Here is a 55,911-nt window from a genome sequence, read left to right on the forward strand (position 1 = left end):
TCGGGGACAGGCGACAATCCCCCGCCATGGTTCTTTCGCCGTTCATTCCCGCTTATCGGCAATTGCCTCGAGCGCTTCAAGATCGGCGCCGCCGATCAGATGCCGGTTGGCCGAGATCAGCGCCACCGGCCAGTCCCACCATGCGATCGCCACAAGCCGCGCGATCGTCGCCGCGTCATGGCGCATCCTGACCACGCGCGCCGGATTGCCGGCAACGATCGCATAGGCCGGCACGTCGCGCGTGACCACCGCGCGCGCCGCGACGATCGCGCCGTCGCCGATCCGCACGCCGGGCATGACCATCGCCTCCCGGCCGATCCAGACATCGTTGCCGACGACCGTGTCGCCGCGCAGCGCCGCCGTCCACCGCGCGACGTCGAAGCCGGTCTCCCAGCCCTTGCCGAAGATGTTGAACGGAAACGTCGAAAAGCCGTCGGTGGCGTGGTTGGCCCCGTTCATGATGAAGCGCACATCGGTGGCGAGCGCGCAGAACCGGCCGATCACCAGCCGGTCGCCGATGAACGGGTAGCGGTAGAGCACGCACTTGTCGGCGAAATGCTCGGGGCCGTCGGGGTCGTCGTAATAGGTGTACTCGCCGATCTCGATCTGCGGGTCGTCGACGAGCGGCTTGAGAAAGCCCACGCGCGCGTGTTCGGCGATGGGGAACGGGTCTTGGGGATCGGGTCCCATCGAAAAGCTCCGATAATGGTGGGGGTTGTGTCGGTCGGTTGACGATCCGCCCCGCGGCGGCATCGCTCGCCGCCCTGGTGATGGATCGGAGCTTATCTGTTCATCGGACCTGATCCTCGCCTGTCTTGCCGTCGTGTTCTTGGGCCGCTACTCGGCCGGCTTGTTGGCCTTGCCCTTGCCGAACATGCCGCGCAGATTGTCCCACAACTCGATCTTGGCGCCGTTGCGCTTCATGATCACGCCCTGCTGGATGATCGACAGGAAGTTGTTCCACGCCCAGTAGATCACCAGCCCCGCCGGGAAGGTGGCCAGCATGAAGGTGAAGATCACCGGCATCCATTTGAACACCATCGCCGTGGTCGGGTCGGGCGGCGGCGGGTTCATCTGCATCTGCAGGAACATGGTGATGCCCATCAGAAGCGGCCACACGCCCAGCATGAGCAGCGGCCCGATCAGCGGCACCATGGACGGATCGTAGGGCAGCAGGCCGAACAGGTTGAAGATCGATGTCGGGTCCGGCGCCGACAGGTCCCGGATCCAGCCGAAGAACGGCGCATGGCGCATCTCGATGGTCACATAGAGCACCTTGTACAGCGCAAAGAACACCGGAATCTGGATGAGCACGGGCCAGCAGCCGGCGATCGGATTGATCTTCTCCTTCTTGTAGAGATCCATCATCGCCTTTTGCATCTTCTCCCGGTCGTCGCCATAACGCTCCTTGATCTCGGCCATCTTGGGCTGGACGACCTTCATGCGGGCCATCGACGCATAGGACTTGTTGGCGAGCGGGAAGAACACGGCCTTGACCAGGACGGTCGCCAGCAGGATCGCCACGCCGAAATTGCCGAACACGCTGTTGAGCCAGTACAGCAGGTAGAACAGCGGCTTGGTGATGAAGTGGAACCAGCCCCAGTCGATCAGCAGCTCGAACTGGCGGATGTCCCGGTTCTCCTCATAGGCATCGACGATGCGCGTCTTCTTGGCGCCGGCGAACAGCATGCTGGTCACGGTCGCGCTCTGGCCGGCATTGATGGTCACCGGATCGAGCAGGAAGTCGGCCTGATAGCGCTCGGCGCCGTCGGTGAAATACGAATAGCGCGGCTGGAAGCTGGCGCCCTGTTCCGGAATCAGCGCGGTCGCCCAGTACTTGTCGGTGATGCCCAGCCAGCCGTCATTGGACTTTCCGGGCACGAACTGGCCCTCGTCGCGCATCTGTCCGAAGGAGTGCTCTGTCAGCCCGTCCTCGCCGGTCACCCCGATCATGCCCTCGTGCAGGATGAAGATCGGCGGCGTGGCGGGAATGGTATAGCGCGTGGTGCGGCCATAGCCCTGCAACGCCACCGCCCCGACGCCCTCGTTGACGATCTGGTCGGTGATCGTGAACATGTAGTTGTCGTCGACCTCGACGGTACGCGCGAATGTCAGCCCGTCCGGGGCCTGATAGGTCAGCGTGACCGGCGATGACGGGGTCAGCGTGGCGCCTTCGGGCGCCTGCCACTGCGCCCCCGGTCCCGGCGCACCCTCGATCCCGGTATAGCCGAACTCGGCGAAATAGGCGTCCGGACCGCTCACCGGCGACAGAAGGTCGACGATCGGCGAGTCCTGGTCGGGCTCGACATGGTAGTTCTTCAGCGACAGGTCGTCGAAGCGTGCGCCGGTCAGATTGATGGAGCCGGTCAGCGTGGGCGTGTCGATGGCGATGCGCGCATCCGCGCCGACCGCCGCCTCGCGCCCCTGCCGGGCGGCGATCCCGGCCGCTTCTCCCGGAGCGTTGCCGTCGACCGTGGCGGCGGGAATGTCGCCGGGCGCCGTGCCCGGCTGCGCCGGCGCGTCCTGCTCGACGGTCGCCTCGGCCTGTGTCTGCGCCTCCAGTTGCGCCTGACGTTCGGCCTCGATCTGCGGATTGACGTAGAAGATCTGCCACAGCGTCAGGATCAGCACCGAAAGTCCGATCGTCAGGAACAAATTGCGGTTGTTCTTGTCCATGAGGTTCAGTGTCCGGTTCTGATGGTCCGCGTCGGGCCGGTCCTGCCGCTGCCGGCCGGCCGTGCCGCACGTGTGTGGGCTCGTGCGATCGCCGCGCGCAGATCCTCGCACAGGGCTTGGAAATCGGCGGTTAACACATCCCGCTTGGCGACAATTACATAGTCATGTTGTGCGCGCATGTCATCAGCGGCGGCAAGGCGAACCGCCTCTCGAAGGCGCCTTTTTATGCGGTTGCGCTCGGGCGCATTGCCGCACTTCTTGGTGACGGTGAAACCGATCCGCGGCGCCGTGCCCGCTTCGTCCGGCTCGCGCCTGCGCACTTCCAGGCGCACATAGGCCCCGTTGGCGCGCGTTCCCCGCCGCGCGGCGAGAAACTCGGCACGCCTGCCCAGGATCCGGTAGGCCCGGCTCTTGCCGGCTGTGACCATGGCCATGCGCGCACATGAGGGCGTCTCGTCGTCGCCGGCCTGCGCCGGCCGATCGGCGCTTATGCCGACAGCTTCTTGCGGCCCCTGGCGCGGCGCCGTGCCAGGACCTTGCGGCCGCCCGCCGTAGCCATGCGGGCGCGAAAGCCGTGCCGGCGCTTGCGGACCAGGCGCGAGGGTTGATAGGTGCGTTTCGTCATCGTGATACCCGCCGCGCGGGGCGGCCTTTCCCAGCGATTGTCAAGATCACGGGGCGCCTGGATGCAACGCGCAGCGTCGCCGGACAGGCCTGCCCGATCGTGACCGGGCTTATGATGCAGGCGATCGCCCATGTCAATGCGCGCAGGCCCCGATCCGGCCGGCCACGGTCAGCCGCCGCGCTTTGGTGCTCCGATCGGGGCTTTCGCATCCCGCTGGCGGCACCCACCGGTGCCGATGGCTGTATCGCGGGATCGCCCGCAACGCCTTGGTCGCGTCTTGTCTGCGTCCGCGACATCGGCCGGGTATCGGGTGCTGACTTCGCTCGAACGGGCTCACCGGCGCGTGACCGCCCGCCCGGCCGGGCTCACGCTTTGTCATGTCACCGCGATGTGAGTTGTTCTTGAGCCCGCCCGCCCTCATCTGGACACGCAAGGCAACCGACGTTTGCGCCAACCCGCGATTGGACCCGACCGTGATGACTGATAAACCGCTTGCGATGTCCGAAGACACCCGTCCCCCGGCCGCGGCCGGCCTTGCCGCCATCGCAAGGCGCTTTGCGCCGCTGGCGGTGATTCTCGCCGGACTGGTGTTCGCCTATCTGATGGGCTGGCAGCGCTTCTTCTCGATCGCGTTCCTTGCCGAGAGCCGTGAGAGCCTGACCGCCTTCGTTCAGGCGAACTATCTGCTGGCGACCGGCGGCTTCGCCGTCCTTTACGCGCTCGCCGTGGCGTTCTCCTTTCCCGCGGCCTCGGTCCTGACCATCTTCGGCGGGTTCCTGTTCGGCTGGCTCGTCGGCGGGCTGCTGGTGGCCGTCGGCGCGACCACGGGGGCGACCGCGATCTTCCTGGCCGCCCGCTCCGCCTTCGGCGATTTCCTGCGCGCGCGCGTTGGCGGCCGCGTCAAGGCGCTCGCCGACGGCTTCGAAGAGGACGCCTTCAGCTATCTTCTGGTGCTGCGTCTGGCGCCGGTGTTTCCGTTCTTCGTCATCAACATCGCGCCGGCGCTGTTCAACGTGCCGCTGCGCGTCTATGTGCTGGCGACCTTCATCGGCATCCTGCCCGGCACCTTCGCCTACGCCTATCTCGGCCAGGGCGTGGGCTCGGTCCTGGAGGCCGCCGAAGCGGCGGGCACGACGGTGACCCTGGGCGACCTCGTCACCAGCGAGATCACCCTTGCCTTCGTCGCGCTCGCCGTGGTCGCCGCCATTCCGCTCGTCGTCAAGCGCCTGCGCGGCCGGACCAACCGCGAGGCCGGCTGATCGCATTTTATCCGGGGCGCGACCGCCTCACACCATGCGCGAAAGGGAGCCATCCGAACATGGCTGAAGTGCTCACGCCGGACATCTGCGTCATCGGCGGCGGATCGGGCGGGCTGACCGTCGCCGCCGCCGCCGCCGCCTTCGGGGTCGACGTCGTGCTCGTCGAGGGCGGCGCGATGGGCGGCGACTGCCTGAACTATGGCTGCGTGCCATCCAAGGCCACGATCGCCGCCGCCAAGGCCGCCCACGCCATGCGCCATGCCGGCAGCTTCGGCATCGCGCCGGTCGAGCCGCAGGTCGACTTCAGGGGCGTGCACGATCACGTCCACTCGGTCATCGCGCAGATCGCGCCGCACGATTCGGTCGAGCGCTTCACCGCGCTCGGCGTTCACGTGATCGAGGCCTATGGCAGGTTCACCGGGCCGGAGACGGTCGTTGCCGGCGAGTACGAGATCCGCGCCCGGCGCTTCGTCATCGCGACCGGCTCCTCGCCTCTCGTCCCGCCGATCCCGGGCCTGGACGCGGTCGGCCACCTGACCAACGAGACCCTGTTCGAACTGACCGAGCGTCCCGAGCACCTGATCGTCATCGGCGGCGGGCCGATCGGCATGGAGATGGCCCAGGCCCATCGCCGGCTGGGCGCCGAGGTGACGGTGCTCGAGGCCTTCAAGGCGCTTGCCAAGGACGATCCGGAACTGGCCGCCATCGTGCTCGACCGGGTGCGCGCCGATGGCGTCGATATCCGCGAAGGCGCCAAGGTCGTCGCCGTCGGGTCCAGCGAGGCGGGCGGCGTCCGCGTGACGATCGAAAAGGACGGCGCGCAATCGACCGTGGACGGCAGCCACCTTCTGGTCGCCGTCGGCCGGACGCCCAATATCGACCGTCTGGACCTCGACAAGGCCGGCATCGACCATGACGGCAAGGGCATCAAGGTCTCGCGCGCCCTTCTGACATCGAACCGCAAGGTCTACGCCATCGGCGATGTCGCCGGCGGGCTGCAGTTCACCCATGTGGCCGGCTATCATGCCGGGCTCGTCGTGCAGTCGATCCTGTTTCGCGTGCCCGGCCGGGAGAACCGCGACATCGTGCCCTGGGCGACCTATACCGATCCCGAACTCGCCCATGTCGGCCTGACCGAAGCGCAGGCGCGCGCCCGCGGCGGCGCCGTGACCGTGCTGCGCTGGCCCTACAAGGACAATGACCGCGCCCGCACCGAACTGAAGACCGAAGGCCTGGTCAAGCTCGTCGTCGACAGGCGCGGCCGGGTCCTGGGGGCCACCATTGCCGGTGCCAATGCCGGCGAGATGATCAACATCTTCGCGCTGGCCGTCGCCAACAAGCTCAAGGCCGGCGACCTGCGCGGCTTCATCGCGCCCTATCCGACCATGACCGAGATGACCAAGCGCGCCGCCACCGCCTTTTCGGCGCCGATGACGAAGAAACCCGCCGTGCGCCGGCTGATCGGTTTTCTGCGCCGTTTCGGCTGACGGGCAGCGGCATTGGCCAAAACGGTCGTCCGGCATTACGTTGCAGCCATGACAGCGCCCCGAACCGAGCCGCAGGAGACCCTGGACGAACCGCCCGCGCGCCCCGCGCCGGGCCGTCCGCGCCGACGCCTGTCGGCAAAGCTGCTGTGGCTGACCATCCTGTTCGTGATGATCGCCGAAGTGCTGATCTTCGTGCCTTCGGTCGCCAATTTCCGCATCACCTGGCTCGAGCAGCGGCTGAACACGGCGGCCGCCGCCAGCGTGCTGATCACCGCCGAGGCGACCGCGCAGCTGCCGCGCCGGGTGCAGGACGACGTGCTCATGGCCATCGGCGCCAGGGCGATCGCGCTGCGCATGGGCGGGGAGTCGCGCCTTCTGGTCGTCTCCGAAATGCCTGGCGCCGTCGACCGCCATGTCGACGTCACCGATTTCACCGCGCTCGGCGCGATCGGCGACGCCTTCGCCACGCTGTTCGTCGGCGGCGACGAGATGCTGCGCGTGACCGGCGCCATCGGCGACAGCGACGGCCGCATCGAACTGGTCATGCCCGACAGCTATCTGCGCGAGGCGATGCTGGTTTACGCCCGCAACATCGCGGTTCTGTCGCTGATCATCGCGCTGATCACCGCCACGCTTGTGTTCCTGGCCATCAACCGCATCATGATCCGTCCGATCGAGCGCATGACCGCCTCCATGTTGCGCTTTGCGGCCGATCCTTCGAACGCCGACGCGGTGATCCGCCCGGCGCGGCGCGATGACGAACTGGGCATTGCCGAGCGCGAGCTCGCCGGTATGCAGGCACGGCTGCAGTCGACCCTGCGCAGCCAGAAGCGGCTGGCCGATCTGGGTCTTGCCGTTTCCAAGATCAATCACGATCTGCGCAACATCCTGGCTTCGGCGCAATTGCTGTCCGACCGGATCGCCGACACCGACGACCCGTCCGTGCGCCGTTTCGCGCCCAAGCTGATCCGCACCATCGACCGGGCCGTGACCTACACCTCCGAAGTCCTGTCCTATGGCAAGGCGCAGGAACAGGCGCCGGCGCGGCGCCGGGTGCGGCTGGCCCGCATCGTCGCCGATGTCGAGGAACTGCTGGGCCTTGAGCCGGACGATCCGATCCAGTTCTCCGCCGCCATCGACGAGGGCATGGAAGTGGACGCCGATCCCGAGCAGCTTTTCAGGGTGATCATGAATCTGAGCCGCAACTCGGTGCAGGCCATGCGCGGCGACGACGACCCGGTCACCGTCAAGCGGCTGTCGATCTCGGCGGCGCGCATGGGCACCCTCGTCATCATCTCCATCGAGGACACCGGTCCCGGCCTGCCGCAGAAGACGCGCGACAATCTGTTCGCCCCTTTCAGCGGCGCCGCGCGCAATGGCGGCACCGGGCTCGGCCTTGCCATCGCCAACGAACTGGTGCGCGCCCATGGCGGCACGCTGGAGTTGCGCGAGGACCGCGCGGTGGGCACCCATTTCGAGATCCGCCTGCCCGACGCTCCCGCCGCCATATCCGGCCGGCGCGGCGAACGGGCCGATGCAACGCAGACCCGCCAGACACGCCGTTCATCGGCAAGCGGGCACTGATCGCACCGACTTGTGCGATCGTGCTTGCAATTGCCGCGCCAAGCGACTACCTAGCCGGCTTGTCGCGGTCCGACAGGATCGGCGCCAGCACCCGTAGCTCAGCTGGATAGAGCACCAGACTACGAATCTGGGGGTCGGGAGTTCGAATCTTCCCGGGTGCGCCAATCATTTCAAGCACTTGTCGCCGCCGCCACGGTCCCCTTGTCCCGTTCCTTCGTGGGCACCTTCTCGAATTGGTCGGCCGTGCGAGGCCCGCGATCGATCCGCTCGGAGATGAAGACCCGCCTCGTCCGAAAAGCGGAACGACCTGGGTATTGAAAAACGACGAGCATGCTTCGACCGACAGGAGCCGAACAGACAGGTCCCGCGAAGCTGCCGAACCGGCCGAAACAGAAGACGGCGAAAACGGTTTGATGAACGGCCAAGCGGCTAACGATTTCGCCGACCGATCAGAAAACGAGGAGCCTTCCGGTCGGGCAGGCACAATGTCGTCGGGGCCGGCCACCCAAACAGCCAGATCGTCCGCGGGCCTTGCTTTCGCATCTCGACCAATGAAGTCCTCCATCGTCGGTGGGCGAGCGTGCGTGACTCGGTCAAGGCCTTCAAAGCATGACATCGTCAACCGAATGCGCCCGCTCCGATCAACTGACGATCGCCAGCCAGATCGCGGCGACCGCGACCACCCACAGCGCCACCCGGCCCCAACGGCTTTCGCGCGCCTCGGCCTTGCCGATCGCGTTGATGCTTTCCTGCGACAGCCGGATGCCGTTGTCGGCCATGTCTTCGATCTCACGCGCGAAGCGTTCGGTGCGCTCGGCCAGATCGGGCAGTTGCCGCGCCAGCCGCAGCGCCGAATGCACGCCGTCGCGTGTATCCTTGGCAAGTCCGGCCGGGCCCAGATTGCGCCGCACCCAGTCGCCGACGATCGGCTCGGCCGCCTGCCACATGTTGAACTGCGGGTCGAGCATGCGCGCATTGCCCTCGGCGACCACCATGGTCTTCTGAAGCAGCAGCAGTTCGGGCCGGGTCTGCATGTCGAAAATGTCGGTGACATCGAACAGCAGCGTCAGCAGATTGCCCATCGAGATGGTCTCGGCCGACTGGTCGTGGATCGGCTCGCCGACGGCGCGCAGCGCCTGGGCGAACGCCTCGACATCGTGGTGCGGCGGCACGTAGCCGGCCTCGAAATGCACCTCGGCCACCCGGCGATAGTCGCGCCGGATGAAGCCGTAAAGGATCTCCGCCAGAAAGCGCCGCTCTTTGATCCCGATGCGGCCGGCAATGCCCAGATCGACGGCGACGATGTCGCCATTGGGCACGACGAACAGATTGCCCGGATGCATGTCGGCGTGAAAGAAGCCGTCGCGCATGGCATGGCGCAGGAAGGACTGGATGACGTTGACCGCCAGCTTCTCCAGATCGTGGCCGGCGGCCCTGAGCGCTTCGATGTCGCTCATCTTGATGCCCTCGATCCACTCCATCGTCAGGACGTCGCGTCCCGTGCGCTCCCAGTCGACGCGGGGCACGCGGAAGCCGGGGTCGTTCCGCGTGTTCTCGGCCAGTTCGGAAAGCGCCGCGCCCTCGAGCCGCAGATCCATCTCGACGCGGGTGCTCTGGGCCAGCGTCTGCGCGACGGCGACCGGGCGCAGCCGGCGCGTGGCCGGGATGTAGCGCTCCTGCATGCGCGCGAACATGAAGAAACTCTGAAGGTCGCGGTCGAACCGCGTGCGCACGCCCGGCCGGATCACCTTGACGGCGACCTTGCGTTCGGACCCGTCGCGGTTGCGCACATGGGCCGGGTGGACCTGCGCGATCGACGCCGCCGCAATCGGCGGGTCGAAGCGCGAGAACAGTGCCGTGACCGGAAGGCCGAGCGAATCGGCGATGCGCTCCTTGGCCTTTTCGGTGGGAAAGCTCTCCATGTTGTCCTGCAGATTGGCCAGATCGAGCGCCATCTGCAGGCCGATGATGTCGGGGCGCGTGGCCAGGAACTGGCCGAGCTTGGCATAGGAGGGGCCGAGCCGGGCGATCGCCTTGGTCATGCGCTGGGCGCTGTCGAGCCCCTCGGCGCGGCGCCGCGCCAGCCGCGTGGCGATGGCGTGTCCGGTCCGCGCCGGGCCCGAGAGCCCCTGGCGCGGCAGGGCCGCGATCACGCCTTCGCGCGAGAGCACCCACACCGCGCGGGCAAGGCGCATAGCTGCAAGCCAGGTGCTCATCGGGTCAGATCTTCCAGCCCGAGTGCAGCGCGGCGATGCCGCCCGAATAGTTGCGCCAGCGCACGCGCGACAGGCCGGCCTTTTCGATCATGGCGGCAAAGTCGCGCTGACGGGGAAACTTGCGGATCGATTCGACGAGGTAGCGATAGGGCTCGCCATCGCCGGCGACAAAGCCACCGATGCGCGGAATGGCGTTGAACGACCATGCCTGGTAGAACTGCTCGAGGCCGGGCACGACGACCTCGGAGAATTCCAGACACAGGAACCGTCCGCCGGGTTTGAGCACGCGCCGGGCCTCGCCGAGCGCGGCCTGGATGTCGGGCACGTTGCGAATGCCGAAGGCGATGGTGTAGGCGTCAAAGGCGTCGTCCTCGAAGGGCAATTGCTCGGCATTGGCCTCGACGAAATCGAGATTGCCGGCAATGCCGCGACGTTCGGCGCGTTCGCGGCCGACCGCGAGCATCGAGCCGTTGATGTCGAGCACCGTGACATGGGCATGGCCGCGCGAGGCGTCGATCGCGCGCAAGGCGATGTCGCCCGTGCCGCCGGCGACGTCGAGCATGCGCCAGCCGGGCCGGCGCGGCGGGTTGAGCGCGGCGATCATCGCCGCCTTCCAGGCCCGGTGCATGCCACCCGACATCAGATCGTTCATCAGGTCGTAGCGTCGGGCGACCTTGTGAAAGACGTCGTCGACGCGGGCCTGCTTCTCGCCTTCGGTGACGTTCTCGTAGCCGAACGAACGCTTCATCGCGTCGTCGGTGCCTGTGCGTGAATCGGACATGAGGCCTGCTATGGGTCGGTTGCGCGCGAACTCGCTTTGCGCTCATTTAGATCAGATGCCCGGCAAATGGAACGCGCAAGGGCGGGAGGGGAAAATGCCGCAGTTCGAAACCGCCGTCGGGGCCGCAGCACCGGACCTGCCGCAGGCCGTCATCGCGGTTCCCAAGGCGGAACTGCACTGCCATATCGAGGGCGCGGCGAGCCCGGCGCTGGCCATGCGCCAGGCGGCGCGCCACGGCGTCGATCTTTCGGGCGTGATCGCCGATGGCGCCTATCGCTGGGCGAATTTCACCGAGTTCCTGCAAGTCTACGACACCATCGCCGGGCTGTTCCGCTCCGAGGAGGATTTCGCCGCGCTCGCCCATGACTATCTGGTCAGCCTGGCCGCGCAGGGCTGCATCTATTCGGAGATCTTCATCGCCACCGACCATGCCGAAATGGTCGGTCTCGGCGCGGCGGGCTACATTGCCGGCCTGGCCGCCGGCATCGAACGCGCAAGGCACGAAACCGGCATCGAGGGCCGGATGATCGCGACCGGGCTGCGCCATGGCGGCCCCAAGGCGGTCGAGCGGGCGGCGCGCTACATCGCCGACAATCCGCATCCGCTCGTCACCGGCTTCGGCATGGCCGGCGACGAGCGCATGCATCACCCCAAGGACTTCGTGCGCGCCTTCGACATCGCGCGCGCGGCCGGTCTGGGCATCACCGTCCATGCGGGCGAACTGTGCGGCGCGCACAGCGTGCGCGATGCGCTCGATCATCTCGCGCCCGAGCGGATCGGCCATGGCGTGCGCGCCATCGAGGATCCGGCCCTGGTCGCGCGGCTCGCCGCGGAGGGCGTGGTTCTCGAAGTGTGTCCGGCCTCCAACATCGTGCTGGGCGTCTTTCCCGGCTATGGCCGGCACCCCTTCAACGCACTGCGGGCGGCGGGCGTGCGCGTGACGCTCAATTCGGACGATCCGCCGCATTTCCGATCATCGATCGGCAATGAATACGCCATCGCCCATCAAGCGTTCGGTCTCGATGCGGCGGCGCTGCGATCGGTCACCCGCACGGCCATCGAGGCGGCGTTCTGCGACGCGCCGACGCGCGCCCGGCTGCTCGCGGGGATCGACGCGCCGACCGATTGACTGTGCATCACGGCCGCAAGGCGCGCCCCGGCTCTTCCGTGGCGTGCCGATGACCGCTAGGCTGCCGACGTCCTTCTCCTAAAGGCCGTCCCATGCAAAGCGTCACCGTCGTCGATCACCCGCTCGTCCAGCACAAGCTCACCCAGATGCGCAAGAAGGAGACCTCCACCGCCGGCTTCCGGCGGCTTTTGCGCGAGATCTCGCTGCTGCTGTGCTACGAGGCGACGCGCGAACTGCCGATGACGACCGAGACCATCGAGACGCCGCTGACCGACATGGAAGCGCCGCTGCTGGCCGGCAAGAAGCTCGTCTTCGCCTCCGTTCTGCGCGCCGGCAACGGGCTGCTCGAGGGCATGCTCGATCTGGTGCCCTCGGCCCGGGTCGCCCATATCGGCCTTTACCGCGACCCCGAAACGCTGGAGGCGGTGGAGTATTACTTCAAGGCGCCAGAGGATCTGTCCGACCGGCTGAGCATCGTCGTCGACCCGATGCTGGCGACGGCCAATTCGGCCATCGCGGCGGTCGAAAAGCTCAAGGCGCGCGGCGCCAGGGATCTGCGCTTCGTGTGCCTTCTGGCCGCGCCGGAGGGGGTCGAGCGCTTCTCGAAGGCCCATCCGGACGTGCCGATCATCACCGCGTCCATCGACAGCCATCTCAACGATCACGGCTACATCGTTCCGGGGCTGGGCGATGCGGGCGACCGGATGTACGGCACCAAGTAGCGGCAATTGCGGCCGTCGCGGCAACAGCCGGTTAACCGGCGCGCCAAAAGCTGGGCTCGATTAGCCATTTGACAAGCCTGCCGCCCGACACTTGGCCGGCAGGGAGACCGCGATGTTCCGCTATGTCATGTTGCTGGCCGGCGTTTCGGCAGCCGCCATCGGCTGGGCCGAGTTCGTCACCGGCAATCCAGAGCGCATGGACGAGATCGCCGGCGTGGCGCGCGAGGAACGGCCCGAAGCGCCGGCGAACGACACCGGGACACAGCCCGTGACGCTTGCCGGGGTGGAGCGCCTGCGCGCCGACCGGCGCGGCCATCATATCGCCGAGTTCCACCTGAACGCGGTGCGCGCCAAGGGCATGATCGACACCGGCGCGACGGCGGTGGCGATCAACCGGTCAACGGCCCGCCGCGCCGGCATCGCGCTGACGCGGGCCGATTTCATCTATCGGGTCGACACCGCCAACGGCACGGTCAGCGCCGCCCTCACCGTGCTGGACGAGGTGCGGCTCGGGTCGATCCGCGTGCGCGACGTCGAGGCGCTCGTGCTGGAGGACGACGCGCTGAACACGGTGCTGATCGGCATGAGTTTCATGAACCGGCTGCGCGGCTTTTCCGTCGAGAACGGCACGCTGGTGCTGCGCCAGTAGCCCGCGCCGTCCGGCACCTCGTGTACCGCCCGATCCCCGCGCCCGGCACGATCGCCAACACCCGTCGCTTGACCCTCGACCGCTCAGCCCGTCACCTTCTCGGCGATGACCGGCCGCGCGGCGGGCGCTTCGTCCGCTATCGTCACCGCAGCCAGCACGGCCTGTCTGGCGCGGGCCATGCCCGCCGTATCGCGGGCATGGATGCGGGCGATGGGATCGCCACTGTCCACCCTGGTGCCGATGCCGGCGATGTCGGACAGGCCCACCGCATGGTCGATCGCATCCTCGGCGCGGCGGCGGCCACCGCCCATCTCGACCACCGCGACACCGATGGCGCGGGTATCGATTGCGGCGAGGAAACCACCGGCCGGCGCCGGCACATCCTCGATCAGCGGAGCGTCCGGCAGATGGTGCTCGAAGCGCTCGATGAAGTCGGCCGGCCCGCCCAGCGCGTGGACCATTCGGCCGAAGGTCTGCGCCGCCGCGCCGTCATCGAGCACCTGATGGGCGCGCTGCGAGGCGCGGGCGAGATCGGTCTCGAGCCCGGACAGGACGATCATTTCGGCGACGAGCGCCATCACGACCTCCTCGAGCCGTGCGTCGCGATGTTCGCCGGTCAGGAACCGCACCGCATTGCGCACCTCGACCGCATTGCCGGCGGCCGAGGCGAGCGGCTCGTTCATGTCGGTCAGGAGCACGGTGGTCTTCGTGCCCGCGCCGTTGGCGACCTCGACCAGGCTCCGGGCGAGCGCCCGCGAGGCCTTCATGTCGTCGAGGAACGCGCCGTTTCCGAACTTGACGTCGAGCACCAGCGAACCAAGGCCCGCGGCGAGCTTCTTGGACAGGATCGAGGCGGTGATCAGCGAAAGGTTCTCCACCGTCGCCGTGACGTCGCGGACCGCATAGATGCGCTTGTCGGCCGGGGCGAGATCGCCGGTCTGGCCGATGATGGCGCAGCCCACCTCGTCGGTCACCGCGCGGAACAGCGCGTTGTCGGGTGCGACATCGTAGCCGGGGATCGCCTCCATCTTGTCGAGCGTGCCGCCGGTATGGCCAAGGCCGCGGCCCGAGATCATCGGCACGGCGAGCCCGCAGCTCGCCGCGATCGGCGCGAGCATGAGCGAGACATTGTCGCCGACGCCGCCCGTCGAATGCTTGTCGGCGATGGGATGGCCGATGCCCGACCAGTCGAGCACGTCGCCGCTGTCGCGCATGGCAAGCGTCAGCGCCACGGTCTCCTCGCGTTCCATGCCGTTGAAGAAGACGGCCATGGCGAAGGCGGCGATCTGCGCATCGGTCACCGATCCGTCGGCGACGCCGCGCACGAACCCGGCGATTTCCTCGCCGGTCAACACGCCACCATCGCGTTTGGTGCGAATGAATTCCTGTGCCAGCATGCCCGTTTGTCGCCCGCCCTGCGGTGGCCGTCAACCGATCGCCGTCACAACGGCATGTCGGCGATGAAACGCGTCAGGATCGCCTGCAGCCGCCTGCCGCCGACCGGCGCCATCTGCTTGGTCTCGTCGTGGGACAGTTCGCCGCCGGTCATGCCGGCCGCGTAATTGGTGATCACCGAGCAGGCCGCGCAGTCGAGCCCGGCGAACCGGCCCAGGATCACCTCGGGAACGGTCGACATGCCGACCGCATCGGCGCCCATGGAGCGTGCCATGCGGATCTCGGCGGGCGTCTCGAAGCTCGGTCCGGAAAACCACATATAGACGCCTTCGCCCAGCGCGATGTCCTCGGCCCTTGCGGCCGCCCGCAGCCGGTCGGAAAGCTCGGGGTCATAGGCGCTCGTCAGGCCGACGAACCGCCGGTCGCTCTCCTCGCCGATCAGCGGATTGGCGCCGGCGAAGTTGATATGGTCGGTGATCAGCATCACCGAGCCGGGCGGCAGATCCTGCCGCAGCGATCCGGCGGAGTTTGTCAGCACCAGATTGCGGATGCCGAGCCCGGCGAGGATCTCGATCGCCGGGCGCATCACCCCCGCATCGCCCTTCTCATAGTAGTGGGCGCGGCCCGACAGCATCAGCACCGGCTTGCCCGCCAGCCTGCCGGCGACCAGTTCGCCGGCATGGCCGCTGACGCCCGAGGCCGGAAATCCCTTCAGTTCGCCATAGGGGATGTGCACGGCATCGCTGACCGCCTCGACCAGCCCGCCAAGACCCGAGCCCAGCACGAAGGCGGTCACCGGCGCCAGCCCTTCGAGCTTGTCGACGATGTGATCGATGGTCGTGATCATGGGCGCAGGACATCCGTGTCGAAGGCAAGGGGAAGAAGGTCGGCCAGCGCGATGGTCCGGGCGATGCCGCCGGCATCGCACAGATGCACCCTGGCATGCGGCGGGGCGAATTCGGCCAGACGCTGGCGGCAGCCGCCGCACGGAGTGCACAGCGGCAGTTTTTCGGCAAGAACGCAGATGTCGGTGATCTCGCCGCCGCCGGCCATCACGTAGTGCGACAGCGCGGTGGTTTCGGCGCACCAGCCCTCGGGATAGGACACCACCTCGATATTGCCGCCGGCATGAATGGCGCCGTCGGCGGTCAGAATCGCCGCGCCGACCGGAAAGCGCGAATAGGTCGCCCGCGACTTGCCCATCGCATCGATGGCGGCACGGTAGAGTGCGGCGAGGTCGGCCATGTCAGCGCTCCTTCACATAGGGCTGGCCGCCGGCCTTGGGCGGGATCGCCCGGCCGATGAAGCCGGCCAGCAGCACCACCGTCAGGATATAGGGCAGGGCCTGCATGAATTGCGGGGGAACCTCGAACAGGCCGGGGATCTCGATGCCGGCAAAGCGGATCGCCACCGCGTCGAGGAAGCCGAACAGCAGGCAGGCGAACATGACGTTGACCGGCTTCCACTTGGCGAAGATCAGCGCGGCGAGCGCGATGAAGCCCTTGCCGGCGGTCATGTCCTTGACGAAGCCGGCATTCTGGGCGACCGACAGATAGGCGCCGGCAAAGCCGCACAGGATACCGGTGCAGATCACCGCGCGATAGCGCAGCCAGGTCACCGAAATGCCGGCGGTGTCGACCGCGCCGGGGTTCTCGCCCACCGCGCGCAGCCTGAGGCCGAAGCGCGTGCGAAACAGCACCCACCAGGTGAACGGCACGGCGAGAAAGGCCAGATAGACCAGGATCGAGTGACCCGAAATCAGCTCCGAATAGACGAGCCCGACAACCGGCACGCCGGAAATGGCCTCGGCGAAGGGCAGTTCGATCGCGGTGAAGCGGCTGCCGTCGGCGCTCAGCGGCGGCGTGCGTCCGCCCTGCCGGAACCAGGCCTGCCCGAGAATGACGGTGGTGCCGGCCGCGATGAAGTTGATCGCCACGCCCGAGACGATCTGGTTGCCGCGGTGGGTGATCGAGGCAAATCCGTGCACCAGCGCAAGGCCGATCGAGACCATGACGGCGAAGAACAGGCCGATCCAGGCCGAGCCATAGACGGCGGCCGCCGCCGCGCCGGCAAAGGCGGCGGCCAGCATCTTGCCCTCGAGCCCGATGTCGAAGATGCCCGCGCGCTCCGAGTAAAGGCCGGCGAGGGCGGCGAACATCAGCGGGATCGACAGCCGCACCGTGGAATCGAGGATCAGGATGAAGGTTTCGAGCGCGCCCATGGCCGGCCTAGCGTGTCACTGCTGCAGAGGGCTTGGGCCGCCCCTCGGCCAGCCCGCCGAAGGCGCGCGCGATCGCCGGCCGGAACATGTGCTCGAGCGCGCCGGCGAACAGGATCACCAGCCCCTGGATGATGACGATCATGTCGCGCGAGATATTGGGCATCTCGAAGGCGATCTCCGCGCCGCCCTGATAGAGCATGCCGAACAGGATGGCGGCGGGCACGATGCCGGCGGGGTGCGACCGGCCGATGAGCGCCACCGCAATGCCGACGAATCCCGCACCGGTGACGAAGTCGAGCTGCAGGCGTTCCTGGTCGCCCATCACCGGGTTGAGCGCCATCATTCCGGCGAGCGCGCCGGAAATGAGCATCGTGACGACGATGATGCGCGTGTCCCGAACCCCGGCATAGCGCGCGGCGGTGGGCGAAAAGCCCATCGTTCGGATCTCGTAGCCAAGGCGCGTTCGCCAGATCAGCACCCAAACGCCGAAGGCGGCGGCCAAGGCCAGCAGGAAGGTGACGTTGAACGGCGCCGAACGGACATTCATGCCGAACATCTCGATCAGCCAGTCAAGGCGCGGCAATTGCGCGCCTTCGGCGAAGTCGCGCGTCGCCGGCACCTGGCTGCCCAGCGGCTTGAGCGGGCCGACCAGCAGATAGACCATCAGGCTGGCCGCGATGAAGTTGAACATGATGGTGGTGATGACGATGTGGCTGCCGCGCCTGGCCTGGAAATAGGCGGGTATGAAGGCCCAGGCCGCGCCGACCAGCCCCGACATGACGGTCGCGGCGATCAGCGTGATCCACCAGGGCGCCACCGTGTCCAGCGTCAGCGCCGCGATGGCGACACCGAGCCCGCCGACATAGGCCTGCCCCTCGCCGCCAATGTTGAACAGCCCGCAATGAAACGCCACCGCCACGCACAGGCCGGTGAAGATGAAGTTGGTGGCATAGAACAGCGTGTAGCCGATGCCGTCGCCCGAGCCGAAGGCGCCCTGAACCAGCAGCGCCGCCGCGCGCAGCGGGTTTTCGCCGACCAGCAGCACGACCAGCCCGGCGACGAGAAAGGCGACGACCAGGTTGATCAGCGGGATCAGCCCGTAATCGACCCAGCCGGGCAGTTTGGCATAGGGCGCTGCCATGGCTATTCGGCCGCCTCGGTTTCCGGTTCTGTGGAGCGTTCTTTGGTGCGGGGCGCCTCGGTCTCATCGGCGACGCCGGCCATCAAGAGCCCCAGTTCGCCCTCGGTCGCCTCCGGGCCACGCTCGCCGGCGATGCGTCCGGCGAACATGACCAGGATCCGGTCCGACAGCGAGCGGATTTCGTCGAGCTCCACCGAGACGAGCAGCACCGCCTTGCCGGCGTCGCGCATCTCGATGATGCGCTTGTGGATGAACTCGATGGCGCCGACATCGACGCCGCGCGTGGGCTGGCCGACGATCAGGACGGCCGGATCCTGTTCCATCTCGCGCGCCAGCACGATCTTCTGCTGGTTGCCGCCGGAAAAGTTGGCGGTCTTCAGCCGGCAATTGGGCGGGCGGATGTCGTATTTCTCGATCTTCTCGGCCGCATCGCGCCTGATGCTGGCCAGATCGAGCATCGGCCCGTTCACATAGCTGTCCTTGGCATGATAGCCCAAGATGGCGTTCTCGTTCTCCTCGAACTGCAGCACCAGCCCCATGTGATGGCGGTCCTCGGGCACATGCGCCATGCCGCGCGTGCGCAGCATGGCCGGATCGGCCTCGCCGGTCACGCTCACCGGCTCGCCATCGAGCGTCACGCGGCCGTTCTCGGCGCGGCGAATGCCGGCGATCGCCTCTATGAGCTGGCTCTGGCCGTTGCCCGCCACCCCGGCAATGCCGACGATCTCGCCGGCGCGAACCTCGAAGGACACATCATCGACCATCGTCACGCCGCGACTGTCCCTGACGGTCAGGTTCTCGACGGCGAGCTTGACGGCGCCGGGGCTGGCCTCGCCCTTTTCGACCCTGAGAAGCACGCGGCGGCCGACCATCAGTTCGGCCAGTTCCTCGACCGAGGTCTCGGCCGTCTTGCGCGTGGCGACCATCTCGCCCTGCCGCATCACCGAGACATTGTCGGTGACGGCCATGATCTCGCGCAGCTTGTGGGTGATCAGGACGATCGTCTTGCCCTGCTCCTTGAGCTGGCGGAGGATGCGGAACAGATGGTCGGCCTCGGGCGGGGTGAGCACGCCGGTCGGCTCGTCCAGGATCAGGATCTCGGCGCCGCGATAGAGCGCCTTGAGGATCTCGACGCGCTGTTGCAGCCCGACCGGCAGCTCCTCGATGATCGCCGAGGGATCGACCTCCAGCGCATATTCCCTTTCCAGCCGCTCCAGTTCGGCGCGGGCCCGCGCGATGCCGCCGGAGAGCAGCTGCGCGCCCTCCGCGCCCAGCATGACGTTCTCGAGCACCGTGAAATTCTCGACCAGCATGAAATGCTGGTGGACCATGCCGATGCCAAGGGCGATGGCGTCATTGGGCGTGTTGATGGTCACCGGCTGGCCGCCGACCCGGATCTCGCCCGAATCGGCCTGGTAGAAGCCGTAAAGGATCGACATCAGCGTCGACTTGCCGGCGCCGTTCTCGCCGATGATGCCGTGGATGGTGCCCTGCTCGACGGCCAGATCGATATCGCGATTGGCATGGACGGCGCCGAAACTCTTGTTGATGCCGGCCAGCTCGATTGCGTATGGCGCCATGAGGGGGTCCGTGCCCGGAAGGAACTTGTTCAAACGTTTAAAACCTAGCATTTCTTTTCGTTGAATCCAGCACGAAAACACGCTCTCAAGCCGCCGCGCACAGCCGCGATGGCGGCATGTCGCGGCGCATTTCTTAGACAGCGCCGGCCGCCCGTGATAACCATTGCGGCGAGCCGGGGTGGCGATCGTGCAGGACCATCGATGGCAAGGACCCAGAACGAACGTCTCGACGAGCTTGAAATCCAGGTCGCCCACCAGGCCCGGACGATCGACGAACTCAACGAGGTGGTCACCGCCCAGGACGCGGTGATCGCCGATCTGAGCGGCAAGCTCGAAGCGCTGCGGCACCGGTTCGGCGAGCTCGAAAGACGGCTCGGCGAAGCGCCGCCGGTCGACAGGCCGCCGCATTGGTAGGCGCCGGGACGCACGCGTCGTGATGACCGACGCCGCCCTGCTCGCCCCGGCTGCAACAGCGCTCGTCATCATGGCGCTGTTCGTGGGCTTTTCGCTGGAGTGGCGGGCGCCCGAGGTGGTGGCGGGCCTGGGCGTGACGGCCCTGCTTGTGCTCGGCATCGTCGATGTCGGCGAGGTGCTGGGCGTTCTGTCCTCGCCGGCGCTGGCGACGATCGCGGCGATGTTCGTGCTGTCCGCGGCGCTGGTGCGCACGGGCGCGGTCGAACGGCTGGCGCGGTTCGCCACCGGCCACGCCCGGGCGCGGCCGGCGCTGACCTTCTTCACCTTCCTGGGCGCGGCGGCGGCGATGTCGGCGGTGATGAACAACACCCCGCTCGTCATGCTGATGATCCCGGTCGCCATCCAGATCGCGCGCGAGACCAGCCAGTCGCCCTCCAAGCTGCTGATCCCGCTGTCCTATGCGGCGATTCTGGGCGGCACCTGCACGCTGATCGGCACCTCGACCAACCTTCTGGTCGACACGGTGGCGCGCGATGCCGGCCTTGCGCCCTTTTCGATCTTCGAGATCGCGCCGGTGGGGCTGGTGGTCGCTTCGGTCGGCATCGTGGTCATGTTCGCCGCCCGCGGCCTGCTGCCCGAGCGCCAGGGCATTGCGGCGCTGAGCCCGGCCAGCGGCGGGCGCAAGTTCATCGTCCAGGCGGTGATCGAGCAGGGCTCGCAGCATATCGGCGCCCATGCCCGTGAAGTGCCCGCCTTCAACCAGCCCGACCGGCGCATCATCGACGTGCTGCGCGGCGATGCCTCGCTCAGGCGCGAACTGGACGACGTGGTGCTGCGCGCCGGCGACATCGTCGTGCTGCGCTCGCCGGTGGCCGAGATCCTGTCGATGAAGGAGGAGGGCCAGCTCGGCGCGCCCGGCGACCGGCGCCTGCAACAGACCGGTGCGCGCAGCTCGACCGTGATCGAGATCCTGATCGGCCCCGGCGCGCGCGTGCTCGGGCGCACGCTGCGCCACCTGCGCCTGCGGCGCCGCTACGGCATCTATCCGATCGCCCTGCATCGCGGCGGACTGAACATGGCCGACCGGTTCGAGACGACGCCGCTGGAGGTCGGCGACACGCTGCTGATCGAGGGGGCGCCCGAGGACCTGTCCCGGTTCGCCGAGGAGAACAATCTGGTCAATGTCTCCGAACCCGCCGAGCGCGGCTACCGGCGCGACAAGGCGCCGCTCGCCATCGCGATCACGCTGAGCGTGGTCGTGGGGGCGGCGTTCAACGTCCTGCCCATTGCCGGGCTGGCGCTGATCGGCGCGGTGCTGGTGTTGGCCACGCGCTGCGTGGAAGCGGACGAGGCGGTGCAGATGGTCAACTGGCGGGTGCTGGCGCTGATCGGCGCCATGCTGGCGGTCGGCATGGCGATGGAAAAGACCGAACTCGTCGCCATCATCGTCGGCGCGGTCGAGCCGTTCCTGATGGATCTGGCCCCCATCGTTGCCCTGGCGGCGGTCTACATCCTGACGACGGTGCTGACCGAACTGGTCACCAACAATGCCGTGGCGGTGATCGTCACGCCGGTGGCGATCGGGCTCGCCACCGCCCTCGGGCTCGACCCGCGCCCCTTCGTGGTCGCGGTGATGATCGCCGCCTCGGCCAGCTTCATCACGCCGATCGGCTATCAGACCAACACGCTTGTCTACAATGCCGGCGGCTATCGCTTCACCGACTTCCTGCGGCTGGGGCTGATCATGGACGTGACCACCTTCGCCATCGCCATGGTGATGATCCCGCTGGTCTGGCCGTTCCAGTGATCCGGTTCGGACACTGCCATCGCATCGCGACCGCGCACCCATGCGGGCTCTCGCAGTCGCCGGACAATCTGCGCGCGACCGTAAACGCTGTACGCCGACCGCTTGCCGGCGATTGTCGTGTCGTGCCGCCTCGATCCGGGCGCGAGCAACGCGCGCAAGGCTTGCCGGCGCGCCCTGGTCATGGTGACATGGCTTTGGCCCACGCGGCCTGCCCCAACCGTGATCGATCGGCTGCACGATGCCCGCCATCGCCAACATCGAAACCTTTGTCGTTGGCACACCCGAAGGCACGCCGGGCGGGCGCTACTTCATCTTCGTCAAGCTGACCGACAGCGACGGCGTGATCGGCTATGGCGAGGCCTACAATGCCACGTTCGGCCCGCATGTCACCGCGGCGATGATCGAGGACGCGGCGGCGCGCTACCTGATCGGGCGCGATCCGCACGACGTGGAGACGCTGTTCCGGCGGTGCTACGCGTCGGGCTTCTCCCAGCGGCCGGACATCTCCATGATGGGCTGCCTGTCAGCGCTCGAAATGGCCTGCTGGGACATCATCGGCAAGCATGCCGGCCAGCCAGTGCATCGGCTGATCGGCGGCGCGGTGCATGAGCGGCTGCGCTCTTACACCTATCTTTATCCCGCCACCGGCTCGGTCTACCCGGCCGAAACGGAAGGCCGGACCGTCTACAACGATCCGGAAACGGCGGCCCAGGCGGCGCTGGCATGGGTCGCGCGCGGCTTCACCGCGATCAAGTTCGACCCGGCCGGCCCCTACACGATCCACGATCCGCACCAGCCGCTCCTGACCGACATCGAACGGTCGGCGGCGATGGTCGCCGCGGTGCGCGAAGCGGTCGGCACCCGCGCCGACATATTGTTCGGCACGCATGGCCAGTTCACGCCGTCGGGCGCCGCGCGCATGGCCAGGGCGATCGAGCCCTACGATCCGCTATGGTTCGAGGAGCCGGTGCCGCCCGACATGCCCGAGGCGATGGCCGCTTTCGCCCGCGCGACCACGATTCCGGTCGCCACCGGCGAAAGGCTGACGACCAAGTATGAGTTCGCGCGGCTTCTGGCGATGGGCGCGGCGCAGATCATCCAGCCCGATCTCGGTCGGTCGGGCGGCATCCTGGAGACCAAGAAGATCGCCGCCATCGCCGAGACGCATCACGCGCTTGTCGCGCCGCACTGCTATTGCGGCCCGATCGCGGCGGCGGCCAACATCCAGCTGGCCGCGAGCCTTCCCAATTTCCTCATCCTGGAAGCGATCAGGGACTGGTCCGGCTTTCATGCGGAACTGCTCGAGACGCCGCTTGCGCTCGAGGACGGCTACACGACCGTGCCGACCGGGCCGGGACTGGGCGTGGCGCTCAACGAGGCCGTCGCACGCGCCCACCCCTATGACGGACCGGATCTGCACCTTGCGATGGACGACACGCCGGTGGTGCCATAGGGCAGGGCAGGCGGGCAGCGCCGCTCAGGCTCGTAGCGGCGCCACCGGCTCCTCCTACGCCGTGCCGGCGCTCGACGTGCGCGAGTTCATGTCGAACCTTATCGAGCCGATAACGCCCAGCCAGATAGCCCAGCGGCTCGGCCGTTCGTTGCAGGAGGTCTATCGGGTGGTGCTGGTTCTTGAAGGGCGCGGCTACCTGATGCGGCCGCGCCGTCCGGCCGCGCCCCGTCGGCCCGGCGCCATCTCACGCCCGAACCGGCCGCCGCCGAACCCGCGGAGGAACCGCTCCCATTTGCCCGTTGACGACGGCCGTGAACTGTTGTTACCTACTGGTCGGTAATCTAACGGGAGGAGCCCAGTATGCACATGTTCTCGACCGGTCTGAAGGCCGCCGCGGTGGCCGCGGCAGGGCTGATGCTCACCGCCGCCCCCGCTGCCGCGCAATGGCAGCCGGATCGCCCCATCAACATCATCGTTCCTTGGTCGGCGGGCGGCTCCACCGATCAGGTCACCCGCGTCGTCGCGCCGCTGCTCGAGGAGGCACTCGGCACCGAGGTGGTCGTCGTCAACCAGCCCGGCGCGTCCGGCTCGATCGGCACGGCCGCCGCGCTCGAGGCGCCGCGCGACGGCTATACCTGGACCGCCAACGCCATCGCCAACAATGCCACCTATGCGGTCACCGGCCTGATCGAGGACACCTCGATCGAGGACTACAGGATCTATCTGCACGTCGCCAACGTGCCGGTCGTCAGCGTCAATGTCGACGCGCCCTGGCAGGACTTCGGCGAGCTTCTCGAAGCGATGAAGAACGAGCAGATCACCATCGGCACCGCCGGCGTGAACTCGTCGGGCGGCATGGCCCTTGCGGCGCTGCGCGAGGCCGCCGGCGAGGACTTTTCGGCGCGCATGGTCACCTATGACGGCGGCAATCCGGCGGTGATCGCCGCGGCCAGCGGCGAGGTCATGGCGACCACCCAGCTCGCCGTCGAGCAGACCGAGATGATCCGCGCCGGCCGGCTGCGGGCGCTCGCCGTCCTGTCGGACGAGCCGCTGACGGTGGAAGGCATCGACCCGATCCCGCCGGTCACCCAATGGCTGCCCGACATGAAGATCGCGGCCGACTATTTCGGCGTCTTCATCCCGGTGGGCGCGCCGCAGGAGGTCTATGACACGGTCGACCAGGTCTGGCAGGACGTCGTCATGAATTCCACCGAACTGCAGGAATACGCCTCCGACCGCGGCGCCGTGTTCGCGCCGAGCTATGGCGAGGCGGCCCTGGAGGTCGCCATGCCGGTGGTGATCCTGGAAGCCTGCGCCCGCGTCGATCGCGGCGAAGCCGTCATCGACCCGTCCGAGATAGGCATCGACTGCGCGGCACAGTAGGCCGACCCGACGCCCGTGGCGCCGACCGGCAGCAAGGCCGGCGCCACGGCGCTTTGCACCGGCCCGGTGCCGGTCCATACTCGTTCCCTTCTTAACCTGTGCTCGGGCTTGGCATGCGGTTCGACAGTGCACGCGCCGACCAGATCACCGCCATCGTGCTGTTCGCACTGGGGCTGGCGATGCTCATTGGCGGCTACACCATGGACCGGCTGGAAATCCGCCAGATTCACCCGGCGAGCATACCCGGCCTGCTGCCCATGATCCTGGGCGCGACGATGATGGTCTGCGCGCTCGCCCTGTTCGCATCGGCCTCGGGCCGGGCCGAGCGGGCCGCCGGCGATGACCGGCAGGAAGGTGCCGAAGCCTCCTCGGCAAGCTGGTCGAACCTCGCCTTCGCCGCCGGATACAGCATCGTCTATGCGCTCGTGCTGGTCGGCACGCTGCCCTTCTTTGCGGCGACGGCGATCTATATCAGCGTCTTCGTGATCCACTTCACCTTCGATCCGCGGCAATCGCTGCGCGGCCGGGCGGTCAGGGTCGCCCTGGCGATCGGATTTGCGGTCGTCTCCGCCGCGGCGGTCTCCCTTTTGTTTCAGGAAGCGTTTCTGGTGAGGCTGCCGTGATGGAGGGACTTGCGACCTTTGCCGGCACCTTCGGCACGTTCCTGGCGCCGACCATGCTGTTTCACGTTGCCTGGGCGACGCTGCTGGGCATCTTCGTGGGCTCGCTGCCCGGCCTGACGGCGACGATGGGTGTCGCGCTGCTGACCACCTTGACCTACACGCTCGACCGCGACGCGGCGATCCTCGTTCTGGTGTGCATGTATGTGGGCGCCATCTATGGCGGCTCGCGCAGCGCGATCCTGCTCAACATTCCCGGCACGCCGGCGAGCGCGGCGTCCTCGCTGGACGGCTTTCCGCTGGCGCGCGCGGGCCGCGCCGGATACGCCATGGCGCTGGCGACGGCGGGCTCGGCGCTGGGCACGCTCGTCGGCATCCTGCTGCTGGTCATGCTGGCACCGCCGCTGGCCGAGGCCGCGCTCAATTTCGGCTCGTTCGAATTCTTCTGGCTGGCCGTGTTCGGCATCGTCATCTCCGGCCAGCTTACCGGCGGCGTCAGCCCGCTGAAGGGCTACATCGCCGGCCTGCTCGGGCTGATGGTGGCGATGATCGGCTCGGAGGGCATCCATGCGCATGTGCGCTTCAACATGGGCTTTTCGCAGCTCAATGGCGGCATCGGCCTGATCCCGGCCATGGTCGGCGCGTTCGGTTTCGCCGAGGTGCTCACCGTGATGTGGCGGGCCAAGGCCAAGCTCGTCATCGACAAGAACGAAAAGGACCGCATCCTGCCGCGGCTGACCGATGTCTGGCGCTACAAGTTCACCATCGGTCGCTCGGGCGTCATCGGCACCCTGGTCGGCATCATTCCCGGCGTCGGCGAGGATATCGGTGCCTGGGCGTCCTACGCCACCGCCAAGCGCATTTCCAAGGAGCGCGACCAGTTCGGCAAGGGCTCGCAGGAGGGCCTGACCGCCGCTGAGACCGGCAACAGCGCGGTCGTGCCCGGCGCGCTCATTCCCGCGCTGACGCTGGCCGTGCCCGGCTCGGCGCCGGCGGCGGTGCTGATCGCGGCGCTGTTCATCCACGGCGTCCGGCCGGGGCCGATGATCATGATCGAACAGCCCGATTTCATCTATTCGGTCGCCGTGATGCTGGTTCTGGCGACGCTGGCGATTGCCGTGTTCGGACTGCTGCTCAGCCGCGTCTTCGTGCTGGTGCTGCGGGTGCCGCGCGAGATCCTGATGCCTTTGGTCTTCACTCTTTGCGTCATCGGGCCCTATGCGCTGACCCAGCGCATCTTCGAGATCTGGGTGATGGTGGTGTTCGGGGTGCTCGGCTTCATCCTGCGGCAGATGAACTATCCCATGGCGCCGCTGGTGCTGGGCATCATCCTGGGCACGCTGCTCGACAAGAGCCTGCGGCGCGGGCTGATCCTGTCCGATGGCAGCCTGACCCCGTTCTTCACCCGGCCGATCTCGGCCACCTTTGCGGCGGTGATCGCCCTGTCCATCATCGTCAGCATCCCGGCCTGCCGGCGCTGGCTGCAGGCCGGTCTGAGCAGGGCGTTCGGGCGCAAAGGCGCCTGAACGCGATGCGGGCCTCGCCCGATCGCGGACGGTGCCTTCGCGGCGGATGCTGAAGGGCAGTGCTTGCGCGCTTGCCGGCACATATGGCGCGCTCAGCTCGCCGTGCGGCCGCGTGTCACCATGGTGGCGAGCACCTCGTCGGCCTCGCGCTTCCACCAGTTCCCGGCCGAGAATATCTCGACCTCGTTGAGCCCGTCGAACCCTTCGGCCTCGACCATGGCGCGGATGCCGGCAATGTCGATGACGCCGTCGCCCATCATGCCGCGGTCGAGCAGCAGATCGGTGGTCGGCACCAGCCAGTCGCAGATGTGGAAGGCCAGGAGGCGCCGCTTGCCCGCGCGCCGGATCTGGGCGGCCAGATCGGGGTCCCACCAGATATGGTAGACATCGGCGGCGACGCCGATCCCGTCGCCAAGTTCGTCGCAGATGTCGAGCGCCTGGCCAAGCGTGTTCACGCAGGCACGGTCGGCAGCATACATGGGATGCAGCGGCTCGATGGCGATCGGCATTTGCACCGTGCGGGCGTAGTCGAGCGTCTTCGCCAGCCCGTCGGTGACGATGGCGCGGGCGGCGGCGATGTCCTTCGATCCCTCGGGCAGCCCGCCGACGACCATCACCAGGCAGGCCGCGCCGATGGCCACGGCCTCGTCGACGGCGCGGCGGTTGTCCTCGAGCACGCCATCGGTGAGCGCGCCCTGCGCGGTGAACATGCCGCCGCGACACAGCCCGCTGACGGCGAGACCCGAGCCGCCAATGACCCTTGCGGCCTGCTTGAGGCCGATCTCGTGCACCTTGTCGCGCCAGGGCGCGATACCGCCGATGCCGTGGCGCAGGCAGCCATCGACGCATTGCGCCAGGTTCCATTGCGGGCGGACGGTGGCGGTGTTCAGCGACAGGCGCTCGGGCGCGGGCATGTCAGGCCTCCACGCCGCGCGCGGCGAAGACCGGGCGGGCGCGCCTTGCGGCCAGGTCGGGATCGGCGAACAGGCCCGCCGCCTCGGCAAGCCGGACAATCTCGGCCAGATGCAGCGTCGAACGGGCACTCTCCTGGCCGCCGACCATGGTGAAATGGTCCTGATGACCGGTCAGATAGGCCAGGAACACCACGCCGGTCTTGTAGAACCGCGTCGGCGCCCTGAAGATATGGCGCGACAGCGGCACGGTGGGGCCAAAGGCGGCGCGGTAGGCGTCCGTGTCGCCGCGCGCCAGGGCGTTGAGCGCGCGCGCCGCCGGCCCGGCAATGGGGTCGAATATGCCCAGCAGCGCGTCCGAATGGCCCTGCGCATCGCCCTCGATCAGCTCGGGATAGTTGAAATCGTCGCCCGAATACATCTTGATGCCCTCGGGCAGGCGGCGACGCATCGCCACTTCCTTTTCCGCCGACAACAGCGAGATCTTGATGCCGTCGACCTTGGCCGCATTGGCCGCGATCACATCGAGCGCCACCGCCATCGCCGCCATCTCGTCGGTCGAGCCCCAATAGCCGGCAAGCGCGGGGTCGAACATGTCGCCGAGCCAGTGCAGGATGGCCGGCCTGGCGAGTCCGCCGAGCACGCGGCCATAGACCCGGTGATAGTCGTCGGGGCTCCTTGCCGCCCGGCAAAGGGCGCGCGAGGCCATCAGGATCACGCGGCTGCCGGCCGCCTCGACCGCTTCGCACTGCATTTCGTAGGCGGCGATGACGTCATCGACGGTGACATCCGGGCCCGGTTTGAGGTGCTCGGTGCCGGCGCCGCTGGCGATGCGGTGCCCGCCGGCCCTGGCAAGGGCGGTCGAACGGGTGATCAGTTCGAGCGCGGCCGGCCAGTCAAGGCCCATGCCGCGCTGGGCGGTGTCCATCGCCTCGGCGACGCCGAAGCCCAGGCTCCACAGATGCTCGCGAAAGGCGAGCGTGCCGTCCCAGTCGATGGCCGCCTCGAGCCAGGGGTCGTTGTCGGCCAGCGGATCGGCGACGACATGGGCGGCGGCGTATGCGGTGCGGTTCCAGTTCGCGCCCGGCTCCGGTGCCGGGCCGGCGGTCAGCGTGAAGGGCGCAAGACCGCCATCGGCGTTGGGCAGGTGCAGCACGGCCATCGATCAGCCCTCCAGGTCCGGCAGGTCGACCCAGCGGCGCTCCCGGGCCGAGCGGTAGCCGGCCTCGGCAAGCTGAACGCCCTTGGCGCCTTCCATCAGGGAGTACTTCCAGGGCGCGTCGTCGACGACATGGCGCAGAAACTGCTCCCACTGCACCTTGAAGCCATTGTCGAAGACCGTGTTGTCGGGCACCTCCTCCCAGTGCGAGAAGAACTCGAGCGCCTGCGGCTCGTCGGGGTTCCAGACCGGCTTGGGGGTGTTGACCCGGTGCTGGCTGAAGCATCTGTGCAGGCCGGCGACGGCCGAGCCGTGCGTGCCGTCGACCTGGAAGGTGACCAGATCGTCGCGGCGTACGCGCGTGCACCAGCTCGAATTGATGTGCGCGACGATGTCGCCGTCAAGCATGAAGGTGGCGTAGGCGGCGTCGTCGGCGGTCGCCCGATAGGGCGCGCCGGTTTCGTCCCAGCGCTCGGGAATGTGCGTGGCGGTGGTGCAGCTGACCGAGCGGACCGGCGCGATGACGTTGTCGAGCACGTAGCGCCAGTGGCACAGCATGTCCGAAACCATGCCGCCGCCATCGGCGGCGCGATAGTTCCAGCTCGGACGCTGGGCGGGCATCCAGTCGCCCTCGAAGACCCAGTATCCGAACTCGCCCTTGACAGACAGGATGCGGCCGAAAAAGCCGGCATCGCGCAACCGCTTGAGCTTGATCAGGCCGGGCAGGTCGAGCTTGTCGTGCACGATGCCGTTCTTGACGCCCTTGTCGCGCGCATGGCGGGCGATCGCGACCGCCTCCTCGAGCCCTTCCGACACCGGCTTTTCGCAATACACATGCTTGCCCGCATCGATCGCCTGGCGCAAAAGGCCGGGCCGCAATTGGGTCGAGGCGGCGTCGAAGAAGATCTCGTCGTCCGGGTTGGCCAGCGCCGCCTCGAGATTGGTCGTCCAGCGCGCAACGCCGTGCTTTTCGGCCAACGCCTCGACCTTGACCGGATTGCGCCCGACGATGATCGGGTCCGGCATCAGCCGCGCGCCGTCCTCGAGCGCGAGCCCGCCCTGGTCGCGAATGGCGAGCACGGAGCGGATCAGATGCTGGTTCATCCCCATGCGGCCGGTGACGCCATGCATGATGATCCCGATGCGGCGTGTGTGCATGAATGCCTCCCCTTGGCGCGCGACAGATCGCTGTCGGGCGCTGTGATGCTGAACATTACCTACTAGTCAGTAGCTTGGCTCGTCAAGCGTTTCCGTCGCGCGGGCGGTGGATGCGTCCAGGCACCCCGATGGATGTCGCCCGCGGGCGCGGCGGGAGGGGCGTTTGCCTGGCGCCGACTGCGCCGGACCGTCAGCGGGGACGCAGGAATTGCAGGATCATCTCGCCGGCCTCGCGGGCGCGGCGTTCGAGCCAGGCATCGTCGATGGGCGCCTTGAACACCATTCTGAGCGTGTGCCTGTTGGACAGCGGGAAATAGCACATCGACGCGATGAAGATGTAGAGTTCGGCCGGGTCGACGCCGGGCCGGAACATCTTCTTTTCGACGCCCTTGTCGAGGATGGTCTTGAGCTTGCGCATCAGCCCGGACTGGATCTCGGCGGCGTCCCGCAGGCTGCGGATGGTTTCGCCGCCGCGCAGGTTTTCGGTGTTGAGCATGGCGATGAACCAGGGGTTCTCGCGGAAATGGTCCATCGTGAAGCGGACGAGCTTGCGGATCGCCGCGTCGGGCTCCAGGCCCTCCAGATCGAGTGCCTGCTCGCCCTGCCGGATCTGCACATAGGCCTCCAGGAGCGCCGCGCCGTAGAGCGCTTCCTTGTCGCCGTAATAGTCGTAGATGAGCGGCTTTGAGACCCCGGCGCGGGCGGCGATCGTGTCGACGCGGGCGCCGTCGAAGCCCTGGGTGGAGAACTCGACCAGCGCCGCGTCGAGGATCGCCTTGCGGGAGGCTTCGGCGTTCTTTTCGCGGCGCGTGCGCGGCGCTGTCCTTGTCTGCATGTTCATACCGTCAGATAGCGCCTGACCGTGGTCGAGGTCCAGAGCCAATGGAAGCCGGAGCCGGCCGCGGGCGCCAGCCCGGCATGGACGCTTCCGGCTGCGGATCGGGCCGCAAGCCAACCGGCCGCGATCTGCCGGACGACCCTGGCGACGGATGTCGGCGTCACGCGCGCTCGAGCCGATCAGCGGCGTCGCCCGCCCGGCTCGGCCTTCTGCGCGAGCAGGACGCTGGCATGGTCGCATTCGGGGTCTTCGGCAACGAAACGCACGATGCGCATGCCGAGCGCGCGAAGCGCCGCCTCATAGTCCCCAGGGGCGAGGCTGGCGTGATAGACCGGCTCGCCGCCGACATGGCCGATCGCTTCGGATGCGTGCGGGCCGACGGTCAGCATCAATGCCCCGCCCTCGCGCAGATGCGCGGCGAAACGGCCAAGCGTCTCGCGCTGCTCGTCCGGCGTGAGATGAAAGAAGCTGTGCCAGCCGACGATCCCGTCGAACCGGTCCGGCAGGTCAAGCCCGCGCATGTCCGCTTCCAGCCAGCGCGCGCGGGGAAAGCGGACGCGCGCCCGCTCCAGCATCGGGACCGAAAGGTCGATCCCGGTCAGCCGGCAGCCTTGCGCGATGAGGTATTGTGCAATCGGCGCGCCGGCGCCGCAGCCCGCATCGAGCACGGCCGCCCTGGCAGGCACAAGGGCGAGGAACCGGTCCAGCCAGCCCCGTTCGAATAGCGCCCGCGAGCGCTCGTCGTCATATTGCAGACCCTTGCGGGCATAGACGTCCTTCGTGCGCCCCGCCAGATCGGCCAGATCGCTCACCTGCACCTCCGCTCGCCATGGCTCGGCCCCGCCGCCAAAGGTGCCTGCGGTGGTGCTGGAAGGCAAGCCGGCCGGCGGTCGACGCCAGGGCACGCCGACGCGTGCGGCCCTCGCGCATGGCGGCCAGGCGGAACGATGGCTTTGGCGCCGCGTTGCGCTGTCAAGGAGGTGATAATGGGCAAGCGTGATCTATCCTGGGCAGTGCCGATGATGCGGTCGGGCTATGCCGGCCGCGGCCTGGTCTATGTCGCCGTTGCCGGCCTGTCGCTCTGGGCGATCTGGCGGGGCGGACAGGCCGAAGGCACGTCCTCGGCATTCCGAACGCTCGAGACATCCACATGGGGGGTCGTCGTGCTGAGCCTGATCGGCGCGGGTCTGCTCGCCTATGCGCTCTGGCGCGTCACCTGCGCGATCTACGATCTGGAGGCCTACGGGTCCGACGGCAAGGGCCTTGTCGCGCGCGCCGGACAGGTCACGACCGGGGTCGTCCATGGCGCGATTGGCGTGGGTGCGATCACCATCGTCCTCGCCGCCGGCGGCGGAACCGGCAACCGGTCCTCGATCGTGCAGGCGGTGGGCTGGCTGATGTCTTTGCCGGCGGGCATCTGGCTCGTCGGGGTGGCCGGCCTGCTGACGATCGGCTCCGGCATCTACTACTACCTCAAGGCGTGGAACCAGAAATACCTGTCCTTTCTTCGCGCCAACGAGTTCACCCTCCGCTGGAACACGGTATTGCGGGCGGGCGTGGTCGCCCAGGCGACGGTGGTGACCATCATCGGCGCGTTCATCGTCTATGCGGCCCTTCGGGCGAATCCGGCACAGGCCGGCGGACTGGGTCAGACGTTTTCATGGCTCAAGCAGCAGCCCTACGGCCAGGCGCTTGTCATCGCCATTTGCCTGGGCCTGCTGGCCTTCGCGCTGTTCTGCTTTGTCAATGCGCGCTACCGCATCGTGCCCCGCACGGTGTCCGATGACCGGATCGAGACCCTGGCGCGACGGCTCAAGCCGTCGGGCGCCTGATAAGCGCGTGGCCCGCCCGCACCCAAGTGAACCGGTTCGGCCGTCGCAGGGTGATCCGCAGGGCCTCGATTCGATCGGCCGAAGAAGGGGACACTTCGATGACGACGTCGAACCGGCATCGCGCCTCGATTTCGCCGCGAGAGGGACGGCAAGGCCGTGACATTGCCTGATGCCGCACGGCGGCGCGAACGCGCGGCCTTTCGCGTCGCCGTTTTCGTCCTTTCGGCCGTGCCGATTGCCGCCGGCTCGGCGGGTGTCGTGCTGGGAGCCGGGTTCGCGTCACTGGCGGACGGCCCGGGGACGCCGGATGCCGACAGCCACTTTCGCTACCTGTCCGGGCTCCTGCTCGGCATCGGCATCGCTTTCCCGACCACCGTGGCCGGCCGCAAGGTCCAGTCGGCCAGGTTCCGCTTGCTCGCCCTGATCGTCATCCTTGGAGGCCTTGCCCGGCTCCTTTCGGCGGTCACCGTCGGATTGCCGGGCCCGGCCCATCAGGCGGCGCTTGTCATGGAGCTGGGCGTCACGCCGGCGCTGGCGCTCTGGAGCCTGCGCCTGTGATGTCCGTCCCGCATGGCCCGCACCCCGCCGGCCGCTGCAAGGGCGCAACCGGGCGCCTGGCCCATTGGTTGCCGGAAAGGGCAATACCGGCTTCCCGCTTTCGCCCGCAATTGGCGGCGCATTTGCTTAACCTTGGGTGGATTGCCTTGATTTGCAACCGCAGACAGGTAATGCTGCCGGACAGCTATCCAAGGGGGAGGATCGCGACATGGTCCTGTGGCGGAATCTCTGCCTGTCGGCATTGCTGGCAGCGTGTTTCATGGGCGCGGCGCCGGCGGGGGCGAGCGAGATCGCGACCGCGGTCGATGTCGATCCGAGCGCCCGGCTGACCTCTGCCGGTGCGGTTCGGCCGGTCATCACCGGCAACCGGCTGTCGCAGGGCGACCGGGTCGAGACCGCGGGCAGCGGCCAGGTGCAGGTGCGCTTCGACGACTTCACGCGGATGGTCGTCGGTCCCAATTCCTCGCTGGAGATCGACCAGGTGCTGATGCAGTCGGCCGACACGGCGAGCCGGTTCGCCGTCTCCACGGTGCGCGGCAGCTTCCGCTTCCTGTCCGGCAAGAGCAGCAAGAACGCCTATCAGATCCGAACGCCGACAGCGACGCTGGGCGTGCGCGGCACAACCTTCGATTGCTGGGTCGACCAGCTTGGCCAGACCTTCTGCGCCATCCTTTGGGGCCGCGTGCGCTTCTGCGGGCTTCAGGGCGGCAGCGAGGTCAATTGCCGGGATGTCGGCGGCCGCTGCTCGATCGTCTTCGCCGACCGTAACGGCACGGTGCAGACGCCCGGATCGGACGAGCAGGCCGGCGAGATCGTATCGACGGGCTTCCCCTATCTGTTCTCGCAGCAATCGCTCCTGCGGTCGTTCCGGACCAGAACGAACGCTTGCAGCCGGTATACGCGGGTGTTCGAACAGCGGGCGATCGAGGAGGGGTCCGAAGAGGGTGCCGCGGGCGATCCCGTCACCGCGCCCGATACGTCGACCCCGCCCACCGACAGGCCGGGCGGCAAGAATGCAGGCCCGGTCATCGAGAAGATCATCGACAAGATCAAGGACGAGGAAGAGGGTGAAGGCGAATGTGACCCTGAATTCGGTTGCTGACGATTAGGACCCGTCGCGGGCTCTGACGATATCGGGAACGTTGATTTGGTCAGCACAGGCTGAATACCGCCGAGCCTGCGGAAAGCGGCCATCGACCTGATCCGGCCTGCCGGCCAGTGACGGCGAGCTTCTGGATTGTGCCACCGGAGTAACCCATGACCCGCCTGCGCTGGCCATTCCTGTTGATTGGCGCGGGGCTCGTCATCGTCATGGCCGCGCTGCGGCTGGCCGATCCCTGGCCCACCCAGGCGCTGCGCCTTTTCTATTTCGATAGCCTCCAGCGCATCGACCCCCGGGCCCCGGCCGATCTGCCGGTGCGCGTGGTCGACATCGACGAGGCCTCGCTCGCCGCCATCGGCCAGTGGCCCTGGCCACGCACGGTCATGGCCGAGCTGGTCGAGCGCCTCGGCGCCAACGGCGCCGCCGTCATCGCCTTCGACGTGCTGTTCGCCGAACCCGACCGCTATTCGCCGGCGCGCCTTGCCGAGGACCCGGCGCTGGCGCGCGTCCTGCGCGAGGGCCTTGACAGCGATACGCTCGCACCGTTCGACAATGACGCCATCTTCGCCCGCACCATCGCGCGGATGCCGGTCGTGCTCGGCATAGCCGCAACGCCCGATCCGGGCGGCGCGATCGACTACGACAAGGCCGGCTTCGTGCAGATCGGCCAGGCGCCCGCGTCCGGCCTGATCGGCCTGACAGCGACCACTGCGCTGGTGCCGGAATTGCAGGCCGCCGCCACCGGCATCGGCTCCATGACCGTCGATCCGGGCGGCACGGACGGCATCGTGCGTCGCGTGCCCCTCGTGTGGCAGACGCCCGCCGGGCCGCTGCCGAGCCTGAGCATCGAGGCGCTGCGCGTCGCGCTCGGGGCAAGCACCGTGCTCGTCCACGGCTCGCCCGATGTCGAGGCGATCACCGAGCGCCTCCAGATCGCCGATTTTCACGTGCCGACCACCGATGACGGCCAGATCTGGGTGCGCTACCGCCGCGACGACCCGCAGCTTTACGTTCCCGCGATCGACGTTCTGGATGGAGCCGAGACCGTCAGGCCGCGCATCGAGGGCCACATCGTGCTGGTTGGCACCTCGGCGGCGGGGCTTCTGGATATCCGCACCACCGCGCTCGGCGAGGCGGTGCCCGGCGTGTCGGTGCACGCCCAGATAATCGAGCAGATCCTGACGGGCGACTTCCTGCAGCGCTCGGACCTGATCGCCGGCACCGAACTGCTGGTCTTCGTCTTCCTTGGCCTTGGCGTGACGGTGCTGATGTCGCGCTTTGGTCCGGTCGCCTCGCTGGCGACGGGCGGGGTGGCGGCTGTCGCGGTCCTCGGTGCCAGCTACGGCCTTTACGCGCGCGCCGGGGTCCTGTTCGACGCGACCTTTCCGCTGCTCGGCGGGGCGGTCAATTTCGGCGTTCTGACCGCCTATCAATTCGTCGTCGCCGACCGCGAAAAACGGATGATCCGCCGCTCCTTTGCCCGCTATGTCTCGCCCGAGGTGCTCGGCGAGATCGAGCGCGCCGGCCACCGGCTCGAACTGGGCGGCGAGACCCGCGACATGACCATCATGTTCTGCGACATCCGCAAGTTCACCGGTCTGAGCGAGTCGCTGTCGCCGACCGAGATCGTCACCGTGCTCAACGACCTGTTCACCCGCCTGTCCGAGGCGATTCTCGACGAGCGCGGCACCATCGACAAGTTCATCGGCGATTCCATCATGGCGTTCTGGAACGCACCGCTTTCGATGGACGACCATCCGCGCCGCGCCTGCCTGGCCGCGGTTCGCATGCGCCGGGCGCTCGCCTCGTTCAACGGCTCCGATCTGATGGCCGGCAAGCCGAAGATCGAGCTCGCCATCGGTTGCGCCACCGGCCAGGCCTGCGTCGGCAATGTCGGCTCGGCCCACCGCTTCAACTACTCGGTGATCGGCGACACGGTGAACGTCGCCTCGCGCATCGAGGCGAGCTGCCGACCGCTGGGCTACCCCATTGTCGTCTCCCACCTGACCGGCCGGCACGCCTCCGACCTGGCGGTCCTGCCCGCCGGCCGTATCGAAATCCGCGGCCGCATCGAGCGCCAGGATGTCGACATCGTCATCGGCGATGCCGATCTTGCCGGCTCGGACGCGTTTCGGCGTCTGTCCGACAGGCATGCCGCCCTCGTCGCCGCGCTGGGCGATGCGTCCGGCACCCGCGCGGTCGAAGCGCTGGTCGACGAATGCATCGCCGTCGGAGCGACCATCGATCCGCAATTGCAGCCATTTTATCGCAATCTTGTTGCAAGATCGGACGACTTTGGCAGGGTGATGGCAAAGGCCGTATGATTGACACCCGGTCGCGGCCGAAAAAGGGGAAACGGGATGTTCAATCCAACCGCGGTCGTCGCCTCGGCCTTCGGCGACCATCTCAAATCGCTGTTCGACCAGTATTTCGCCGGCCGCAAATCCGAATACGCGGCCTATATCGGCGGTGCCGCCCGCCTCGTTCTCGAGCGGCTGGGCAATTCCGATGCGCTCTATCACAATGCCGAGCACACCATGATGGTCACGCTGGTCGGCCAGCAGATCCTGCGGGGCCGCCTGGTTTCCGAATCGGTGCAGCCCGAGGACTGGCTGCATTACACGCTCGCGCTACTGGTCCATGACATCGGTTATGTCCGGGGCATCTGCGCCGGCGACACCGACGATGCGGTCGTCATCGATCTGGACGGCACCACCAAGCCCTGGCCGCGCGGCGCTTCCGATGCGTTTCTGGCGCCCCATCATGTCGAGCGCGGCATGATCTATGCGCGAACGCGGTTCGCCAGTTCGGTGTTCGTTGACGAGGAGCGCATCGCGGCGGCCATCGATTTCACGCGCTTTCCCATACCCGGCGAGGCGCGTTACGGCGACACCGGAGGCGAGTTCGCGCTGGTGCGGGCGGCCGACCTGATCGGGCAGATGGGCGACCCCTTCTATCACCGCAAGATCAACGGTCTGTTCCACGAATTCTCCGAGATCGGCATGGCGCAGAAGCTGGGCTATGATTCCCCGGCCGACCTGATCGACAAATATCCCGATTTCTTCTGGTCGCAGGTCCAGCCATATATCGGGCCGGCCATCGGCCATCTCGAACAGACCATCGAGGGCAAGCAGTGGATCGCCCAGCTCTACAACAATATCTTCCAGGCCACGCGCGCCAAATGGCCGCGCGCCGGCGCCGCCGTCAACCAGTGACCGCCAGCATCGCCTCGTTTCCGTGCCATGACGATCCCGCCCGAGGATGATTTTGCCGCCGCCTGCCGGCGCATCGTCGCCGATATCGGCCTTGGCGAAGAAGGTTCGGTCACCCGGGTGCGGCTGCTGACCGGCGGCGTATCGTCAGACATCGCCGCGGTCACGGTCGCCGGCCGGACCGTCTGCGTCAAGCGTGCCCTGCCAAGGCTGAAGGTCGCCGCCGACTGGCGCGCCCCGGTCGAGCGCAACCGGGCCGAATATCGCTGGCTGGCGTTCGCCGCGCGTGCCGTACCGGGCTGCGCGCCGCGCCCTCTCGGCCGCTCGGACCGCGAGAACGGCTTCGCCATGGCCTATCTGCCGCCCGACGCCGCCGCCAACTGGAAGACGCAGATGCTGGGCGGCGGCTCTGCGCTGCCCGTCGCCGCCGCCGTCGGCGATACGCTGGGCCGTCTGCACGCACTCTCGGCGGCCCCCGGTTTCGATGCCTGCGGCTTCGACAATCTGGGCGATTTCACCGATCTGCGCCTCGACCCCTATCTGCGCGAGATCGGCCGCGTCCATCGGGATCTGGCCGATGCCATGGCCGCGCTGTGCACCGCATTCGCCACGGCACGGCCGGTGCTGGTGCATGGTGACGTCAGCCCCAAGAATATCCTCATTGCCGCGACCGGGCCTGTCCTGCTGGACGCCGAATGCGCGACGATGGGCGATGGTGCCTTCGATGTCGCCTTCTGCCTGAACCACCTTCTGCTCAAGGCGGTCCATCAGCCCGCCCTGGCGGCGGATCGGCTCAGCGGCGCGCGGGACCTGTGGACGGCCTATCGCAAGCATCTGCACACGGAGGCGCCCGACGCGTTCGAGGCGCGCGTCGCCGCTTATCTGCCGGCGCTGTTGCTTGCCCGCGTCGACGGCAAGTCCCCGGTCGAGTATCTCGATCAAGTCAGCCGCGACGCGGTCCGCCAAACCGCGCGGGCGCTGATCGCCCGCTGCCCGCGGGATCTGGAAACCATCGTGCGCACCGTCGCCGCGGCGGCGGGCCGGTCGTAACGGGCCGGTCGTAACGGGCAGGGCGTGTCGGGCAAGACGGTCTAGACACGCGCGACCCGACGGCCGTCGGCATCGAACAGATGGCAGGCCCGCGCCTCGAACGTGAGTCGCACCCGGTCGCCTGGCTCGAGCGGTGTCAGCCCGTCCATGCGCGCAAGCACGGTCGATGGCAGCGCGTCGCTGCGGCAATAGACCAGCGCCTCGGCGCCCAGATGCTCGACGACATCGACATCGGCGGCGATGCTGTCCGCCGGGGCATCGCCGTCGGCCGGCAAAATGTCGACGTTTTCCGGGCGCACGCCGAGCGTGACGCGCGCGCCCGGCGCCACGTCATGCGCCGGCAGGGTGACCGAGGCGTGATCGACGAAGCGCAGACGGGTCTGTCCGTCACCGCCGGTCTCGACCTCGCCGCCGAACGCATTGATGCGCGGCGCACCGATGAACTCGGCCACGAAGAGGGAGGTGGGCTTCGTGTACAGCTCCATCGGCGCGCCGACCTGCATGATCCGGCCTTGGTTCATCACCACGATCGTGTCGGCCATGGTCATCGCCTCGATCTGGTCGTGGGTGACATAGATCATCGTGTTGCCGACCGACTGGTGCAGCTTGGCCAGTTCGACCCGCATCTCCGCGCGCAGCGCCGCATCGAGGTTCGACAGCGGCTCGTCGAACAGGAACACTTCGGGCTCGCGCATCAGGGCGCGGCCGATGGCGACGCGCTGGCGCTGGCCGCCCGACAACTGCCCCGGCTTGCGGTCGAGCAGGTCGTCCAGTTGCAGCAGCCCGGCGACCTCGGCCGCCCGGCGCCGTCGCGCGGCGCGGCCGACCCCCTTGATGCGCAGGCTGAACGACATGTTCTCCCACACCGTCATGTGCGGATAGAGCGCATAGGACTGGAAGACCATCGCCGCGCCTCGGTCGGGCGCGGGCACCGCGTTCATGCGCCTGTCGCCGAAGCGGATCTCGCCCGCATTGACCTGTTCGAGCCCGGCGATCACGCGCAACAGCGTGGACTTGCCGCAGCCCGAGGGGCCGACGAACGCAACGAACGCCCGATCCTTGATGTCGAGTGAGATGTCCTTGAGCACTTCGAGTTCGCCGAAGCTCTTGCGGACGTGCTCGAGCGTGACCGTCACCATGGCCGGCTTGCCTTGAAAATCGTCGCCGCCCTCATTTGATGGCGACGATCTGGATTTCGACCAGATCGGTTGGCTCGGCCAGCCGCGCCTCGACACAGGCGCGCGCCGGAGCGGCGCCCTCGGGCACCCATTCGTCCCAGATCGCATTGACCTGGTGGCGCGTGCGGATGTCCGACAGCCAGATCATCGCCGAGACGATCTTGGCGCGCTCCGAGCCGGCTTCCTCGAGCATCGTATCGAGCTTGGCCAGTATGTTTCGGGTCTGCCCATCCAGATCGAGTGTGCGGTCCGACGAGATCTGGCCGGCGAAGTGCAGCATGCTGGCGCCGGCGGGCACCTCCACCACCTGGCTCATGCGCTGGCCGGTCCGGTATCGCTTGATCGTCTCGGTCATGATCGGGTCCTATCGGGCAGTTGGCGCCGGGGTCAGGCCCTCGGCACGCATGATGTCGGCGACCTTCTGCGAGAGGACCTCGACGGTCCTGTCGCGATTGGCTCGCCCCGCTTCGAGATCGGCCCTGGTCGGCTCGCCGTTTATGCCGCCCGAATCCGGATGGATGGCGTGCCGCGAGCGCAGCTTGTACCAGGGCTTTTCGATCGTGTAGTCGCGGGCGCGCTCGGGATGATAGACCGCGCCGGTCACCGCGGCGACCTCGGTCTCGCCCTTGTCGGCGTGGTGGATGCCGCCGATGCCCGCTTCGGTCCACCAGTTCCAGCAGGCCAGCCTGGCGTCGGGATAGCCTTGCCAGATCGTCCAGAACGCGGCTTCGCAGGCCGCCTTGTTGGCGCCGTGCCCGCTCACGAAGATCAGCCGTTCGAAGCCGTGGAAGCAGAACATGCCGCCCAGTTCGGCGATGACGTTGGTGAACGTGCCCGTCGTCAGTCCGATCGTGCCCGGATAGTCGCGCATCTCGTCGGCAAAGCCATAGGGCAGGCCCGGTGCCAGGATGGCGCCGGTGCGTTCGCAGATGGCGCGGGAGAAATACTCGGCGGTGTCGATGTCGACACTGAGCGACAGGTGCGGGCCGTGCGCCTCGATCAGCCCGATCGGGATCAGCACCGGCAATCGCCGGTCGAGCGCGTCGACCTCGTGATTGGTCAGGCGTTTCCATTCAAGCATGGCCGCGGCCTCCGTTCGCACTTTTGTTGCTGCCGATCATCATTCGTGCACCTCACGCCGCATCCGACGCCGCCTGTTCCGTTGCGGCCAGCACGGCACGCATGGTCGCCTCGTCGGTGACCAGCACATGGATCAGCCCGGTGCGCAGCGCACCGGTGATCACATCGACCTTGCCGGCGCCGCCCGATGCCAGCACCAGCGACTTCATCATGCGCAGTTCGGCAAGCCCCGGCCCGACAAGCTGGCGGTTGATGGGGTGATCGATCGGGGTGCCATTGATGTCGATGAAGGTGCCCAGCAGGTCGCCGACCGCGCCCGCCGCGGCAAGATCGGTCGCCGTCACGCCGCGCGGCAGGCCGTGCCGAACGAGCAGCGAGGCTTCGCTCATGTCGCCGGCGGCAAAGCAGGCCACGTCGCTGCGCAAGATCAGCTCGAGGACGGAGGAATAGAATTGCTGGCCGGTCAGCACATAGCGCGCCTCCGGCGTATCGGCGTAGATCGGCGCGGTCATGTAGTAGCGCTCGGCATCGAGCAGGCGGCCGAGTTTGCCAATGATTTCAATGGCGTTCTCTTCGGACGACCGGGGCAGCGTGCCGAGCAGGGTGACGATCTTGCCTTCGGGGCGCGAGACCGGACGCAGAAAGCGCAGCATCTCGCGCATGGTCTGGCCCCAGCCCAGCCCGAACACGGTGTTTTCGGGATCGGCGACCTGCTCGGACATGTAGCGGGCAAGGCCGGCCCCGATCATGGCATGGGTGCGTTCGGGCGCCACGGGGCTCGGCACCACCACCGCGTCGAGCAGGCCGAACGTCTTGATGGCCTTCTGTTCGAGGGCCACGCAGGAGGCGAGCGGTGCGGTGACCTCGACACGCACCAGTCCCTGTTCGCGGCATTCGGCCAGCATGCGGTTGACCCTGAACCGCGACAGGCCCAGCGCGTCGGCGATCTCCGACTGCGTCTTTTCCTCGATGAAATACAGCCAGGCGGCGCGCAGCATGCGGGCGCGCTCGCCATCGGCGAGGTCGGCCTCGGCCGGAGCGGTCTGCGCCACGCTCTGCATTGTCGAAGTCAACTCGGTTTCCCGCCGTTTCGCCGGTTTTGCAATTTTTGTTGATAGGTCATTACAATTGTGCTAGCCCTGTGTCAATGACACTCCGTGCCGGGTTCGGCGCTGTGCACGGCGGACGACAAGACAGCCGATCGATGGAGGTGAAATTGAAAGCATCAGCCAGATTGCTGACCGCGGCGGCCATGACGCTCGCCCTGCCGGCATCCGCCAGCGCCCAGACCGAGATCAACATCGTCGCCTTTGCCCCCGGCTTCGCCTGGGCCGACATGTTCGGCGTGTCGGGCACCGAGAAGACCGACAAGCTGCGCGCCTTCGAGGAGGCCAACGACATCACGGTCAATATCGAGTTCGCCGACGAGGAGACCGCGCGCCAGAAGGTGTTGCTCGACCTGGTCAACCAGACCGGCACCTACGACCTGGTCATGCTCGGCTCGGACGGGGCGGTGCAGACCTTCTCCTATGCCGGTTACCTCGAACCGCTCGACGACCTGCTGGCGACCGCGACCGACTATTTCGATCCCGAGGCCGTCTACCCGCAGTTCCTGGAGGCCAACCGCGTCGACGGCCAGCTCTGGGCGCTGCCCTACTACTCCTTCGGCGCCGGCGTGATCTACCGACAGGACATCTTCGACAAGTACGGCATCGAGGCGTTCCCGGCCACCACCGCCGAACTCGAGGATGTCCTCGCCACGATCAAGGCGGGCCTTGAAGAAGACGGCATGAGCGATGTCTATCCGTTGACCATGCGCGGCGCGCCGGGCGAGGAGCCGAGCCTCGATCTTGCCGGCTTCGTCTATGCCTATGCGGGCTATCCGGCCTGGTTCGAGGGCGGGGCGACCACGCCCGAGGAAATTCGCCAGACCGACGCCAGGCCGATCTTCACCGGCGATTTCCGGCCCGGCTTCGAGGCTTTCGTTGAATGGTCGCGCGAATATGGCCCCGACGGCATCGCCACCCATACCTGGGTCGACATGATGAACCTGTACGGCGCCGGCCAGGCGGTGGTTCTCATGCCCTCGGCGATCAACGGCTTTGCCGCGCTTGGCGGCACGGAGAACGAGGACGTGGCGAACCACACCGCGTTTGCGCCATCGCCCAAAGGGCCCTCGGGCGAGCCGATCCAGAGCTTCTGGACCTTCTCGGTCGGCGTCAGCGCCTTTTCCGAGAACAAGGAGGAAGCCTTCAGGACGCTGGCCTTCCTGACCGGCGAGCAGGCCATGCAGGGCTTTGCCGAAACCGTCGGCTGGCCCTACTCCACCTTCCCCTCGATCACCAATGGCGAGGTCCTGACGGCCAAGTGGCCGGCCGAGATGCTGTCGCAGATCGAGGCCAGCTACGAGCAGGCCAACCCGCATTACTTCCCCTATATCCCCGAACTCAACGCCTTCATGGAACGCATCGGCACGGCCGCCTCGGAGGCGATCTCCGGCTCCAAGACGGTCGACGAGGCGCTCGAGGAGCTTCAGGCCTGGGCCGAAGAGCGCATGGAACGCGCCGGCTACTACGAGTGAGCGCCGCGCACGAAAGTCCGCGCCGGACCGGCGTCCGGCGCGGACAGGCACGATCGGGCACGTCCCAACATGGCTGTTAGCTGGCGGTTCTGGTTCGTCTTGCCGATGGTGGTCGCCCTCGGCACGGTGGTGCTCTTTCCCACCGTCTATCTGTTCTGGATGAGCACCCAGCATTGGCTGGTGACCGATCCGGAACGGTTCTTCATAGGGCTGGACAATTTCGCGCGCCTGACCGGCGGCGCGGACTTCTGGCAGTCCCTGCGCGTCACCGGTGCCTATCTGGTGTTGTCGACCGTGCTGATGCTCGGTCTCGGCATGGGCCTGGCACTGACCTTCGCGCGCGCCGGCACCGGCTGGATGCGCGCCATCGTCGTCATGCCGCTTGTCATTCCGCCGGTGGTCGCCGGTTTCACCTGGCGCTTCCTGCTCAATGGCGAGATCGGCTTTCTGGGCGCCTATCTGCTGCCCATGGCCGGGCTCGACCTCAATCCGCTGGCCGAACCGCGCGCCGCGCTGGTTTCCGTCGTCATTGCCGATGTGTGGAGCCGCACGCCCTTCATGTTCCTGATCTTCCTTGCCGCCTTGCAGTCGATCCCGCGCGACTTCTATGAAGCGGCGCGCATGGACGGGGCCAATCCGTTCCACGAATTCTTCTTCGTCACGCTGCCGCTGCTCAAGGGCGCGCTTTTCGTTGCGATCATGTTCCGGCTGGTCGACGCCATCAACACCTTCGAGCTCATCTATGTGATGACCAGGGGCGGGCCGGGGCGCGCCACGCAGATCCTGTCCATCTTCGGCTGGCGCACCGCCTTTCAGGAGCTCGATTTCGGCCAGGCCGCGGCGCTCGGCGTGATCATGCTGGCAATCACGCTCGCCGGTGCGCTGCTGGTCTTCCGTCGCTTCGTGCGGGGCCAGGTGGGGGCCGCATGATGAGCGCGCCGCGCCGCTACGACCGTGCCCTGACCGCGATCCGCTGGGGGTTTCTGGGCGCCGTCATGGTGTTCGTCGTCTTCCCGCTGATCTGGCTGGCGCTCGCCTCGCTGAAGACGCGCGCCGCCTCGCTCGAGGTGCCGCCGCGACTGATCTTCACGCCATCGCTGGAGGCCTATGAGAAGATCGTGGCCAGCGGGCTCGTGGGCGCCTTTGCCAACTCGTTTACCATTGCCGTCACCAATGTGATCCTGTCGCTCGCCATCGGCGTGCCGGCCGCCTATGCGCTGGCGCGCATGCGCGGCGCCGCCCAGGAAAACCTCAGCTTCTGGGTGCTGTCGATCCGCCTTGCGCCGCTGTTTGCGATCATCCTGCCGCTTTACGTGCTGTTCAAGGGCCTGGGCCTTCTCGACACGCGCCTTGCCGTCGCCATGGCGCATCTGACGCTGACCCTGCCGCTGTCGGTCTGGCTCCTGATGACCTATTTCCGGGCCATGCCGGTCGATCTGGACGAGGCTGCCATGCTCGATGGCGCCAGGCCGTGGCAGACGCTCTACATGGTGATCGTGCCGATCGCCCGGCCGATGATCGCCTCGGTGGCGGTGATCGTGTTCATTTTCTCCTGGAACGAGTTCCTGCTCGCCTTCTTCCTGACATCGCGCGATGCGCAGACCGTGCCCGTCGTCGTGGCCGGCCTTGCCGGCACGATGAGCTTTGACTGGCCGCTGATCGCGGCGATTTCGATCTGCTCCATGGTTCCGGCGCTGATCTTTGTCGGTTTCGCCCAGCGCCATATCGTCGAAGGGCTGGCCAGCGGGGCGGTGAAGTAAGGTGAACGGCATGGCACGACGCGACAAGCACATCGTCATCACCGGCGCCGCCGGCGGTATCGGGCGCGCCTTGGCCGATCATTTCCTCGACCTTGGCTGGCATGTCACGGGCGTCGACCTGGCGGCCTGTCCGCCCGGGCTTGCCCGGCGCGAGGGCTTCACCGGCTGCCAGGCCGACATCACCGACGAGGCGGCGATGGAGCGCGTCATGGCCGAAGCGAACCCGCTCGACGCGGTGATCGCCAATGCCGCCGTGACCGATCTCGACCACCATCAGGTCGTCGACATGCCCTACCGGACCTGGCGCAACGTGCTGCGCGTCAATGTCGATGGCGCCTTCGTGACCGCGCGCGGCGCCGCACGGCGCATGCGACAGATCGGCGGCGGCAATATCGTGTTCGTGACGTCGTCGCTCGCCCGGCTCAGCGACGCGCAGGCGGGCGATGCGCCCTATTGCAGCTCCAAGGCGGCCGTGGAAATGCTGTGCCGGGTGCTCGCGATCGAACTCGTCACGCATGCCATCAACGTCAACACGCTGTTTCCCTCGGTCATGGTCGACACCGGCTTCTTCACCCATTGGGACGCGGCCGATCGCGACAAGCTCGCACCCGCTTCGCTGCTCAACGAGACGGCCGCCTTTCTCGCCGCACTGCCCGCCGGCGCGGCCACGGGCCGTTCGCTCGACCAGCAGCTCTGGGACACCGATCCTGCCTACCGCGCCACATGGAAGGAGCGCCGATGACCACCTGGATCGACGCACGCCGGGCCACCATGGACGAGATCGCCGCTTTCGCACGCGACTTTCCCTTCGCCATCCTGCCGGTCGGCTCGTTCGAGCAGCACGGCCCGCATCTGCCGCTCGACACCGACAACCGCATCGCCGAGGCGATGGCGATCGAGACCGCAAGGCGCAGCGTGGGCATGGTGCTGCCGGTCCTCAATGTCGGCTATGCCTGGGTGTGGCGTGGCAAGCCGGGCATCGTGACGCTGCGCTTCGATACCTACATGGCAGTGATCCGCGACATTGCCGAGAGCCTTTCGGGCTGGGGCGTCAAGGCGCTGTTCGTGTTGTCCGCCCATGGCTCCAATCCGCAGCCGGTCAAGCACGCCATTCGCGAACTGATCCACGAAAAGCACGACATCGCCGTTCTCAACAGCCTTTATGCCGGGCTCAAGGAGATGCTCGCCGAATGCGACTCCGAGCAATGGGCCAATGACATCCATGCCGAGGAGATCGAGACCGCGCTCATGCTGGCCATCGCGCCCGAACTGGTCCACATGGACCGGGCGGCGGCCGACTATCCCCCTGTGCCCGACGATTACGGCAAATCCGAACTGTCCATGGGCATGTTCATGCGTTCGGGCGTCTTCGGCGACCCGACGCCGGCGACGGCCGACAAGGGCCGGCGCTGGCTCGAACTGGGCGGGCGCAGATCGGCCGAACTGTGGCTCGGCTATCTTCGGCGCCGCGGACTTTACACCCAGCAGATGGTGACATGAGGGCGCGCGGCTATCTCGGCATCGATCTGGGCACCTCGGCCGTCAAGGTGCTGATCCATGACGATGACGGAGCGGTGCTGGCCAAGACGTCGCGGCCCTATGCGACGAAGGCGCCACAGCCGGGCTGGGCCGAGCAGGACCCCGATGAATGGTGGGGCGCGGTCTGCGCGGCAACGCGCGAAGCGATCGCCGAGGCCGGCGTCGAGATCGCGTCGGTCGGCCTGTCCGGCCAGCTCAATGGCTTCGTCTTGCTCGATGCGGCCATGCGCCCGCTCGCCGATGCCGTGATCTGGCTCGATATCCGCGCCGAGGCGGAGGCCGGGATCCTTGCCGAGACGCTCGACTTTCCGGCGGTGACCGGCAATGCGCTCAGCGCGATCTGCGTTCTGCCCAAGCTCGTCTGGTTCCGCGCCAACAGGCCCGAACTGATGGAGCGCACGCGGCGCATCGCTTTGGCCAAGGACTACATCCTGCTGCGCCTGACCGGTGAACTGGCAACCGATCCGTGCGATGCCCATTCCACCGCCATGACCGGACGCGGTGGCACGCAGTTCGCGCCCGATCTGTGCGCACTGGCCGGGGTGACCCCGCAGACGATGCCGACGATCCGGCCGGCGGCCGAAATCGCCGGCCGTGTCGGCGCGCAGGGCGCGAAGGCGAGCGGCATCGCGCCCGGCACGCCGGTCGCCACGGGCGCCGGCGACGTCGCCGCGCTCGCGGTCGGCTGCGGCATCGTCGCGCGCGGCCGCACGACCATCACGCTGGGCACCGCCGGCCATGTCGTCACCGAGGCGACCGCACCCGAACCGAGGCAACGACACGGGCTTTGGCAGATCCCGCATGGCATCGCCGGCCGCGATCTGTGGCTCGGCCTCATCATGACCGGCGGGCTCAGCCTGTCCTGGTTCCGCGCGATCCTCGCGCAAGGGGGCGCCCCGCCCGCCTTCGAGGCGCTCGACCGGCTTGCGGCCCATGCCCCGCCCGGCTCGGAAGGGGCGGTCTTTCTGCCGTTTCTCGAAGGCGTTGCGACGCCGTACGGCCGGCCCGATGCGCGCGGCATGTTCTTCGGCCTGTCCTCTGCCCATGGCACCGGCCATATGGTCCGCGCCGTCATGGAAGGCGTCGCCTTCAACGCGCGCCAATGCGTCCGGGCGCATGAGGCGGCCGGCGCGGCGACCGGCGAGGTGCGCCTTGCCGAAGGCGGGGCGCAGTCGCCGCTATGGTGCCAGATCATGGCCGACGCCCTCCGCCGGCCCGTGCACCTGATCGCCGAGCGCGACACCTCGGCCGCCGGTGCGGCGATTGTCGGCCGGGCGGCGCTCGAAGGTGCCGATGTCGCTACGATCGCCGAGCGCAGCGTGCACATCGCGCAGGTGTTTGCGCCCGACGCCGAGGCGAGCGCCGCACTCGATGATGCCTTTGCCCGCTACGCGCACATGTGCGAGCGGCTGTTCGGAGCGGACTGATCGCGCGTGTGCCCTGGCCGTGGGCCGGATTGGGTCCGCCAACGTGTTGGTCTGCCGTCGGTTCTGGACTTGAAGCGCGTTGAGGAGCGTGCGGCCGGCAATGCGACAAACGCAGATGCACTGCGGCACGGTCCGCGCGGTGAAACGCAGCAGAGCCTAAAGCGCCTCGAAACGGATCGGTTGCGCGCCTTCCCAAAGCACCCGCCGTCCCATCTCGGCGAGGTTTTCCAGCCCCTGGGTCAGCGTGATGAAATGGTTGCCGGCGAGCTGGCCCATCTTGGAGGAAAAATCCACCCCGCCATAGGCGAAGAGGATCTCGGTCTCGCTGATCCCGCCCGGATAAAGGATGATGTGGCCCGGCGCGGGATGGCTGGTGTGGTTTTCGTAGGTTACGCCGAAATCGGTGTCGCCGAGCGGCACCCACACGCCTTCCCCGCTCCAGCGCACATGCACGATCTGGCTTTCATAGGGCAGATGCGCCTTGAAGACCTCGACCGTCCTGGGTGCTGCCTCGGTCTCGAAATGCCCGACAAATGCAAGCCCCGCCGCCGTCACCTTGATCGTGTCCATCGGTTCCCTCTCTCGGTTTGAATTCTCATTGACTGTCGCGCGCCGAAACGCGCCGGTGAAAAGCGTTCATGCGCGGTATCGAGCGCACCCTTGTGGATCGTCTCGGCGGCGATGCGCCCCAGCAGCGGTCCGAGCGTGTAGCCATTGGCGCCGGCCACCGCAACGCAGTCCGGCCGGCCGGGCAGCGGGCCGATGATCGGCGCGCCGTCGATATCGACATTCATCGCCCCCCAGCAGCGCAGCATGTGCAGCCCGGACAGGGCGGGCAGGACGCGTTCGGCGACCCAAAGATTGCCCTCCACGCTTTCGCGCAGCACGCGCGCACGTCCGGTCTGGCCGTCGGTGCCGGCAGACCAGGCGCCGCCGATGATGACGTTGCCGGCCGCCGCCTGCTTCATCGTCAGGTGCCGGTCGGCATGGGCGAGAAGGCATGGCGCCAGCGCCGGCGCGGTTTCGGTGACGATCATCTGCAGCGGCGCGCCGCTCACCGGCAGGGGCGCGCCGAGCATGGCGCCGAGCGCGCCGGTCCAGCCGCCGGCGGCAAGGATCAGCCGTCTGGCGGTGATCGTGCCGGCGCTCGTCGTCACCCGATAGCCGGTGTCCTCGGCCTCGATGGCCGTCACGGCGACATGCTCGACAAGGTGCGCGCCGTTGGACCGCGCCGCCCGCGCCAGCGCCGGCGTCGCCAGGAGCGGATTGATCTTGCCTTCGCCCGCACACCACGCGGCGGCGACCATGCGCGAGGACACCGCCGGCGCGATTGCCGCGATCTCCTGGCGGCCGATGACCTCGACCGCGATGCCCACACGTTTCTCGGCGGCGACCTTGTCCTTCAGAAAGCCGATCTGGCTTTCCTCTTCGGCGAGCATCAGCCCGCCGGTCTCGGCGATCTCGAAGTCCGCGTCCAGTTCCCGTTCGAGCTGCTTCCAGAGCGCGATGCCATCGCGCTGGAGCGGCAGCGTCTGCAACAGCGCATCGGAGCGGCCCATGGTCTTGGCGCCGAAATCGAATGACAGGAGCTGCATGTGCAGGCTGCCGGCATTGCCGCCCGAGGACTGCCCGTTGACGCTGCCCCGGTCGACGACGACGGTCTCCATGCCCAGTTCGGTGGCGCGCAGGGCGGCGGCGACGCCCATCACGCCCGCGCCGATGACGAGCAGCTCCGTCGTCGCCGGCAGGGGCGGAGCGTCGGGCGCGCGCTCTGGTGTTGCGCGCGGTGCCGGCGCCTCGGTCTTGCGGTGCCCGCCCCATTCGGGCTTTTCAATCGCCAGCGCGGCCACCGGCACGGGCCGGCTTGGCGGCTGCGGCGCGAACACATCGCCGCTTCCCAGGAGCCGCGCCGCCGGTTCGCTGCAATAGCGGCCCTGGCACCGGCCCATGCCGAGCCGGGTGACGCGCTTGAGCGCGCCGAGATCGGCCGCCCCGTCCGAAATCGCCCGCCGCGCGGCGCCGAAGCTGACGCTCTCGCAGCGGCACAGCAGCGTCTCGTCGGCCGGCTCGGCGCGGGGCGGGGCGTCATAAAGCGACCACAGCATGCGCTGAAAGCCTCGAGCGCGCCGCAATCCGGCCCGTGCCGGCGAGGTGTTCACCCTCGGTCCGCCCAGCCAGCGCGCGGCTTCGGCGCCGGCGATGGTACCCTGCGCGAGCGCGACCTGCGCGCCGCCCAGCCCGCCGCCATCGCCGGCGATCCACACGCCGGGCACCGAGCTGGCGCCATCATCGTCCCGCTCGGGCACGGCAAGGCCCGAACGCGCATCTGGCGCGCAGGCGCAGCCGATCATCCGCGCGATCTCGGCCTGCGGCAGAAATCCTTCGCCGATACAGGCCAGATCGACATCGAAGCGCCGTTCCGCACCGCCGCCGACAGGTTCCAGGCTCACCGCCTCGAGCCGCTCCGCACCATGACAACGTGCAAGCTGCCAGCCGGTCAGCGTGGGCACGCCGGCCCGCATGAGTGCCCCCCGCAGGCGCACGCCATCGGCGACCAGACCCGGCGCGTGCCACGCCGCACGCAACAGCCTTGGCAGGCCGCGCGGGTCGCCGGGGCTGGCGCGCTCGGCGAGGACGAGGGGCGGAACGCCGGCGCCAATCAGTTCGGCGGCCAGTTGCAGCCCGAGCGGGCCGTTGCCGGCGATCGCGATGCGCCTGCCCGGCACCGCGCCATAGCTGCGGATCATCGATTGCGCCGCGCCGATGGTCATCACCCCCGGCAGCGTCCAGCCGGGCACCATGGCCGGGCGCTCATAGGCGCCCGTGGCGACGATCACGGCCCGGGCAAGGGCAAGACGCGCGCGACCCTCGCCAATCAGTCCCAGCGCGACGCCATCCTCCTGGCGACGCGCGAACCAGACCGCGTGGTCGGTCCAGTGCTCGATATCGGCGTCCGCGAGCCTGGCGCGCAGATCGTCGCCCGCGCGATGCTGCCGGTCGTTGCGCGCGCCGTCCGAAGATTGTGGCGGCGGCTTGAAGTACTGGCCGCCGGCCTTGGGGCGCTCGTCGATCAGGGCGACGCGCAAGCCATGGCCGGCCGCCGCAAGCGCCGCCGAAACGCCGGCCGGGCCGGCGCCGACGACGGCGAGGTCGAGCGATCGGGTCGGCGGTTCGCCGCCCTGCGGCGGCGCGGCCAGGCGGCCGAGCGCGCTCTCGCCGCCATCGACATGGCGGCGCACCGCACCGACATCGCGCGCCGGTGTCATGCAGGCCCGCTGGGCGGAGCGGCCATCCACTTCGACCAGGCATTCATGGCACAGCCCGATGCCGCAGAACGTTCCGCGCGGCTCGCCGCTGCGGGCGACGCGCTGGACGCGATGGCCCTTGCGCGCAAGCGCGGCGGCGATCGTGTCGCCCGGCAAGGCCGGAACGGCATCGCCCTCGAAGTCGAAATGGCCGGGCTTCATGCCGAGGCGCGTAGCGGCTGCAATCCCAGTTCCGCAAGCGTCCTGGCGATGGCCACGCGACCGGCCGGGCCGACCGGCAGGCGCGGCCCGCGCGGCCCGCCGACGTCATGGCCCATCAGTTCGAGCGCCGCCTTGGTCGCCGAGACATAGTGATGGCCGCCGACCATGCGGATGACCGGCAGGATGCGTCTGTAGAGAGCGCGGGCGGCGTCATAGTCCTGCGCGTCGGCGGTCAGCGTGAACAGTTCGGCGAATTCGGCGGGCATCACGTTGGAGCCGACCGCGACCCAGCCCTGGGCGCCGTTGACGAAGGATTCGAACCCCATGATCCCGCCGAAGACGATCATGTCTTCGCCGCACAGATCGATGATGTCGCGCACCCGCGTCACATCCATCGTGCTCTCCTTGACATAGCGGACATTGTCGATGGCGCTCAACCGCTTGAGGATGGGCGGGGTCAGGTCGACATTGGCCGTCGCCGGATTGTTGTAGACCATGATCGGGATCGAGACCGCCTCGCCGATCGCCTTGTAGTGGGCGAACAATTCGTCCTCGGTCGGCGTCGAATAAAAGGGCGGGATGATCATCACGCCGTCCGCGCCCATCGCTTCGGCCGCCCGGCTTTCGGCGATCACCTGGTCGGTCCATTCATGGCCGGTGCCGATCAGCACCGGCACGCGCCCGGCCGCGGTGTCGATGACGGTCCTGGCGACACCGTGACGCTCCTCCTCGGTCAGCGACAGGAACTCGCCGGTCGAGCCGAGCGGGATCAGCCCGGCAATGCCGCTTTCGATCTGCCATTCGGTGAAGTCGGCGAGCGCCTTGTAATTGACCGCGCCCAGGGCATCGAACGGCGTGATCATGACCGTGTATGTGCCGCGAAACCGTTTGCTCATGCCGTCTTCTCCTGTGGCATTCCCAGAAGGCCGAGGGGATTGACGCGCACAAGGCGGCCGATCTCCTCGCCATCGAAGCCCATCGACGCCATCAGCGTCGTCACGTTGCGAAAGATATGGCCGTAGCCATGCCCGCCCCAGCGCAGAAGCCGGGTGCGGGTGCAGATGTCCTGGCTGATCAGAACGCGATCGCCCAGGCCACGGTCGAACAGGTGCCGGATCGCGCGCAGCCGGCCGCGATCTGTCGGCAGTTCCACCCGATCGGCCATCCAGTAGTGCGAGGTCTCGATGCCGAAGAAGTCCCACTCGACCATCACGCCGGTGCGCGCGAGCTGGCAAGGTCCGGTGCCCTGGGGAAAGGTGCGGTCCATGTGACAGATTGCGCAACGGGCGAGGTCGGCACCTTCGGCCTCCAGAATCGAAACGATCTCGAATGGCGCGGCCGTATCGCGGCCCGGATGCACGCTGATGGCCGCGCCCGTCGCCTGCTGGGCGCGCGCGGCGGCGCGCAGGGCACGCTTCTCGACCGGTTCGAGCGGCGAGGAACAGCCGATCTCGCCGATCAGCCCGGCCCGGACATCCGTCCCGTCGAGGCCCTCGCTGATCTCGGCGACAAAGCGCGTGGTCAGCGCCTCGACATCCATCCGCGCGGTGTGCTCGTCGAGAAATGGCGCGGTGTAGGTGCCGGCGCAGGCGACGATGCCGCAGCCGGTCGCCTCGGCCACCTGCCTAAGCCCGTCGGCATCGCGCGCCAGACCCGCCACCGACTGGTCGACGATCAGATCGCCGCCCTCGCCGGCGAGCGCGGCGATCTCTTCCATGGCAATGGCGCGATCGGTCTGGTGCGCGTTGCAGGCATCGACATTTGACCGGTAGTCGATCTGCCAGCGATTGCCCATGGTGATCGGAGCGTCGCGGTCTCCCCCGCGCCGGTCCGGCGGCACGATGTCGAACAGCACATGCTCATGGACGAGTACGCGCTCGAAATCCCGTACCGGGCGGTCGCCGGTGACGGTGCGAACGACGGTGTCGGCCAGAGCCGGTTGCGGGTTTGCCATATGCGGCGCGGCGGACATGGCACGCTCTAATGCTGCAGGATCTTCGACAGGAAGGCGCGGGTGTGATCGCTTGTCGGTTTCGTGAAGAAGTCCTCGGGCGGTGCGTCCTCGACGATCGAGCCCTCGTGCATCAACAGCACGCGGTCGGCGGCCGCGCGGGCAAAGCCCATCTCGTGCGTGACCACGATCATCGTCATGCCCTGATGCGACAGGTCGACCATGACATCGAGCACTTCGGCGATCATCTCCGGGTCGAGCGCCGAGGTCGGCTCGTCGAACAACAGCACCTGCGGCTTCATGGCGAGCGCGCGGGCGATGGCGACGCGCTGTTGCTGGCCTCCGGAAAGCTGGCGCGGATAGGCGTTCTCCTTTTCCGGCAGGCCGACGCGCTCGAGCAGGGCACGCGCCTCCTCGCGCGCCTGCGCGCGCGGCACCTTCTTGATCCGGATCGGCGCCACGGTGATGTTGTCGATCACCGAGATGTGCGGGAACAGGTTGAAGTTCTGGAACACCATGCCCATTTCGCGCTGCTGCCGGGCGATCTCGTGGTCGCGCAGCGCCACGCGGCGGCCGTTTGTCTCGCGAAAGCCCATCAGATTGCCGCAGGCGACGATGCGCCCGTCATCGATGGTCTCGAGCCGATCGATGCAGCGCAGCAGCGTCGACTTTCCGCTGCCCGAGCGCCCGGCGATCACCACCACCTCGCTTTGCCGCACGGTCAGCGAGACGCCCTTGAGCACGTGGTTGCCGTGAAACGACTTGTGGACCTGTTCGACGGTGACGATGGGTTCGCCCAGCGTCTTGACCTTGCCATTGGGCCGGGCCGGTGGCTCGGGCAGCGTGTCCGCGGCCGATGCGGCGGTGGCCTGTCCTGTCTCGGTCATCGCCATTTCTCCGTGCGTGCTCATGTGTTGGTGGCTCCGGCCGCGCGCACCGCCTTGGCCAGTTCCCTCTCGCCCTCGGAGGCGACGGCCGCCGCCGGTCCGAAGGGCTTTTCGTAGTGCGCCTCGATCCTGAGCTGGATCTGATGCCATATGGTCACCAGGACGAGGTACCAGACCGCCGCCACGATATAGACCTCGAGCACGCGGAACTCGATCTGCGCGAGCATCTGAGCGTTGCGCATGAGCTCCTCCATCGAGATCACCGAGGCGAGCGAGGTCGTCTTGAGCATGCCGTTGAACTGGTTTCCGAGCGGCGGGATGATGGTGCGTGTCGCCTGCGGCAGGATGACGATCCACATGCGCTCGCGCCATGTCATGCCGAGCGCGCGGCCGGCATCGTCCTGGCCCTTGTCGACGGCCATGATGCCCGCGCGGATGATCTCGGCCAGATAGGCGCCTTCATTGAGTGCAAGGCCAAGGATCGCCGCCTCGATGACGCTCAGCCGGATGCCGATCTGCGGAAGCCCGGTATAGATGATGACGAGCTGGATCAGGATGGGCGTGCCGCGAAACAGCCAGATGTAGAATTCGGCGACATAGCGCAGCGCCCTGTTGCCGTACATCTTCATCAGCGCCGCGACGATGCCCAGGCCCAGTCCGATGGCCATGGAGACGACGCTCAGCCACACCGTGGTCCAGGCCCCCTGCAACATCAGCCCGTTGGTCAGATATTCGAAAAAGTAGGACCAGCTCCAGTTCACCGGTGCACTCCTCTCGGTCCGTCAGGGACAGTGCGGCGCGTCCCGACCCGGACGGGGGGACGCGCCGCGCCATGGTTGAGCCGCGATCAGCTTTCGGGCGCGTGATAGACCTTGAAGCCGCCCTCGTAGGCGTCCCACTTGTCGATCGTGGTCGCTCCATAGGCGCTCATGATCGCATCGTAGGTTCCGTCGGCCTTCATGTCCTCGAGCACCTGGGCGACGGCGTTGGCCAGTTCCACGTTCGATCCGTCAAAGCCGAACGAACTTGGCAGGCCGGGATTGAGGCCACTGGCGCCGACATCGAACTGGCCGCGCTGGGCGTAGTAGTGCGCGGTGGCGTCCGGGCCGAACACGGCGCGCACCTGGCCGGCGCCGAGCGCGGCGAACGCTTCGGCAAACGAATTGAAGGCCTGGATCTGCATCGGCTCCATGCCGTCGGCCACCTGTCCGTCATTGATCTCACGGATGAGCTTGTCGGCGAAGCCGGCGATCTCGGTGCCCACCGGATGTCCGGCAAGATCCTCATAGCCTTTGACCTCGAGCGGATTGTCCTTTTCGACGACGATGGCCAGCGCATTGACCACATAGGGCACCATGCGCATGATCTTCGAGCGTTCCTCGGTGTAGTACATGCCGGTATTGACCATGTCCCAGCGCTTGTTGGCCAGGCCCGGGATCTGCACCTCGAAGCCGACATTCTTGTATTCGGGCTCAAGGCACAGCCGCTTGGCGATCTCGTTGCCGAGCTCGGGATGCATGCCCTTCAGATTGCCGTCATTGTCGATGTACTGG

At 67.7% G+C, this 55,911-nt stretch carries 52 protein-coding genes and 1 tRNA gene (1 of these 53 only partly in view); 25 read left to right on the plus strand and 28 right to left on the minus strand.

Translation table 11 applies throughout. The annotated features are described in order from the left end of the window. Positions 1 to 42: 42 nt before the first annotated feature. The 4 genes from RBB34_RS13880 to rpmH form a co-directional block, all read right to left on the minus strand. Positions 43 to 690, minus strand: coding sequence for a CatB-related O-acetyltransferase (locus RBB34_RS13880; protein ID WP_306119830.1), 648 nt, complete (start codon positions 688 to 690; stop codon positions 43 to 45). 147 nt (positions 691 to 837) lie between these two features. Then, the gene (gene yidC, locus RBB34_RS13885; protein ID WP_306119831.1) at positions 838 to 2,676 is read right to left on the minus strand and encodes a membrane protein insertase YidC; all 1,839 of its coding nucleotides are present in this window, start codon (positions 2,674 to 2,676) and stop codon (positions 838 to 840) included. A gap of 5 nt (positions 2,677 to 2,681) precedes the next feature. Continuing rightward, a complete protein-coding gene (gene rnpA, locus RBB34_RS13890) occupies positions 2,682 to 3,110 on the minus strand; it encodes a ribonuclease P protein component (RefSeq protein ID WP_306119832.1) in 429 nt (142 codons plus the stop codon). Positions 3,111 to 3,163: 53 nt separating this feature from the next. Further along, positions 3,164 to 3,301, minus strand: a complete 138-nt coding sequence (gene rpmH / locus RBB34_RS13895) for a 50S ribosomal protein L34 (protein ID WP_131615566.1) — start codon at positions 3,299 to 3,301, stop codon at positions 3,164 to 3,166. 476 nt (positions 3,302 to 3,777) lie between these two features. On the opposite strand from rpmH, the gene RBB34_RS13900 reads away from it, so the two are divergent. The 4 genes from RBB34_RS13900 (at position 3,778) to RBB34_RS13915 (ending at position 7,795) form a co-directional block, all read left to right on the plus strand. Beyond that, entirely contained in the window at positions 3,778 to 4,560 is a 783-nt protein-coding gene (locus RBB34_RS13900) for a TVP38/TMEM64 family protein (protein WP_306119833.1), read from the plus strand. A gap of 59 nt (positions 4,561 to 4,619) precedes the next feature. Beyond that, the gene (locus RBB34_RS13905) at positions 4,620 to 6,047 is read left to right on the plus strand and encodes an FAD-dependent oxidoreductase (RefSeq protein ID WP_306119834.1); all 1,428 of its coding nucleotides are present in this window, start codon (positions 4,620 to 4,622) and stop codon (positions 6,045 to 6,047) included. A 48-nt stretch (positions 6,048 to 6,095) separates the two neighbouring features. Beyond that, the gene (locus tag RBB34_RS13910) at positions 6,096 to 7,631 is read left to right on the plus strand and encodes a HAMP domain-containing sensor histidine kinase (protein ID WP_306119835.1); all 1,536 of its coding nucleotides are present in this window, start codon (positions 6,096 to 6,098) and stop codon (positions 7,629 to 7,631) included. A gap of 87 nt (positions 7,632 to 7,718) precedes the next feature. Further along, positions 7,719 to 7,795: transfer RNA gene (locus RBB34_RS13915), tRNA-Arg, on the plus strand. Between the two features lie 477 nt (positions 7,796 to 8,272). Here RBB34_RS13915 and ubiB read toward each other — a convergent pair. Both ubiB and ubiE read right to left on the minus strand, forming a co-directional pair. Beyond that, complete coding sequence (gene ubiB, locus RBB34_RS13920) at positions 8,273 to 9,847, minus strand: 2-polyprenylphenol 6-hydroxylase (protein WP_306119836.1); 1,575 nt, start codon at positions 9,845 to 9,847, stop codon at positions 8,273 to 8,275. A gap of 4 nt (positions 9,848 to 9,851) precedes the next feature. Then, positions 9,852 to 10,628: a bifunctional demethylmenaquinone methyltransferase/2-methoxy-6-polyprenyl-1,4-benzoquinol methylase UbiE gene (ubiE, locus tag RBB34_RS13925; protein ID WP_306119837.1), complete on the minus strand. Its 777-nt coding sequence runs from the start codon at positions 10,626 to 10,628 to the stop codon at positions 9,852 to 9,854. 94 nt (positions 10,629 to 10,722) lie between these two features. Here ubiE and RBB34_RS13930 point away from each other — a divergent pair, with 94 nt between their 5' ends. From RBB34_RS13930 to RBB34_RS13940, 3 genes are all read left to right on the plus strand, one after another. Further along, entirely contained in the window at positions 10,723 to 11,757 is a 1,035-nt protein-coding gene (locus tag RBB34_RS13930) for an adenosine deaminase (protein ID WP_306119838.1), read from the plus strand. 92 nt (positions 11,758 to 11,849) lie between these two features. Then, a complete protein-coding gene (upp, locus tag RBB34_RS13935; RefSeq protein WP_306119839.1) occupies positions 11,850 to 12,479 on the plus strand; it encodes a uracil phosphoribosyltransferase in 630 nt (209 codons plus the stop codon). A gap of 112 nt (positions 12,480 to 12,591) precedes the next feature. Next, complete coding sequence (locus RBB34_RS13940; RefSeq protein WP_306119840.1) at positions 12,592 to 13,128, plus strand: TIGR02281 family clan AA aspartic protease; 537 nt, start codon at positions 12,592 to 12,594, stop codon at positions 13,126 to 13,128. Between the two features lie 83 nt (positions 13,129 to 13,211). On the opposite strand, the gene deoA is transcribed toward RBB34_RS13940, so the two are convergent. The 6 genes from deoA to RBB34_RS13970 are packed head-to-tail and all read right to left on the minus strand — an operon-like array spanning position 13,212 to position 19,465. Continuing rightward, positions 13,212 to 14,525, minus strand: coding sequence for a thymidine phosphorylase (deoA, locus tag RBB34_RS13945; protein WP_306119841.1), 1,314 nt, complete (start codon positions 14,523 to 14,525; stop codon positions 13,212 to 13,214). A 44-nt stretch (positions 14,526 to 14,569) separates the two neighbouring features. Continuing rightward, entirely contained in the window at positions 14,570 to 15,370 is an 801-nt protein-coding gene (locus tag RBB34_RS13950; protein WP_306119842.1) for a purine-nucleoside phosphorylase, read from the minus strand. Next, a complete protein-coding gene (locus tag RBB34_RS13955) occupies positions 15,367 to 15,768 on the minus strand; it encodes a cytidine deaminase (protein ID WP_306119843.1) in 402 nt (133 codons plus the stop codon). The genes RBB34_RS13950 and RBB34_RS13955 overlap by 4 nt, the downstream gene beginning before the upstream one ends. Before the next feature lies 1 nt (position 15,769). Then, positions 15,770 to 16,744, minus strand: coding sequence for an ABC transporter permease (locus RBB34_RS13960; protein WP_306119844.1), 975 nt, complete (start codon positions 16,742 to 16,744; stop codon positions 15,770 to 15,772). Positions 16,745 to 16,751: 7 nt separating this feature from the next. Continuing rightward, entirely contained in the window at positions 16,752 to 17,885 is a 1,134-nt protein-coding gene (locus RBB34_RS13965; RefSeq protein ID WP_306119845.1) for an ABC transporter permease, read from the minus strand. Between the two features lie 2 nt (positions 17,886 to 17,887). Beyond that, positions 17,888 to 19,465 (minus strand): ABC transporter ATP-binding protein, encoded by a 1,578-nt coding sequence (locus RBB34_RS13970; protein WP_306119846.1) that lies wholly within the window; start codon positions 19,463 to 19,465, stop codon positions 17,888 to 17,890. A gap of 201 nt (positions 19,466 to 19,666) precedes the next feature. Between RBB34_RS13970 and RBB34_RS13975 the strand changes: the two genes are divergently transcribed. The 6 genes from RBB34_RS13975 (at position 19,667) to RBB34_RS14000 (ending at position 26,668) form a co-directional block, all read left to right on the plus strand. Then, complete coding sequence (locus RBB34_RS13975) at positions 19,667 to 19,879, plus strand: SlyX family protein (protein ID WP_306119847.1); 213 nt, start codon at positions 19,667 to 19,669, stop codon at positions 19,877 to 19,879. Positions 19,880 to 19,901: 22 nt separating this feature from the next. Then, positions 19,902 to 21,686, plus strand: a complete 1,785-nt coding sequence (locus tag RBB34_RS13980) for an SLC13 family permease (RefSeq protein ID WP_306119848.1) — start codon at positions 19,902 to 19,904, stop codon at positions 21,684 to 21,686. A 238-nt stretch (positions 21,687 to 21,924) separates the two neighbouring features. Next, positions 21,925 to 23,139 carry a mandelate racemase/muconate lactonizing enzyme family protein gene (locus RBB34_RS13985; RefSeq protein WP_306119849.1) on the plus strand — a complete coding sequence of 405 codons (1,215 nt, stop codon included), beginning with the start codon at positions 21,925 to 21,927 and terminating at the stop codon, positions 23,137 to 23,139. A 360-nt stretch (positions 23,140 to 23,499) separates the two neighbouring features. Further along, the gene (locus RBB34_RS13990; RefSeq protein ID WP_306119850.1) at positions 23,500 to 24,522 is read left to right on the plus strand and encodes a tripartite tricarboxylate transporter substrate binding protein; all 1,023 of its coding nucleotides are present in this window, start codon (positions 23,500 to 23,502) and stop codon (positions 24,520 to 24,522) included. 113 nt (positions 24,523 to 24,635) lie between these two features. Next, positions 24,636 to 25,145: a tripartite tricarboxylate transporter TctB family protein gene (locus RBB34_RS13995; RefSeq protein ID WP_306119851.1), complete on the plus strand. Its 510-nt coding sequence runs from the start codon at positions 24,636 to 24,638 to the stop codon at positions 25,143 to 25,145. Then, positions 25,145 to 26,668: a tripartite tricarboxylate transporter permease gene (locus RBB34_RS14000; protein WP_306119852.1), complete on the plus strand. Its 1,524-nt coding sequence runs from the start codon at positions 25,145 to 25,147 to the stop codon at positions 26,666 to 26,668. Before RBB34_RS13995 ends, RBB34_RS14000 begins: the two co-directional genes overlap by 1 nt. 92 nt (positions 26,669 to 26,760) lie before the next feature. Here the strand turns inward: RBB34_RS14000 and RBB34_RS14005 are convergent, their stop codons facing one another. The 5 genes from RBB34_RS14005 to RBB34_RS14025 form a co-directional block, all read right to left on the minus strand. Beyond that, entirely contained in the window at positions 26,761 to 27,582 is an 822-nt protein-coding gene (locus RBB34_RS14005; RefSeq protein ID WP_306119853.1) for a sugar phosphate isomerase/epimerase family protein, read from the minus strand. Between the two features lies 1 nt (position 27,583). Then, the gene (locus RBB34_RS14010; RefSeq protein WP_306119854.1) at positions 27,584 to 28,741 is read right to left on the minus strand and encodes a dihydrodipicolinate synthase family protein; all 1,158 of its coding nucleotides are present in this window, start codon (positions 28,739 to 28,741) and stop codon (positions 27,584 to 27,586) included. 3 nt (positions 28,742 to 28,744) lie between these two features. After that, on the minus strand, positions 28,745 to 29,896 hold the full coding sequence (locus RBB34_RS14015) for a Gfo/Idh/MocA family oxidoreductase (RefSeq protein WP_306119855.1): 1,152 nt from the start codon (positions 29,894 to 29,896) through the stop codon (positions 28,745 to 28,747). 190 nt (positions 29,897 to 30,086) lie between these two features. Next, positions 30,087 to 30,731 (minus strand): TetR/AcrR family transcriptional regulator, encoded by a 645-nt coding sequence (locus RBB34_RS14020; RefSeq protein ID WP_306119856.1) that lies wholly within the window; start codon positions 30,729 to 30,731, stop codon positions 30,087 to 30,089. Positions 30,732 to 30,913: 182 nt separating this feature from the next. Continuing rightward, positions 30,914 to 31,546 carry a class I SAM-dependent methyltransferase gene (locus tag RBB34_RS14025; protein WP_346432543.1) on the minus strand — a complete coding sequence of 211 codons (633 nt, stop codon included), beginning with the start codon at positions 31,544 to 31,546 and terminating at the stop codon, positions 30,914 to 30,916. A gap of 174 nt (positions 31,547 to 31,720) precedes the next feature. On the opposite strand from RBB34_RS14025, the gene RBB34_RS14030 reads away from it, so the two are divergent. The 6 genes from RBB34_RS14030 (at position 31,721) to RBB34_RS14055 (ending at position 38,488) form a co-directional block, all read left to right on the plus strand. Next, positions 31,721 to 32,566 (plus strand): DUF1206 domain-containing protein, encoded by an 846-nt coding sequence (locus tag RBB34_RS14030; RefSeq protein ID WP_306119857.1) that lies wholly within the window; start codon positions 31,721 to 31,723, stop codon positions 32,564 to 32,566. Between the two features lie 156 nt (positions 32,567 to 32,722). Continuing rightward, entirely contained in the window at positions 32,723 to 33,124 is a 402-nt protein-coding gene (locus RBB34_RS14035; RefSeq protein ID WP_306119858.1) for a DUF4345 domain-containing protein, read from the plus strand. Between the two features lie 208 nt (positions 33,125 to 33,332). Next, positions 33,333 to 34,226 carry a FecR domain-containing protein gene (locus RBB34_RS14040; protein WP_306119859.1) on the plus strand — a complete coding sequence of 298 codons (894 nt, stop codon included), beginning with the start codon at positions 33,333 to 33,335 and terminating at the stop codon, positions 34,224 to 34,226. Between the two features lie 155 nt (positions 34,227 to 34,381). Next, complete coding sequence (locus tag RBB34_RS14045) at positions 34,382 to 36,550, plus strand: adenylate/guanylate cyclase domain-containing protein (protein ID WP_306119860.1); 2,169 nt, start codon at positions 34,382 to 34,384, stop codon at positions 36,548 to 36,550. A 36-nt stretch (positions 36,551 to 36,586) separates the two neighbouring features. Next, entirely contained in the window at positions 36,587 to 37,441 is an 855-nt protein-coding gene (locus RBB34_RS14050; RefSeq protein WP_306119861.1) for a metal-dependent phosphohydrolase, read from the plus strand. A gap of 27 nt (positions 37,442 to 37,468) precedes the next feature. Continuing rightward, positions 37,469 to 38,488 (plus strand): aminoglycoside phosphotransferase family protein, encoded by a 1,020-nt coding sequence (locus RBB34_RS14055; RefSeq protein WP_306119862.1) that lies wholly within the window; start codon positions 37,469 to 37,471, stop codon positions 38,486 to 38,488. Positions 38,489 to 38,529: 41 nt separating this feature from the next. Here the strand turns inward: RBB34_RS14055 and RBB34_RS14060 are convergent, their stop codons facing one another. Genes RBB34_RS14060 through RBB34_RS14075 form a run of 4 tightly spaced genes read right to left on the minus strand, consistent with a single transcriptional unit; the run spans position 38,530 to position 41,819 of the window. After that, positions 38,530 to 39,627 (minus strand): ABC transporter ATP-binding protein, encoded by a 1,098-nt coding sequence (locus RBB34_RS14060; protein WP_306119863.1) that lies wholly within the window; start codon positions 39,625 to 39,627, stop codon positions 38,530 to 38,532. 31 nt (positions 39,628 to 39,658) lie between these two features. Beyond that, positions 39,659 to 40,021 (minus strand): RidA family protein, encoded by a 363-nt coding sequence (locus RBB34_RS14065; RefSeq protein WP_306119864.1) that lies wholly within the window; start codon positions 40,019 to 40,021, stop codon positions 39,659 to 39,661. 9 nt (positions 40,022 to 40,030) lie between these two features. Then, the gene (locus tag RBB34_RS14070) at positions 40,031 to 40,747 is read right to left on the minus strand and encodes a creatininase family protein (protein ID WP_306119865.1); all 717 of its coding nucleotides are present in this window, start codon (positions 40,745 to 40,747) and stop codon (positions 40,031 to 40,033) included. A gap of 52 nt (positions 40,748 to 40,799) precedes the next feature. Further along, positions 40,800 to 41,819 carry a sugar-binding transcriptional regulator gene (locus tag RBB34_RS14075; protein WP_306119866.1) on the minus strand — a complete coding sequence of 340 codons (1,020 nt, stop codon included), beginning with the start codon at positions 41,817 to 41,819 and terminating at the stop codon, positions 40,800 to 40,802. Positions 41,820 to 41,962: 143 nt separating this feature from the next. On the opposite strand from RBB34_RS14075, the gene RBB34_RS14080 reads away from it, so the two are divergent. The 6 genes from RBB34_RS14080 (at position 41,963) to RBB34_RS14105 (ending at position 48,053) form a co-directional block, all read left to right on the plus strand. Then, complete coding sequence (locus RBB34_RS14080) at positions 41,963 to 43,327, plus strand: extracellular solute-binding protein (RefSeq protein WP_306119867.1); 1,365 nt, start codon at positions 41,963 to 41,965, stop codon at positions 43,325 to 43,327. Between the two features lie 69 nt (positions 43,328 to 43,396). Then, a complete protein-coding gene (locus tag RBB34_RS14085; protein WP_306119868.1) occupies positions 43,397 to 44,257 on the plus strand; it encodes a sugar ABC transporter permease in 861 nt (286 codons plus the stop codon). Then, positions 44,257 to 45,087: a carbohydrate ABC transporter permease gene (locus RBB34_RS14090; protein ID WP_306119869.1), complete on the plus strand. Its 831-nt coding sequence runs from the start codon at positions 44,257 to 44,259 to the stop codon at positions 45,085 to 45,087. Before RBB34_RS14085 ends, RBB34_RS14090 begins: the two co-directional genes overlap by 1 nt. A gap of 10 nt (positions 45,088 to 45,097) precedes the next feature. Further along, positions 45,098 to 45,829, plus strand: coding sequence for an SDR family oxidoreductase (locus RBB34_RS14095; protein ID WP_306119870.1), 732 nt, complete (start codon positions 45,098 to 45,100; stop codon positions 45,827 to 45,829). After that, the gene (locus RBB34_RS14100) at positions 45,826 to 46,587 is read left to right on the plus strand and encodes a creatininase family protein (protein WP_306119871.1); all 762 of its coding nucleotides are present in this window, start codon (positions 45,826 to 45,828) and stop codon (positions 46,585 to 46,587) included. Before RBB34_RS14095 ends, RBB34_RS14100 begins: the two co-directional genes overlap by 4 nt. Beyond that, the gene (locus RBB34_RS14105) at positions 46,584 to 48,053 is read left to right on the plus strand and encodes an FGGY family carbohydrate kinase (RefSeq protein ID WP_306119872.1); all 1,470 of its coding nucleotides are present in this window, start codon (positions 46,584 to 46,586) and stop codon (positions 48,051 to 48,053) included. Before RBB34_RS14100 ends, RBB34_RS14105 begins: the two co-directional genes overlap by 4 nt. Before the next feature lie 156 nt (positions 48,054 to 48,209). Here the strand turns inward: RBB34_RS14105 and RBB34_RS14110 are convergent, their stop codons facing one another. From RBB34_RS14110 to RBB34_RS14140, 7 genes are all read right to left on the minus strand, one after another. Next, the gene (locus tag RBB34_RS14110) at positions 48,210 to 48,623 is read right to left on the minus strand and encodes a DUF3830 family protein (RefSeq protein WP_306119873.1); all 414 of its coding nucleotides are present in this window, start codon (positions 48,621 to 48,623) and stop codon (positions 48,210 to 48,212) included. Further along, complete coding sequence (locus RBB34_RS14115) at positions 48,605 to 51,520, minus strand: FAD-dependent oxidoreductase (RefSeq protein WP_306119874.1); 2,916 nt, start codon at positions 51,518 to 51,520, stop codon at positions 48,605 to 48,607. The genes RBB34_RS14110 and RBB34_RS14115 overlap by 19 nt, the downstream gene beginning before the upstream one ends. After that, positions 51,517 to 52,416: a dihydrodipicolinate synthase family protein gene (locus RBB34_RS14120; protein WP_306119875.1), complete on the minus strand. Its 900-nt coding sequence runs from the start codon at positions 52,414 to 52,416 to the stop codon at positions 51,517 to 51,519. Before RBB34_RS14120 ends, RBB34_RS14115 begins: the two co-directional genes overlap by 4 nt. Further along, entirely contained in the window at positions 52,413 to 53,492 is a 1,080-nt protein-coding gene (locus RBB34_RS14125) for a hypothetical protein (protein ID WP_306119876.1), read from the minus strand. Before RBB34_RS14125 ends, RBB34_RS14120 begins: the two co-directional genes overlap by 4 nt. An 8-nt stretch (positions 53,493 to 53,500) precedes the next feature. Continuing rightward, positions 53,501 to 54,382, minus strand: a complete 882-nt coding sequence (locus tag RBB34_RS14130) for an amino acid ABC transporter ATP-binding protein (protein ID WP_306119877.1) — start codon at positions 54,380 to 54,382, stop codon at positions 53,501 to 53,503. Then, positions 54,379 to 55,071 (minus strand): amino acid ABC transporter permease, encoded by a 693-nt coding sequence (locus tag RBB34_RS14135; protein ID WP_306119902.1) that lies wholly within the window; start codon positions 55,069 to 55,071, stop codon positions 54,379 to 54,381. Before RBB34_RS14135 ends, RBB34_RS14130 begins: the two co-directional genes overlap by 4 nt. Before the next feature lie 134 nt (positions 55,072 to 55,205). Then, positions 55,206 to 55,911 carry the 3' portion of an ABC transporter substrate-binding protein gene (locus RBB34_RS14140; protein WP_306119878.1) on the minus strand. 155 nt of this gene lie beyond the right edge of the window, so 706 of the gene's 861 nt are visible here — the last part of the coding sequence; the start codon falls outside the window, past its right edge; it ends in the stop codon at positions 55,206 to 55,208.

This window comes from Roseitalea sp. MMSF_3546 (assembly GCF_030732865.1).
Lineage (GTDB): Bacteria > Pseudomonadota > Alphaproteobacteria > Rhizobiales > Rhizobiaceae > Roseitalea.

What these genes read in the sequence shown, in the direction of transcription:
- RBB34_RS13880 (WP_306119830.1), bottom strand. Translation starts at nt 690, where the DNA reads ATGGGACCCGATCCCCAAGACCCGTTCCCCATCGCCGAACACGCGCGC.
- yidC (WP_306119831.1), bottom strand. Translation starts at nt 2,676, where the DNA reads ATGGACAAGAACAACCGCAATTTGTTCCTGACGATCGGACTTTCGGTG.
- rnpA (WP_306119832.1), bottom strand. Translation starts at nt 3,110, where the DNA reads ATGGCCATGGTCACAGCCGGCAAGAGCCGGGCCTACCGGATCCTGGGC.
- rpmH (WP_131615566.1), bottom strand. Translation starts at nt 3,301, where the DNA reads ATGACGAAACGCACCTATCAACCCTCGCGCCTGGTCCGCAAGCGCCGG.
- RBB34_RS13900 (WP_306119833.1), top strand. Translation starts at nt 3,778, where the DNA reads ATGACTGATAAACCGCTTGCGATGTCCGAAGACACCCGTCCCCCGGCC.
- RBB34_RS13905 (WP_306119834.1), top strand. Translation starts at nt 4,620, where the DNA reads ATGGCTGAAGTGCTCACGCCGGACATCTGCGTCATCGGCGGCGGATCG.
- RBB34_RS13910 (WP_306119835.1), top strand. Translation starts at nt 6,096, where the DNA reads ATGACAGCGCCCCGAACCGAGCCGCAGGAGACCCTGGACGAACCGCCC.
- ubiB (WP_306119836.1), bottom strand. Translation starts at nt 9,847, where the DNA reads ATGAGCACCTGGCTTGCAGCTATGCGCCTTGCCCGCGCGGTGTGGGTG.
- ubiE (WP_306119837.1), bottom strand. Translation starts at nt 10,628, where the DNA reads ATGTCCGATTCACGCACAGGCACCGACGACGCGATGAAGCGTTCGTTC.
- RBB34_RS13930 (WP_306119838.1), top strand. Translation starts at nt 10,723, where the DNA reads ATGCCGCAGTTCGAAACCGCCGTCGGGGCCGCAGCACCGGACCTGCCG.
- upp (WP_306119839.1), top strand. Translation starts at nt 11,850, where the DNA reads ATGCAAAGCGTCACCGTCGTCGATCACCCGCTCGTCCAGCACAAGCTC.
- RBB34_RS13940 (WP_306119840.1), top strand. Translation starts at nt 12,592, where the DNA reads ATGTTCCGCTATGTCATGTTGCTGGCCGGCGTTTCGGCAGCCGCCATC.
- deoA (WP_306119841.1), bottom strand. Translation starts at nt 14,525, where the DNA reads ATGCTGGCACAGGAATTCATTCGCACCAAACGCGATGGTGGCGTGTTG.
- RBB34_RS13950 (WP_306119842.1), bottom strand. Translation starts at nt 15,370, where the DNA reads ATGATCACGACCATCGATCACATCGTCGACAAGCTCGAAGGGCTGGCG.
- RBB34_RS13955 (WP_306119843.1), bottom strand. Translation starts at nt 15,768, where the DNA reads ATGGCCGACCTCGCCGCACTCTACCGTGCCGCCATCGATGCGATGGGC.
- RBB34_RS13960 (WP_306119844.1), bottom strand. Translation starts at nt 16,744, where the DNA reads ATGGGCGCGCTCGAAACCTTCATCCTGATCCTCGATTCCACGGTGCGG.
- RBB34_RS13965 (WP_306119845.1), bottom strand. Translation starts at nt 17,885, where the DNA reads ATGGCAGCGCCCTATGCCAAACTGCCCGGCTGGGTCGATTACGGGCTG.
- RBB34_RS13970 (WP_306119846.1), bottom strand. Translation starts at nt 19,465, where the DNA reads ATGGCGCCATACGCAATCGAGCTGGCCGGCATCAACAAGAGTTTCGGC.
- RBB34_RS13975 (WP_306119847.1), top strand. Translation starts at nt 19,667, where the DNA reads ATGGCAAGGACCCAGAACGAACGTCTCGACGAGCTTGAAATCCAGGTC.
- RBB34_RS13980 (WP_306119848.1), top strand. Translation starts at nt 19,902, where the DNA reads ATGACCGACGCCGCCCTGCTCGCCCCGGCTGCAACAGCGCTCGTCATC.
- RBB34_RS13985 (WP_306119849.1), top strand. Translation starts at nt 21,925, where the DNA reads ATGCCCGCCATCGCCAACATCGAAACCTTTGTCGTTGGCACACCCGAA.
- RBB34_RS13990 (WP_306119850.1), top strand. Translation starts at nt 23,500, where the DNA reads ATGCACATGTTCTCGACCGGTCTGAAGGCCGCCGCGGTGGCCGCGGCA.
- RBB34_RS13995 (WP_306119851.1), top strand. Translation starts at nt 24,636, where the DNA reads ATGCGGTTCGACAGTGCACGCGCCGACCAGATCACCGCCATCGTGCTG.
- RBB34_RS14000 (WP_306119852.1), top strand. Translation starts at nt 25,145, where the DNA reads ATGGAGGGACTTGCGACCTTTGCCGGCACCTTCGGCACGTTCCTGGCG.
- RBB34_RS14005 (WP_306119853.1), bottom strand. Translation starts at nt 27,582, where the DNA reads ATGCCCGCGCCCGAGCGCCTGTCGCTGAACACCGCCACCGTCCGCCCG.
- RBB34_RS14010 (WP_306119854.1), bottom strand. Translation starts at nt 28,741, where the DNA reads ATGGCCGTGCTGCACCTGCCCAACGCCGATGGCGGTCTTGCGCCCTTC.
- RBB34_RS14015 (WP_306119855.1), bottom strand. Translation starts at nt 29,896, where the DNA reads ATGCACACACGCCGCATCGGGATCATCATGCATGGCGTCACCGGCCGC.
- RBB34_RS14020 (WP_306119856.1), bottom strand. Translation starts at nt 30,731, where the DNA reads ATGCAGACAAGGACAGCGCCGCGCACGCGCCGCGAAAAGAACGCCGAA.
- RBB34_RS14030 (WP_306119857.1), top strand. Translation starts at nt 31,721, where the DNA reads ATGGGCAAGCGTGATCTATCCTGGGCAGTGCCGATGATGCGGTCGGGC.
- RBB34_RS14040 (WP_306119859.1), top strand. Translation starts at nt 33,333, where the DNA reads ATGGTCCTGTGGCGGAATCTCTGCCTGTCGGCATTGCTGGCAGCGTGT.
- RBB34_RS14045 (WP_306119860.1), top strand. Translation starts at nt 34,382, where the DNA reads ATGACCCGCCTGCGCTGGCCATTCCTGTTGATTGGCGCGGGGCTCGTC.
- RBB34_RS14050 (WP_306119861.1), top strand. Translation starts at nt 36,587, where the DNA reads ATGTTCAATCCAACCGCGGTCGTCGCCTCGGCCTTCGGCGACCATCTC.
- RBB34_RS14055 (WP_306119862.1), top strand. Translation starts at nt 37,469, where the DNA reads ATGACGATCCCGCCCGAGGATGATTTTGCCGCCGCCTGCCGGCGCATC.
- RBB34_RS14060 (WP_306119863.1), bottom strand. Translation starts at nt 39,627, where the DNA reads ATGGTGACGGTCACGCTCGAGCACGTCCGCAAGAGCTTCGGCGAACTC.
- RBB34_RS14065 (WP_306119864.1), bottom strand. Translation starts at nt 40,021, where the DNA reads ATGACCGAGACGATCAAGCGATACCGGACCGGCCAGCGCATGAGCCAG.
- RBB34_RS14070 (WP_306119865.1), bottom strand. Translation starts at nt 40,747, where the DNA reads ATGCTTGAATGGAAACGCCTGACCAATCACGAGGTCGACGCGCTCGAC.
- RBB34_RS14085 (WP_306119868.1), top strand. Translation starts at nt 43,397, where the DNA reads ATGGCTGTTAGCTGGCGGTTCTGGTTCGTCTTGCCGATGGTGGTCGCC.
- RBB34_RS14090 (WP_306119869.1), top strand. Translation starts at nt 44,257, where the DNA reads ATGAGCGCGCCGCGCCGCTACGACCGTGCCCTGACCGCGATCCGCTGG.
- RBB34_RS14095 (WP_306119870.1), top strand. Translation starts at nt 45,098, where the DNA reads ATGGCACGACGCGACAAGCACATCGTCATCACCGGCGCCGCCGGCGGT.
- RBB34_RS14100 (WP_306119871.1), top strand. Translation starts at nt 45,826, where the DNA reads ATGACCACCTGGATCGACGCACGCCGGGCCACCATGGACGAGATCGCC.
- RBB34_RS14105 (WP_306119872.1), top strand. Translation starts at nt 46,584, where the DNA reads ATGAGGGCGCGCGGCTATCTCGGCATCGATCTGGGCACCTCGGCCGTC.
- RBB34_RS14110 (WP_306119873.1), bottom strand. Translation starts at nt 48,623, where the DNA reads ATGGACACGATCAAGGTGACGGCGGCGGGGCTTGCATTTGTCGGGCAT.
- RBB34_RS14115 (WP_306119874.1), bottom strand. Translation starts at nt 51,520, where the DNA reads ATGAAGCCCGGCCATTTCGACTTCGAGGGCGATGCCGTTCCGGCCTTG.
- RBB34_RS14120 (WP_306119875.1), bottom strand. Translation starts at nt 52,416, where the DNA reads ATGAGCAAACGGTTTCGCGGCACATACACGGTCATGATCACGCCGTTC.
- RBB34_RS14125 (WP_306119876.1), bottom strand. Translation starts at nt 53,492, where the DNA reads ATGTCCGCCGCGCCGCATATGGCAAACCCGCAACCGGCTCTGGCCGAC.
- RBB34_RS14130 (WP_306119877.1), bottom strand. Translation starts at nt 54,382, where the DNA reads ATGAGCACGCACGGAGAAATGGCGATGACCGAGACAGGACAGGCCACC.
- RBB34_RS14135 (WP_306119902.1), bottom strand. Translation starts at nt 55,071, where the DNA reads ATGTTGCAGGGGGCCTGGACCACGGTGTGGCTGAGCGTCGTCTCCATG.